The following is a 57,671-nucleotide window of genomic DNA, read 5'->3' as shown; positions in this document are numbered from 1 at the left end:
AAGTCATTAGAAGAAGTTTTGGCAAAATTAAAAGAATTGGGCTTACAGTTAAATCCAAGCGAGGAGTAAGCCTTTAGGACAAATTTATGGAAGAAAAGCAGTGCGTCAGTAAGACCGAAGAGAGCATGGCGCATTGTTCCACAAATGGAGGAAATCTAAAATGGCAAAATATAGAAAATTGGGCAGAACTGCTGACCAGAGAAAAGCTTTACTTAGAAACCAGGTAACAAATCTGTTATATCACGGAAAAATTGTTACTACTGAAACAAAAGCAAAAGAAGTTCGTAAAATCGCTGACGGTCTGATTGCTATGGCTGTTCGTGAAAAAGACAACTTTGAAACAGTAACTGTTACAGCTAAAGTTGCTCGCAAAGACGCTGACGGCAAGAGAGTAAAAGAAGTTGTTGACGGAAAGAAAGTGACTGTATACGACGAAGTACAGAAAGAAATCAAGAAGGACGCTCCTTCCAGATTACATGCCAGAAGACAGATGTTAAAAGTTCTTTACCCAGTGAAAGAAGTTCCGACAGCTGCTGCTGGAAAGAAGAAAAATACTAAAGAAGTTGATTTAGTAGAAAAATTATTCACAGAAATCGCACCAAAATACGCTGACCGTAACGGTGGTTACACAAGAATCATCAAAATCGGACCTCGTAAAGGTGATGCAGCTATGGAAGTAGTTCTGGAGTTAGTGTAAGAACACAGATGTAACAGATGAAAGAAGGTGGACCAAAAGCAAGACCGTTGCGGTATTTGCTTTGGGGACACCTTTTTTTTCCGAATTTACAGGAGGCCATTTGAATGAGTAAGAAAATGCTTTTTATATTTAACCCGCGGTCCGGCAAAGGCAGCATTAAAAACCGTCTGATGGACATTCTGGATATTTTTGTCAAAGGAGGATATGAGGTTACGGTTCACCCCACCCAGTGCTATATGGATGGATTGAAGGTGACCAGGAAAAAGGCGGCGAACTATGACATTGTAGTAGCGAGCGGCGGAGACGGCACACTGGATGAAATTGTTACAGGGATGATGCTGGGGGGATATACCAATCCTATTGGCTATATACCTTCCGGAAGTACCAATGATTTTGCAAATAGCTTTCATATTTCAAAAAATATGCTGCAGGCCGCTACGGACATTGTAGAGGGACTGCCTCACGCCTTTGATGTGGGACGATTTAATGACGATTATTTTGTTTATATTGCAGCATTCGGACTGTTTACGGATGTGTCTTATGAAACGAATCAGGATATGAAAAATATTCTGGGACATGCTGCCTATATATTAGAAGGAACACAGCGGCTGTTTAATATCAAGTCTTACAGCCTGCAGATAGAAAGCGACGAAGGCAAGTTGTCAGGAGACTTTATTTTCGGTATGGTCAGCAATGCCACTTCTGTAGGTGGATTTAAACGTCTGACCGGGCCGGATGTCATGCTGGACGATGGCGTCTTTGAAGTCATGCTTATCCGAAAACCCAAGAATATTCTGGAATTGAATGAAATTATTGCTTCCCTGGTGGGACCTGGGGATTCCAAAATGATAGAAGTATTTAAAACCACAACCTTGCGTATGCAGTGTGAGGAAGAAATTTCTTGGACGCTGGACGGCGAATTTGGCGGAGAACACAGAAGCGTGGAGATTCAAAATATGAAACACGCTGTACAGATTGTACTGCCGCGAAACGGGGAAGTTCCCCTTATTCATACGCCGGAAGAATAAATGCAGGAACCTGTGTACCCGGTTTCTTCATATGATAATAAAAATAGAGAAATCAGGTTACGCAATGGGTGAAATCAAAATTGTTGATGGGATTTTACTGATTCTTGCACTGACCACAGATTCGTTTGTGGTCAGTTTTGCATATGGCATGGCAAAAACAAAAATGCCATTTTTCATTGTGGCAGGAATGAATTTGATGATGAGTTCTCTTTTGGGCGCAGCTGTGCTGACGGGGAATTTTTTTTCTTCCTTTCTGCCGGACAGTTTGACCTGCTGGGTGGGAATTCTTCTGTTGTCTTTTCTGGGAATTTACAGGATGATGAGTTTTTTCTTTCGGAAAGAGACAAATTCCTGTGCCGTGAAAGTTTTGACTATGAAAGAGGGCTTTATTTTGGCATTTGTGCTGTCTGCGGACAGTCTGGCCGCCGGGTTGGGGACTGGTCTTATGCAGTCGGGAGAGTGGATGCTGGCAGCAGGGGCTTTCCTGGGCGGTATGGGAATGATGAAGGCAGGCTGGGAACTGGGGAGTCGGTTTCGGAAAAAGACCAACCGGGACTTGTCCTGGATAAGCGGTATGTGTCTGCTGCTTCTTGCATTTGGGATTTTTTGCAGAAGATAGGAAGGGAATCTTGGCCTGCATTTGCAAGTTGGCAAAAAAATACTTGCATTCTGGAAAATTTTGCGGTATCTTAGAAACAGTTTCAGGGCTATAAATGTTTGGGAAGATTCTATACCGTATGAGAGGAAGGAACACAGAAATGAGTGAATATATCAATGTATCTGAGATTTTCGGGGAAGATGTTTTTGATGACGAAGTAATGCAGCAGCGTCTTCCGAAAAAAGTTTACAAAGATTTGAAACAGACCATATTAGAGGGCAAAGAGTTGTCCCAGGAGATGGCGGATGTCATTGCTCACGAAATGAAAGAGTGGGCCATCGAAAAAGGCGCCACTCATTATACCCATTGGTTTCAGCCGCTTACCGGAGTAACGGCGGAAAAGCACGACTCTTTTATTACGGCACCTCTTCCCAATGGCAAGGTACTGATGAGTTTTTCCGGAAAAGAATTGATTAAAGGCGAGCCGGACGCGTCTTCCTTTCCTTCAGGAGGGTTAAGAGCCACCTTTGAGGCCAGAGGATATACAGCCTGGGATTGTACTTCTCCTGCATTTGTCCGTCATGACGCTGCAGGTGCCACGTTATGTATTCCCACAGCATTTTGTTCTTACACGGGAGAGGCGCTTGACCAGAAAACACCGCTTTTGCGTTCCATGCAGGCTATCAATACGCAGGCTCTGCGCCTTATCCGCCTCTTCGGAGACACCACGGCAAAGAGAGTTATTCCTTCGGTAGGGGCAGAGCAGGAATATTTTCTGGTAAGCAACGAAAAATTCAGAAAGAGAAAAGATTTGGTATTTACCGGAAGAACGCTGTTTGGCGCTATGCCTCCTAAAGGACAGGAATTGGATGACCACTATCTGGGAACCATCCGCCAGAAGGTTTCCGCTTATATGAAGCAGGTAAACGAGGAACTTTGGAAGCTGGGGGTAACAGCTAAGACACAGCACAACGAAGCGGCCCCGGCCCAGCATGAACTGGCGCCCATTTACGCAGAAGCCAATGTGGAAGTAGACCATAACCAGATTGTGATGCAGACTTTAAAACGTGTGGCTTCTCAGCACGGCATGAAATGTCTTCTCCATGAAAAACCTTTTGCTGGTGTCAATGGTTCCGGAAAGCACAACAACTGGTCTTTAACTACAGATACGGGACATAACCTGCTGGAACCGGGCATTACGCCTCACGAGAACATTCAGTTCCTTCTGGTATTAAGCTGTGTGTTAAAAGCCGTGGATACCCATGCGGATCTGTTAAGAGAATCTGCAGCAGATGTGGGAAATGACCACCGTCTGGGTGCAAACGAAGCACCTCCGGCCATTATTTCCGTATTTTTGGGTGACCAGCTGACCGATGTGATGAATCAGCTGATTACCACCGGTATGGCAGACCACAGTATTGAAAGTGAAAAATTGGAGACAGGGGTAAAGGCAATTCCCGAATTTATGCGGGATACCACAGACCGTAACAGAACTTCACCCTTTGCCTTTACAGGAAATAAATTTGAATTCCGTATGGTGGGGTCCAGAGATTCCATTGCACCGGCTAATGTGGTGCTGAATACTATTGTGGCACAGGCATTTAAAGAAGCCTGCGACATTCTGGAAAAAGCAGAAGACTTTGAAGTAGCAGTTCACGATTTGATGAAGAAAAACTTCACGGAGCACCAGAGAATTGTATTCAACGGAAACGGTTATTCTAAGGAATGGGTGAAAGAGGCAGAGAGAAGGGGACTTCCGAATCTCACCTGTATGGTGGAAACCATTGATACGTTGACTACAGAGAAGGCAGTAAAGCTGTTTGAGGAATTCGGCGTCTTTACAAAAGCGGAACTGGAGTCCAGAAGAGAAATCAAATACGAAGCTTATGCCAAAGCCATTAATATCGAGGCAAGAACTATGCTGGATGTGGCGGGAAAACAGATTATTCCTGCGGTTATCCGTTATGCCAGACAGCTGGCAGATTCCATTAATGCCATTGTAGCAGCGGGAGTTCTGGACGTAGATGTACAGACAGAACTTTTACGGGAAACTTCTGCATTGTTAAAAGAGACAAAAGAGGCACTGGATGCCCTGCATACAGTAGCAGAGCAGGCCTGGGCTATGGAAGATGGAAAAGACAAGGCATTTTTCTACCGCCGTCAGGTGATTCCGGCTATGGAAAAACTGAGAAAACCGGTAGATAAACTGGAAATGATTGTGGATAAAGAAATCTGGCCTATGCCGTCCTACGGTGATTTACTGTTTGAGGTATAGAAAAGAGACAGGAGGGCTGTCGCATTAAATATTCTTAAAAGGTGTTTAGTGCGGCAGCTTTCTTCTTTAAAAGAGAAAATCAGAAAGGGAGAATATGGAACAGACAGTAGCGTTTCTGGAGAACCAGAACATAGACAAGAACCTTATCAGAGGTGTTGAGGAATTTCGCAGCCGGAATTTTGTAGAGGAAGAGGAAAAACGGCGGATTGTAAAGCCGGACATGGCTTTTTATGGAAAAGAAGTGCTGGAGATGGCCATTGCGGCTCTCCTAGAAGGGGAAAATCTGCTGCTTACGGGAGCTAAGGCCACGGGAAAGAACGTGCTGGCAGAGAATCTGGCATGGATTTTCGGACGTCCGGTTTATAATGTATCGTTTCATGTGAATACAGACAGCGGAGATTTAATTGGAACAGACACTTTCCTTGACAATGAAGTAAAGCTTCGCAAGGGAAGTATTTACCGCTGTGCCCAGTATGGTGGATTTGGAATTTTAGATGAAGTCAATATGGCGAAAAATGATGCGGTTTCTGTGCTTCATGCGGCTTTGGATTACCGCCGCTGCATTGATGTTCCCGGTTATGATAAGATTGATATAGACCCGGCAGCCAGATTTATTGGTACCATGAACTACGGCTATGCGGGGACAAAAGAACTAAATGAAGCGTTGGTTTCCCGTTTCCTGGTGATTGATATGCCGGCTCAGGATGAAGAGACCCTGGCCTTTATTTTTCAGTCCCGTTTTCCGAAATTGAAAAATTCTGCCATGAAGCAGTGGATAGGACTGTTCATGGACCTTCAACTGAAGGCGCAGAACGGGGAAATTACCACAAAGGCTCTGGATTTGCGGGGAATGCTGGGAGCATTAAAGACTATACGGCAGGGGCTTTCTCCGGCTCTGGCAGTGAAAATGGGCGTGGTAAACAAATGCTTTGATATATTTGAGAAGGAAATTGTGCAGGATGTGGTGATGACCAGAATTCCGGATACCTGGACACCCCGGGATGTATTTGAAGACTGAGGATAGCTTATGGATGAATTAGAACTGGAACTGGAAAACCGAATAAAAAATCTTATGTGGACTGTGAGCGGGGATTATGCACTGGAGTTTAAGCCGGATTTGGCGGCATTTGCCCGTTCGCGGTATGTGGCTTTATACGATGGCATTAAGCAGGGGGCTTTTGCAAGATATTTCGACAGGGAAGCATTTTCCATGTATCTGGTGAAAAAAATCTATCTCCATGGCATGGAAGCTCCTCTGATGCAGCTGGCACAGCTGTGCATTGAATTTGCCGTTTCCGCAAGAATTACAGCAGAGAGAGAAGGCGTTGCCACTATCCGCAGAAAAGCCTGCGAAGATATCCTGGAAATGGATTTTGCCCGTCTGCAGGAAACCCTTACAGGACGGCTGAAGCTGGCTCTGTTTAAAGAAGTTTTAAACGGAAAAGAACCGGCCACAGCCCGGATGAGAAACTGGATGGACCGGATAGAAGAACTGGAATATGCCGAAAGCACAATGGATATTATTCGGACTACTGATACGCTGTACAATGAGATTGCAGACCCGTATTTTGAACGCAGGCATGGCAGTCTGGAGACGGTACTGGCCGTAACGAATGAGGAGCTGGCGGAGTTTTCCTGGAAGGATTATCTGAAAGAAGAGGAGCTGGAGGATACGCTGGAGACTTATCTGGACCAGGTGGCACAGAATATGACGAATCTGGATATGTTGGAACAGGCGGAAAAAGAAGAAAAGCCAGAGAAGAAAGAAGATAAAAAACGGGTTTTGGTGGTGGATGAAAAGGCACTGGAGCGGATGTATTCTTATGTAGAGCGCAATTATGGAAAAACGTTCTTAACAGAAATGGAAGAGAAACGTGTGAACCAGCTGATGTGCAGAGGAATCCACGGAGACTGCAGTCTGTATTTTACCAGGGGGATTTTGAAGACACCGGTTTTGCGCAATTACCAGTATGAGTATGCCAGAAAGCAGAAAGATAAAAATCTGTATGAGTATTATGATAACCACAGAATTGTAAAGAATAATATCCGGATTTTAACGGATATGTTGAAGAAAACCCTGACTTTGCGGGAGGAGGCAGAAGAGCTTCTTTCGGACAGAGGACGGGTTCTGCCTTCGCGTCTTTGGAGAATTGGACGGTCTGAGGATGCCAGAGTGTTTGAACGCTGCCTGTATCAGGACAGTGGAAGCTTTGTGGTGGACGTTCTCATTGATGCCAGTGGTTCCCAGCGCTCCAGACAGGGACAGGTAGCCATACAGGCCTATATTTTAAGTGAAGCCCTGAGTAATGTGGGAATTGCCCACAGGGTTATGAGCTTCTGCACTTTTTGGGATTATACGATTCTTCATGAATTTCGGGACTATGATGCGGACAGAAGAGAAAACAGCAATATCTTTGAGTATGTGACTTCCTCCAACAACCGGGACGGACTGGCTATAAAGGCAGCGGGATACGGGCTTTCGGCAAGAGAAGAGGAACACAAAATCCTCATTGTGTTAAGCGACGGGCGTCCCTATGATGTCATTTTAAACCGGCCAAATGCCAGAAATCCCCAGCCGTATCACGGGGAATATGCCATAAAGGATACGGGATTTGAAGTGCGGAAGCTGAGAAGCCAGGGCATTTGTGTCTTGGGGGTATTTGCCGGAGAAGAGAAAGATTTGGCAGCGGAAAAGAAAATTTTCGGGAAAGATTTCGCTTATATTCGGGATATTTCAGGATTTTCTCCAGTAGTGGGACGGTACCTCATGAAACAACTAGAAAAAGATACTTGATATTGGATAAAAATTCTGTTATATTGATAGAATATGTGTAGAGCGGAGAATGTGTATGAGTGAAAAAATAGAGATTATGGGGATTTCCGTAGAAAAATGCTATGCCGAGGATATTATGGAAAGCATTAACCAGCACTGGAATGAGGATACGCTGGCTACTTACGGGGTTATTACAATGAAATTGCTGATTGCAGCCCAGAAAGATGAAGAACTCAAGGAATATATTGAGACTCTGGACAAGGCTGTGGCAGATGAACCGGAGATTGTCAAGGCTGCCGGACTTCAGGATGAGGCTTGGGAGAGTGAAATATCCGAGCACGGATTTTTCGGAACTTTGTTCTGGTTGTTGAATTTATATAAAAACCGTATTTTTATTCTGGGTGAAAAGGAAGAAGATACGGAAAAGTTTTGCAATTATCTCAGGGAGCAGTATCCGGATGTTGTCATTCTGGGGAAAGACAGTCTGACAGATATGGAGGCAGACCAGACAGACCGGGTGATAAACGAAATTAACAGTTGGAATCCCCAGGCGGTACTGAGTTGTTCCAGGGAATACAACGTAGAACGTTTTGTAAAGCGTTACAGAAAGATGATGAATACAAAGGTATGGTTCAGCCTGGGAAGTTCGCTTCCTGTTTTTCAGGAAACAGGCATAAAGTCCAACTGGCTGAACCGCCTCATGGAAAAAAACAATTTTAAAAAGCTGGTATCCCAGTACCAGGAAGAAACAGAGAAAATGTGAATAAATTGTTACATTTTGAAAAAAATGTGTAATATTTTACGTTTTCTCTTTATTTTTTCCCTATTTTGTATTAGTATATATGGTAGGGTTTTTATTTATGGGATTTGTAACAGTGTAAACAGACTATATGATGAAAGAAGGAGAAAGCATGATATCAAACCAGATACTCCAAACAACCCTGGACGGTTTAAAAGGAATATCCAGGACAGATTTTTGTGTAACAGATATGGACGGCAAAGTTTTGGCAAGCACTTTTGCACAGAGCGTATGCGGAGAGGGAGAAGTTTCCGAATTTGCCAATTCTCAGGCGGACAGTCAGGTAGTAAAAGGAAATCAGTATTTTAAGATTTATGATGACCACCAGCTGGAATACATATTGATTGTGGACAGTGCGGGGGACGATGCGTATACCCTTGGAAAGCTGGTTGTGTTCCAGATTCAGGGGCTGCTTACCGCATACAAAGAGCGGTTCAATAAGGACAACTTTATCAAAAATCTTTTGCTGGACAACCTTTTGCTGGTGGATATTCATAACCGGGCTAAGAAGCTTCACATAGAAGTAGATGTCCGCAGGGTAGTATATATACTGGAAAACAGTGAAGACAGAGACTACGGTTCCCTGGAAAATATTAAAAATGTTCTGGGAGGAAAAGCCGGAGACTTTGTAACTGCAGTAGATGAAAAGAGCATTATTATTGTGAAGGAAGTGAGCCCTTCCGATGATTATGCCCAGTTGGAGAAGATTGCAAATGCTATTTTATCGGCTTTAGGCGTAGAAAGAGATGGAAAGACGCATATTGCGTACGGAACAATTGTAAAGGAACTGAAGGAGGTTTCCCGTTCTTACAAAGAGGCCAAGATGGCTTTAGACGTAGGAAAGATTTTCTTTGGAGAAAGAGATGTGATTGCATACAGTTCTCTGGGAATCGGACGCCTGATTTACCAGCTTCCCATTCCTCTTTGCAAAATGTTCATCCGGGAGATTTTTGACCATCATTCTCCGGATGACTTTGACGAGGAAACACTTACTACCATTAATAAATTCTTTGAAAACAGCCTGAATGTGTCTGAGACTTCCAGACAGCTTTATATCCACAGAAATACCCTGGTATACAGACTGGATAAGCTGCAGAAAAGTACGGGACTGGATTTGCGTGTTTTTGAAGATGCCATTACCTTTAAGATTGCCCTCATGGTAGTAAAATATATGAAGTACATGGAAACACTTGATTACTAAAGAGCGCGGCGCGTCTGTGCTCAATAGGAAAACAGGAGGTTATTATGATTGATTTAAAAGACGTGAGCAAATCATACAGCAAGGGCCAGCCAGCCATTGACCATATGAATCTTCACGTGGAGAAGGGTGAATTTGTGTTTATCGTAGGAAACAGCGGCTCAGGAAAATCAACCTTGATTAAGCTGCTTTTGAAGGAACTGGATCCTACCAGCGGAACCATTACTGTAAACGGACAGTTACTTAATAAGCTGAGACGGAGAAAAGTGGCAAAATACCGCAGGGGAGTAGGTGTTGTGTTCCAGGATTTTCGTCTGTTAAAGGATAGAAATGTGTATGAAAACGTGGCGTTTGCCCAGCGTGTCATACAGCGCCCTACCCACATTATTAAGAAAAGAGTTCCTGAAATGCTGACTCTGGTCGGTCTGGCAGAAAAATATAAATCAAAACCGGACCAGCTTTCCGGTGGTGAGCAACAGCGAGTTGCTCTTGCAAGAGCGCTGGTAAACCGACCAAGTATTCTTCTGGCAGACGAGCCAACCGGTAATCTGGATCCGAAAAACTCTTTTGAGATTATGAAACTTCTGGAAGAGATTAACGAGCGCGGCACTACCGTTCTTGTCGTTACCCATAACAGAGAAATCGTAAATGCGTTTAAAAAACGTGTGGTTACGATGAAGAAAGGCGTCATTGTAAGCGACGAACAAGAAGGTGAATATCTGAATGAGAATTAGTACAATCGCATATATATTGAAACAGGGATTTAAAAATATCTGGCGTAACCTGCGTTTTTCACTGGCATCAGTGGCTACTATGGCCGCATGTATCTTTTTGTTCGGACTGTTTTTGTCCATTGTTATGAACTTTAACTATATTGTAGATTCTGCAGAAGAAGGCGTTGCCGTTCTGGTTTATTTTGAAAAGGGTGCAAAGCAGGAACAGATTGACCAGATTGGAGAAGAAATTAAGAGTCGTCCGGAGGTTTCCAAGGTAGAGTATGTTTCCGCAGATGATGCGTGGGCATCTTTCAGTAAGGAGTATCTGGGCGAGGATAATGAAGAACTGGCAGACGGTTTTAAAGAGCAGCAGGATAACCCGTTGGCGAATTCTGCGCGGTACGATGTATATCTGAAGGATGTGGAAAGTCAGAAGGAATTTGTAGACTTTGCAAAAAGCCTGGATGGTGTCCGTCGTGTAGATGAGTCTAAAGAAGCAGCAGATATGCTGACCAATGTGAATAGGCTGATAGGATATGTATCTATTGCTATTATTCTGATCCTTCTGGCCGTTGCATTTTTCCTTATCAGCAACACCATTACTATGGGTATTTCCATTCGTCAGGAGGAAATCGGAATCATGAAACTGATAGGTGCCACTGACTTTTTCGTAAGAGTACCTTTTGTCATAGAAGGTATTCTGTTGGGCGTTATCGGTGCAGCAATTCCTATGGGAATTATTTATGTTGTGTATGAAAAGGCGGTTGCTTATATTATCAGCAGATTCGGTGTTCTTGGAAACTTACTGCAGTTTTTGAATGTGTGGGACGTATTCCGTTATCTTCTGCCAATCGGTATCGGACTTGGCGTGGGAATCGGATTTTTTGGAAGTATGTTCTCTTTGAGAAAACACCTGAGAGTGTAAAGAATACAGGATTTCAGAAGGGGAGGGTGCTGCAGAGGCAGTGCTCTCTCCTTCCTTGCACAAAATGGAAAATTATTTTATAAAAATGAGAATCAGGAGCAGAGAAAATGGGACAGAAAAAATTTGCAAATGGATTTATCCTGGGGATGGCGCTTACTCTTGCTGTGGGGGGAGCGGGAATGAAAGTCTATGATGTAGTGGAAGACCGGCAAAACAGTAAAAATGCGGTGAATGATGAATCTATGGAAAAAGCAAAGCTGATTGAAGAGATTATAGACGAAAAATATACTGGAGAAGTGGATAAGGAACTCATGGAAGCAGACATGTATAAGGGCATGATGGTGAGTCTTGGAGACCCGTATTCCGCTTATTACACGGCAGAGGAATACGAGGAATTGAATACGGAAACTACAGGCTCTTATAAGGGTATTGGTGTGGTAATGCAGATGCAGATGGACACAGGTGCGGTGAAAATTGTCCGCTGCTATGAAGGGGCGCCGGGAGAGAAAGCAGGACTTTTGCCGGAGGATATTCTTTTGCAGGTGAATGGAGAGAATGTCAGCGGCCTGGAACTGTCAGAGGTTGTGGATAAGGTGAAAGCTTCCGAAGGCGAGGTGGCACATCTGACTGTGGCCAGAGATGGGGAAGACGATTATCTGGAATTTGATGTGCCTTTGGAAGAAGTAAATATACCGGTAGTAGACCATGAAATGTTGGAGGATAACATCGGTTACATTTCTCTCTATGAATTTACGGAACAGACAGAACCCCAGTATTTGGAAGCCTTCGAAGAGTTACAGAGCCAGGGGATGGAACGTCTGATTATAGATGTGAGAAATAATCCGGGCGGTCTGCTTACTTCCGTGTGCGGTATCTTACATGATATGCTTCCAGAGGGACTGATTGTGTACACAGAAGATAAAGACGGGAAGAAAGAAGAAATCAATAGTGATGGAAAAAGTGAACTGGAGATTCCGCTGGCAGTGCTGGTTAACGGAAACAGTGCCAGTGCATCGGAAATTTTTGCAGGGGCAATTCAGGATTACGAAAAGGGAACGATTGTAGGAACAACGACCTTCGGAAAGGGAATTGTGCAGAGCATACTGCCTCTTTCAGACGGAAGTGCAGTAAAGACTACCACAGCTAAATATTATACGCCAAAAGGCAGATGTATCCACGGTACGGGGATTGAACCGGATGTGGAAGTAGAGCTGACGGAAGGGCTGGAACAGAAAGCCGAACTGACCCACGAAGAGGATAATCAGCTGCAGAAGGCTATAGAAACAGTAAAAGCTATGCAATAGCAAAATAAAAACAGCAGAAAGTAAAAGAAGAAAGGGGCAGACGGTTTTACGGACTGCCAAAAGGGAGAAGGAAAATGACACAGAAAGAACGTATGGAAAAAGGAATGTTATATGACCCGGGGGATGACGCCATTATGAATGAACAGTTCCCTTATCTGGACAGACTGGGAGAATTTAACAGCTGCAGTTCCAGTGAGACAAAAAAGAGAGAGGAACTGATGAAGGAGATGTTTGCAGAATGTGGGGAAAACTGTTACATTCAGCCCCCCTTTTATGCTAACTGGAGCGGACATCACATACATTTGGGAAAGAATGTGTATGCCAATTTTAATCTTACGGTTGTGGATGACGGAGAGGTGTATATCGGAGACTATGTGATGATTGGACCAAATGTAACTATTGCCACAGCCGGACATCCGGTGCGGCCGGATTTGCGGCGCAGGGGTATCCAGTTTAATCTTCCGGTTCATATCGGGAACAATGTGTGGATTGGCGCAGGTGTTGTGATTCTGCCGGGGGTTACCATTGGGGAGAATTCTGTTATCGGTGCGGGAAGCATTGTGACAAAGGACATTCCGGCTAACGTAGTAGCAGTGGGGAATCCCTGTAAGGTGCTGCGGGAAATCGGGGAGAAAGATGAGAAATACTATTACCGGGACAGAGAAATTGATGTGAGGGCAGAGGAAGAAGGGCTGATATGGGAAAAATAAAGAAGGAAGAATTCTTTTCCATACCCAACTGTATGGGATATTTCAGGATTCTTCTAATCCCTTTCTTTTGCGTGATTTATCTGAAAGCAGACAGCATGAAAGACTATTATCTGGCAGCAGGAATTGTGGCAATCTCAACAATTACTGATTTTCTGGATGGAAAAGTGGCGAGAAAGTTTCACATGATAACGGAGTTCGGAAAATTCCTGGACCCGCTGGCAGATAAACTGACCCACGGAGCCATTGCGCTGTGTCTGGCTTTTCGTTACGAAGCCATGCGGTATCTGGTGGCACTTATGCTTGTAAAGGAAGGTTTCATGGCTGTTATGGGGTTGATAAACCTCCGTCATGGAAAAAAGCTGGATGGAGCAAAATGGTTTGGAAAAGTGTGCACAGCCAGTCTGTTTGTTGTGCTGTGTATGCTGGTGCTGTTTCCGGGGATTTCCCTTGGGGCGGCAGAAACTCTGATTTATCTGGAGATAGGAATTATGGCGGGAACGCTGCTTTTGTACATACCGGAATTTCGGAAAATGAGGAAGAACTGGGAGCAGGAAGAAAGCAGGTGCTGACATGCTTATAGAATTTATTTTTTATATACTTTTGGGGTATTTTTCGGGTGGCCTTATGTTTGGGTATGTGATACCGAAAGTTATCAAAGGAATTGATGTACGCAGTATGAGCAGTGACGGGAATCCGGGGACAGCCAATGCCTTTTTCTACGGCGGGGCTGTCTGTGGAATTGCGGTACTGCTCTGCGACGTTTTAAAGGGACTTTTGCCGGTGCATTGGGCGCTGAAATGTCTGGGACCTGAGAAATTGGGGATGGGAGTTGCTTTGGTTATGGCAGCTCCAGTGGCAGGGCATGCATTCCCGCTTTTTGGGGGACGGAAGAAAGGCGGGAAGGGCATTGCAGTGTCTTTCGGCGTACTTTTAGGGATGTATCCTATGCTGACCGGGTTGTGGCTGCTGGTTTTCTGGTATCTGTTTTTTTCCCTGGTTCTTGTACTGGAGCCTCACGGATACCGAACCATTGTGACTTATCTGTGCTGGCTGGTCAGTGGTTTGGTGTTTCATCTGCAGCCGGCAGTGCTGGCGGGAAATCTGCTGATTTCCTGGGTGGTTATGAATAAACATGCGGCAGAGTGGAAAAACAAGGAAGAAAGGCAGATACGTTTAGGGCTTAGGAGAAGTTAATGTATGAAGGTTTTAATTTTATCCTGCAAGACAGGAGGAGGGCATGACGCGGCAGGGTTTGCCGTAAAAGAGGCATTGGAACAAAAGGGACATGAGGCGGTGATGTTCGATTATCTGACTTTAGCAGGACAGAAAGTATCGGATACGGTGGGAGATGTGTATGTAAATACAGTAAAAAAGATGCCCCATGTATTTGGTGCGGTTTACCAGATTGGGATGGCTGCCAGTAAAATTATGCGGAAATCTCCGGTGTATTATGTCAATGCAAAAATGGGAAAATATTTAAAGGACTATTTAGAGACAGAAAATTTTGATGCTATTTTGATGCCGCATCTATATCCTGCGGAAACCATTACTTATATGAAACGGCAGGGAATAAAACTGCCGCTGGCGGTGGCGGTTATGACGGATTATACCTGCATTCCCTTCTGGGAAGAGACGGAATGTGATTATTATGTGGTAGCCCATGAGGAAATGGTGGCAATATGTGTGAAAAGAGGAATACCGGAGGAAAAATTACTGCCTTTGGGAATTCCGGTCAGCGGGAAGTTTTCCAGACGGGCGGATAAAGACAGGGCGAGAGCTTACCTTCACCTGCCTTTAGAAGGCGTAAACTATCTTTTAATGGGCGGCAGCATGGGGGCTGGAGATTTGGAAAAACTGACTCAGCAGTTTTGCAGAACAAGGGAAGAAGGGGAATATCTCACGGTCATCTGCGGCAATAATAAAAAAATGTTTCAGAAAATGAAGAAAAAATACAAGCAGGATTCTTTTATTTTTGTTGTGGGAAAGACCCGACAGATGGAGGTTTATATGAAAGCCTGCGATATGCTTTATACGAAGCCGGGCGGGCTGACCTCTACAGAAGCGGCAGTATCCGGGATTCCCATTGTGCATACAGCACCCATACCGGGATGTGAGACGGCAAACAAACGGTTTTTTGTAAAGCATGGCCTTTCCATTGCCCCGAGAACTGTGGAGGGACAGGTGAAAAAGGGAAGAGAATTATTAAGAGACCGAGAAAAAGCAGAAGCCATGCGGACAGCGCAGCAGCAGGTGATACCGGGAGATAGTGCGGAGAAGATTGTTGCGTTACTGGAGGAAAAGAGAGAGGTGACAGCGGAAAACAGCAATGAAATGGATATCCTGATTACACGAAACAGCCGCAAGCCATCGAACAGCTTTATGGAGAATTCAAAGAAATGAATTGATCAGCAAATTAAATGGAAAAAAGATTTTAGTAAAAGGAAATCATCATAAAAAATATGATTCAGAATTGTTTGAAGAAATTGGAATTAGAAGATATGATGTGGGTGTGGATGCAAATGGCCATTGTCCGGTATCGGTGAAGCGGATTATAGAGTTGAAAATGATACCGTATGGCTTTCGATTGATCAAATGGCAGAATTATTTCAACGTGATAAAAGTGTTACAGGGAAGCATGTAAGGAATATTTTCAAAGCAGGAGGATTAAAGAAAGAATCAGTTTGGGCAAAATTTGCCTATACTGCTTCGGATGGAAAAACATATCAAGTGGATTATTACAATCTCGACATAAAACGTTCAGATGTGGGTTACTTTTAAAGAAAGAATAGAAAGAGGAGAATTTATGGATCATTTTGAATTAGTATCAGAATATGCCCCTACCGGCGACCAACCACAAGCCATTGCCCAGCTTGTAAAAGGATTCAAAGAAGGTAATCAATGTCAGACTTTACTGGGGGTTACGGGATCTGGAAAGACATTTACCATGGCAAATGTTATAGCAGCCCTGAACAAACCGACATTGATTATAGCGCACAATAAAACCTTGGCTGCTCAGCTCTATGGAGAATTCAAAGAATTCTTCCCGAATAACGCAGTCGAATATTTCGTGAGCTACTACGATTACTACCAACCCGAAGCCTACGTCCCATCATCTGACACCTACATCGCCAAAGATTCCGCAGTCAACGATGAAATCGACAAACTTCGTCTTTCTGCCACTTCTTCTTTAAGCGAGAGAAAAGACGTTATCATTATTTCCAGTGTGTCCTGTATCTATGGAATCGGAAGCCCGGACGATTATCAGAACATGATTATTTCCCTGCGTCCCGGCATGGAAAAAGACCGTGACGAGGTTATCCGTCAGTTAATAGACATTCAATATGACAGAAACGAAATGGATTTTCACCGGGGAACTTTCCGGGTGCGAGGGGATGTTTTGGAAATTTTCCCGGCAGATTACAGCGACACAGCTGTGAGAGTAGAGTTTTTCGGCGACGAAATTGACCGCATTACAGAAATTGATACGCTGACGGGGGAAATCAAACGCTCCCTGAGTCATATAGGAATTTTCCCTGCCTCTCATTATGTAGTGCCCATAGAAAAAATACGGAAAGCTGCAGTGGCCATTGAAGAAGAATTAAAAGAGCGGGTGGATTATTTTAAAAGTGAAGACAAGCTCTTGGAGGCCCAGAGAATTTCAGAGAGAACCAACTTTGATATAGAAATGCTGAAAGAAACAGGGTTCTGTTCCGGTGTAGAAAATTATTCCCGTCATCTTTCAGGTCTGAAGCCGGGACAGCCGCCGTTTACCCTGATAGACTATTTTGGAGATGATTTTCTGATTATTATTGATGAGTCTCATAAAACCATACCGCAGATTCGGGGGATGTATGCAGGTGACCAATCCAGAAAGCAGACTTTGGTGGACTATGGGTTCCGTCTGCCTTCCGCGAAGGACAATCGGCCTTTGAACTTTGAAGAGTTTGAGGATAAAATTGACCAGATTCTCTTTGTGTCGGCAACGCCGGGGGAATATGAAGAAAATCATGAATTGCTCCGGGCAGAGCAGATTATCCGCCCTACCGGCCTGTTAGACCCAAAGGTGGAAGTGCGTCCGGTAGAGGGGCAGATTGATGACCTTATCGGAGAAGTGAATAAAGAAGTAGAAAAGGGAAATAAGATTCTGATTACGACACTGACTAAACGCATGGCGGAGGATTTGACAGAGTATATGAAGGATTTGGGAATCCGTGTGAAATATCTGCACTCAGACATTGATACTCTGGAGAGAACCCAGATTATCCGGGATATGCGCTTAAATGTTTTTGATGTGATGGTGGGAATCAACCTTTTGCGGGAAGGGCTGGATATACCGGAAATTACACTGGTCGCGATTCTGGATGCAGACAAAGAGGGATTTCTGCGCTCCGAGGTATCTCTGATTCAGACTATTGGACGTGCGGCCCGCAATGCGGAGGGAAGAGTAATCATGTATGCAGATGTAATGACAGACTCTATGCGCCTTGCTATAGATGAAACTATGCGCCGCCGGACTCTTCAGGAAAAGTATAACGAAGAACACGGTATTACGCCAAAGACCATTAAAAAGGCAGTTCGTGACCTTATCAGCATTTCCAAGGCAGTAGCAGAGACAGAAGACAAGCTGATGAAAGACCCGGAATCCATGAGCCGGAAAGAACTGGAAAAACTCATTGGACAGGTGCAAAAACAGATGCAGACCGCAGCCGCAGACCTGAATTTTGAAATGGCAGCACAGCTGCGTGATAAGATGATAGAACTGAAAAAGAATCTGGAAGAACTGGAAGACTGAAATTCTTTCTGGGAAAATTCTAAAATAATTATAAAGCCCTTGACAAATAAAACCTCTGGTGCTATCTTAAAAACATAAATATTAGCACTCCACTTAAATGAGTGCTAACAACAAAAGAAAGGAGCAAAAGATGGAAGTCATAAGTGAACTGGATGAAAGAAAACGAAAAATTTTAAAAGCGATTATCCAGACTTATTTGGAAACCGGCGAACCGGTAGGCTCCAGGACCATTTCCAAGTACACGGATTTGAATCTTAGCTCCGCAACTATCCGCAATGAAATGTCAGATTTGGAGGAACTGGGATACATTATCCAACCTTATACCTCCGCCGGAAGGATTCCTTCGGATATGGGTTACCGCCTTTATGTAGACGAACTCATGAAAGAAAAGGAAAAGGAAACCGCAGAAATCAAGGAACTGATGATTGAGAAAACCGACAAAATGGAAAAGGTTTTGAAACAGGTAGTCAAAGTCCTGGCATCTAACACGAATTATGCTACTATGATTACCAGTCCCACTTATCATCGGAATAAATTGAAATTCCTGCAGCTTTCCAAAGTCGGCGAAAGCCAGCTGCTGGCGGTGGTGGTCGTAGAGGGTAATCTGGTGAAAAATCATATTATTGATTTGACAGAGCCCATGGATGATGAGACCGTTCTCAAGCTGAATCTTCTGTTGAATACGCAGTTAAACGGGCTTTCTATTGAGGAAATTAATCTGGCTATGATTTCCAGATTAAAGGAGCAGGCAGGAATACACAGTGCAGTAATCAGCAGTGTCATTGATGCCGTAGCGCAGGCCATTGCACCGGACGAAGAAGACATGAAGATTTATACCAGCGGAGCAACCAACATTTTCAAATATCCGGAACTGGCAGATACCTCAAAAGCAAGTGAATTGATTTCCGCATTTGAAGAGAAACAGGCGCTGGCAGAGTTTGTAAAGGATGTTGCAGAAAGTGAATACGGCAGTGAGAATACGGGGATTCAGGTATACATTGGCAATGAGAGTCCCGTGAAGACTATGAAGGACTGCAGTGTTGTAACCGCTACCTATGATTTGGGCGAAGGCATGCAGGGAACCATTGGAATTATAGGACCGAAGCGGATGGATTATGAAAATGTAATGGATAATCTGAAAACGCTGAAAAATCAGTTGGACAATATATTTAAGAAAACATAGAAAGGCGGTATGAGATTCGTGTCAGAAGAAAAAAAGGAGTATAATACCATGGAAGAAGGAAACATTTCCAGTAAAGAAGCAGGAGAAATTCTGGAAGAGGATGATGTGAATCTGGCAGAAGAGGCAGTTTCCAAGGAAGAAAGCTCGGAAACAGAAGATTCTGCAGCAGAACAGGAAGAGAAAACATCTGAGAAAAAAGGTCTTTTCGGAAAAAAGAAAAAAGATAAAAAAGACGAAAAGATAGAAGAACTTACCGATATGGTAAAACGCCAGATGGCAGAGTTTGACAATTTCCGTAAACGGACAGAAAAAGAAAAAGCTTCCATGTATCAGGTAGGCGCAAAAGAAATTGTAGAAAAAATTCTTCCGGTAGTGGATAATTTCGAAAGAGGCTTAGCAATGATACCGGAGAATGAAAAAGAAAATCCTGTTGCTACAGGAATGACTCAAATTTATAAGCAACTTATGACGGCTTTTGATGAGATGGGCGTAAAGACAATAGAAGCGGTGGGACAGGAGTTTAACCCGGATTTTCACAATGCGGTCATGCATATAGAAGATGAAGAAGCCGGAGAAAATGTGATTGTAGAAGAATTCCAGAAGGGTTATATGTATAAAGATTCTGTGATTCGCCACAGCATGGTTAAGGTGGCAAATTAACTTGAAACATTCGGTTAAAAAATTATGCGATATTCATCTCACAGGAGCAATCCTGGAAGATTTTATCTTATAAATTACAGACAATCCATCATAGAAGAAAAATTTAGGAGGAATTTATCATGGGAAAGATTATAGGTATTGACTTAGGTACGACAAACAGCTGTGTAGGTGTTATGGAAGGCGGACAGCCGGTAGTTATCGCAAACGCAGAAGGAGCAAGAACTACACCTTCCGTAGTAGCATTTACAAAATCAGGAGAAAGACTGGTCGGTGAACCTGCAAAACGTCAGGCAGTAACCAATGCAGACAAAACAATCTCTTCTATTAAGAGACATATGGGAACCGATTATCGAGTTGCGATTGATGATAAAAAATATTCTCCACAGGAGATTTCTGCAATGATTCTTCAGAAATTAAAAACAGATGCAGAAAACTATCTGGGTGAGAAAGTAACAGAAGCTGTTATCACAGTTCCGGCTTACTTCAACGATGCTCAGCGTCAGGCTACAAAAGATGCAGGTAAAATTGCAGGACTTGACGTAAAACGTATTATCAACGAGCCTACAGCAGCAGCTCTGGCTTATGGTCTGGATAACGAAAAAGAGCAGAAAATCATGGTATACGACTTAGGCGGCGGTACATTCGATGTTTCTATCATTGAAATCGGTGATGGTGTCATTGAAGTATTGTCTACAGCAGGTGATAACCGCCTTGGTGGTGACGACTTCGACCAGAAAGTTGCAGATTACATGATTGCTGAATTCAAGAAAAACGAAGGCGTGGACTTATCCGCAGATAAGATGGCTATGCAGCGTATCAAAGAAGCTGCTGAAAAAGCAAAGAAAGAACTTTCTTCTGCAACAACTACCAATATCAACCTTCCGTTTATCAGCATGAATGCCAACGGACCGCTGCACTTTGATATGAACCTGACAAGAGCCAAATTTGATGAATTAACACACGATTTAGTGGAGAGAACAGCAGAACCGGTAAAACGCGCTTTGTCGGATGCAGGACTTTCCGCATCTGAACTGGGTCAGGTGCTGTTAGTAGGTGGTTCTACACGTATTCCTTCTGTACAGGATAAAGTAAAACAGCTGACAGGCAAAGAACCAAGCAAGACTTTGAACCCGGATGAATGTGTAGCACTTGGTGCATCTGTACAGGGCGGTAAGCTTGCAGGTGATGCAGGTGCCGGAGATATCCTTCTTCTGGACGTTACTCCGCTGTCTCTGTCTATTGAAACCATGGGCGGTATTGCGACAAGACTGATTGAGAGAAATACAACAATTCCTACAAAGAAGAGCCAGATTTTCTCTACAGCAGCAGATAACCAGACAGCCGTTGATATCAACGTTGTACAGGGTGAAAGACAGTTTGCCAGAGATAATAAATCTCTTGGACAGTTCCGTCTGGACGGTATTCCGCCAGCAAGAAGAGGTGTTCCTCAGATTGAAGTTACCTTTGATATTGATGCAAATGGTATTGTAAATGTATCCGCTAAAGATTTGGGAACAGGAAAAGAACAGCACATCACTATCACAGCAGGTTCTAATATGTCTGACGACGAAATTGATAAAGCAGTAAGAGAAGCTGCTGAATACGAAGCACAGGACAAAAAGCGGAAAGATGCTGTAGATACAAAGAATGATGCAGATGCCATGGTATTCCAGACAGAGAAAGCTATGGAAGAGGCCGGAGATAAGATTGACGCAAACGATAAGACAGCAGTAGAAGCTGACCTGAATGCATTGAAAGATGTTCTGGCTAAATGTGCAAATGTGGATGAAATTACCGATGCACAGGTAGAAGAAATCAAAGCAGGAAAAGAAAAACTGATGCAGAGCGCACAGAAACTTTTTGCAAAAATGTACGAACAGGCTCAGGCACAGGGTGGTGCACAGGCTGGTCCGGACATGGGAGCAGGCGCACAGGGCGGTGCCTCTAATGAAGCGTATGGCGATGATGTGGTAGACGGAGATTACAGAGAAGTTTAATCTGCAGTGTATAAGGTGAATCAGTAAAGGCATAGACATGGGGTGTTTTCGGGCAGCCCATGTCTATGTGCTTCGATATACAGAAAGGGACAAAACCAATGGCAGAAAAGAGAGATTACTACGAAGTCCTGGGCATAGACCGGGGCGCAGATGACTCTGCGATTAAAAGTGCATATCGTAAACTTGCCAAAAAATACCATCCGGATGTGAATCCGGGAGACAAAGAGGCGGAAAAAAAGTTTAAAGAGGCAACGGAGGCATATGGTGTTTTAAGCGACCCGCAGAAGAGGCAGCAGTATGACCAATTCGGTCACGCGGCATTTGAACAGGGCGGCGGCGGTGCCGGAGGCTTTGGCGGTTTTGGCGGCGCAGACATGGGTGATATTTTTGGCGATATTTTCGGTGATTTGTTCGGTGGCGGCGGAAGAAGACGCCCCAATAATGGTCCGATGAAAGGGGCTAATGTCCGTGCAGCCGTGCATATTACGTTTGAGGAAGCTGTTTTCGGCTGTGAAAAAGAGTTGGATTTAAACTTAAAAGATGCCTGTAATACTTGCCACGGAACGGGTGCAAAGCCGGGGACTTCTCCGGAAACCTGTCCGAAGTGTCACGGTTCCGGACAGGTGGTTTATACCCAGCAGTCCATGTTTGGCACTATCCAGAATGTGCAGACTTGTCCGGAGTGCCAGGGAACCGGTAAGGTGATAAAGGAAAAATGCACAGATTGCCGCGGTACAGGCTTTGTTTCCCGCCGTAAGAAGATTAAAGTTACCATTCCGGCAGGAATTGACAATGGACAGAGCATTCGTATCCGGGATAAGGGTGAACCGGGATTAAACGGTGGTCCGAGAGGGGATTTGATGGTGGAGGTTATTGTGGCACGCCATCCGATTTTCCAGAGACAGGATATGAATATATTCTCGACTGCGCCTATTACGTATGCTCAGGCGGCTTTAGGCGGTGAGGTACGCATCAGTACAGTGGACGGAGATGTTATGTATGATGTGAAACCGGGAACGCAGACGGATACCAAAGTAAGACTGAAAGGTAAGGGTGTACCTTCTCTGAGAAATAAGAATGTCAGAGGAGATCACTACGTGACTCTGGTAGTACAGGTTCCCACCAAATTAAATGAAGAGGCCAAAGAGGCCTTGCGCAAATTTGATGAAGCCTGTGGAAACCGCCCTTCTACTGGCGAGAAAAAGAAAAAATTCGGTGAAAAGCTGAAGCAGGACATTAAAGATATGTTTGATAATTAAGAAAGAAGCAGACTGCTGTTTTGACAGAAAAACCTGTCGGGCAGCAGTCTTTTTCTATGGCTTTCCATATTGCAATTCGGATTTTTTTCCTCTATAATAAATATCATGTGTTTTCTGTATGGGAAACATACAGAAACAGAGGGAGAAAATGAGAATTTATGAGTGGAGTAGTAGTGCTGCAGCAAATGGCGCTGATATTTCTTTTGATTTTAACAGGTTTTGTCCTGTACAGGAAGCAGATAATATCCGAACATGCCTCCAAAGATTTGTCTGCGCTGGTTGTCAATATCTGTTCTCCGGGATTGATTATTGTCAGCATGTTTGAAGACTTATCGTCTGTATCCAGAGACAGTGTGTTATTTGTGGGAATGATAGGTATCTGTTTTTTTCTGTTTTTAAGTGTTTTGGGACTGCTGTTTGTAAAAATACTCAAAGTTTCTGCGCAGGAAAGGGTATCCTATATACTCATGACCGTATTCGGCAATCTGGGATTTATCGGAATTCCGGTAGCGTTGGCAATTATTGGGCCAGAATCCATGGTATATGTGATTGTGTTCAATTTTTTGTTTAATGTGTATATTTATACTTTTGGCGTTATGCTGCTGAAAAAGGGAACATCTGGTGTAAAAACTTCTTTTCGGGATATGTTAAGTCCGGGACTTATAGCTTGTATGGCGGCTTTTTGCATCTATTGGTTTGACATACAGCTTCCGGAGGCTGTAGAAACTGCAGCCGGTTATTACGGCAATGCCTGCACCCTGCTTTCCATGCTGGTTATCGGCATTTCCATGGCAGATATGAAGGTGAAAAGCGTACTGAAAAATACCAGGCTGATGTTGTTTACCCTTTTGCGGTTTGCAGTCTTTCCCATACTGCTGGCTCTGCTGTTAAAGCCGCTGCTTCCGGATTTTGTCATGCGGGCCACCATTGTGCTTATGGCAGCCCTTCCGGTAGGCAATCTTTCAGCCATGCTGTGCAATCAATACGGAAAGGATTCCCGGATAATTGCAGAAGGTATTATTGTGACAACCCTGCTTTCTGTGGTAACAATTACAATTACGTTTTTGTTTGTTTGATACATATAAATACTTTATATAGAGGAGAGGAAACGATGAAGTGGAAAAAATTCAGAATAAAAACAAAAACAGAGGCTGAGGATATGATTATCAGTTCCCTTTATGACATTGGACTGGAAGGGGCTCAGATAGAAGACCATGTTCCTTTGACCACACTGGAAAAAGAGCAGATGTTTGTGGACATTCTTCCGGATATGCAGGAAGATGACGGCATTGCTTACCTGAGCTTCTTTGTGGAAGAGACAGAAGACGGCGAACTTTTGATGAATGGAGAAGTAACAGCTCAGGAGGACATTTTAAAAGCCGTGGAGGAAGAACTGGACAGCCTGAGAACTTTCATGGATATCGGGGAAGGTTCCATAGAAATCGACGAGACAGAAGACATTGACTGGATTAACAACTGGAAACAGTATTTTAAACAGTTTTATGTAGATGACATTCTGATTATTCCCTCCTGGGAAAAGGTGAAGAAAGAGGATGAAGGCAGAATGATTATTCATATTGACCCGGGAACGGCTTTTGGTACAGGTATGCATGAAACAACACAGCTTTGTATCCGCCAGTTAAAGAAGTATGTGACAAAGGATACAGAACTTCTTGATGTGGGAACCGGAAGCGGTATTCTTTCCATTGCAGCCCTGAAAATGGGGGCGAAGCATGCGGTTGGTACAGATTTGGATACCTGCGCAGTACCGGCTGTAGAAGAAAACAAAGAAGCCAATGGCATTCCGGAGGCTGCTTTTGATATGATGATTGGAAACATTATTGATGATAAGGAAGTACAGGATACCGTGGGATATGAAAAATACGATATCGTAGTGGCCAATATCCTGGCCGATGTATTAGTGCCTCTGACTCCGGTAATTATCCATCAGATGAAAAAAGGCGGTATCTACATCACTTCCGGTATTATTGACAACAAAGAGGAAACCGTGGTAAATGCGGTGAAAGCTGCAGGACTGGAAGTGCTGGAAGTGACCTATCAGGGAGAGTGGGTGTCTGTGACAGCCAGAAAGAACTAGGAGAAATCTATGTATCGTTTTTTTGTGGAACCCCGGCAGGTGGGAGAAAAGGAAATTCGTATTCAGGGCTCTGATGTCAATCATATCAAAAATGTGCTTCGCATGAAGCCGGGAGATGAAATATTCATCAGCAGCGGAGAAAATACGGAATATACCTGCTATATTGAAGATATGCAGGAAGAAGAAATTCTGGCACATATTATGTATGCTCAGGAGGCGGGATACGAGCTGTCCTCCAAACTCTATCTCTTTCAGGGGCTTCCTAAAAGTGATAAAATGGAGTTTATCATACAGAAGGCAGTGGAACTGGGTGTTTGTGAAGTGATTCCCGTGGCTTCCAGAAGAGCAGTGGTAAAACTGGACAAAAAGAAAGAAGAGAAGAAGATTGCCAGATGGCAGGCAATTTCAGAAAGCGCTGCCAAGCAGTCTAAAAGAATGTATGTTCCCCGGATTTCCGAGGTGAAAACCTTTCCGGAGGCTGTGGAATATGCAAAAAAGCTGGATGTGGTGCTTCTGCCTTATGAGCTTGCAAAGGGAATGGCCCGGACCAAGGAGATTGTAGAAAACATCCAAAGAGGACAGTCCGTGGGAATTTTTATCGGTCCGGAAGGCGGATTTGAAGAAGCAGAGGTGGAACTGGCGGTGCGGGAAGCAAAGGCCAGCGCTATCACTCTGGGAAAAAGAATTTTAAGAACAGAGACAGCAGGACTTGCAGTGCTGTCTGTATTGATGTTTGCACTGGAGGAATAGAAATGGAAGCATATCTGGATAATTCGGCAACCACCAGATGTTATGAAGAAGTAAAAGACATTGTGGTAAAGACCATGCTGGAGGATTATGGAAATCCTTCTGCTATGCACTTAAAAGGTGTGGAGGCAGAGAATTATGTAAAACAGGCTGCAAAAGAAATTGCAAAAACATTAAAAGTGCAGGAAAAAGAAATTTTCTTTACTTCCGGAGGAACGGAATCCGATAACTGGGCAGTCATAGGAACCGCTTTGGCAAACAGCAGGCAGGGAAAACATATCATTACCACTCCCTTTGAACATGCGGCGGTTTCTGCGCCTTTGGCCTGGCTGGAAAAGCAGGGCTATGAGATTACGGAGATTCCCGTAGATGAGAAGGGAAACCTGCTTCTTGAGCGTCTGGCAGAGACTATTCGGGAAGACACCATTCTGGTTTCCACCATGTATGTGAACAACGAAATGGGAGCCGTAGTACCGGCGGAAGAAATCGGCAGAATCATTCATGAGAAAAATCCCAAAACACTTTATCATGTAGACGCAGTGCAGGGATATGGAAAATACAGAATTTACCCGAAAAAAATGGGGATTGATTTGCTGGCTGTCAGCGGACACAAGATTCACGGGCCAAAGGGGGCCGGCTTTTTATATATAAATGAAAAGGCGAAAATCCAGCCTTTGCTTTTAGGCGGAGGTCAGCAAAAAGGCATGCGTTCCGGAACCGACAATGTGCCGGGAATCGCAGGGCTTGGCGTGGCGGCAAAGAAAATCTATGAGAATCTGGAAGCAGATACCGCCCGTATGAGAGAACTGAAAACATATCTTGCGGCAGAGCTGGAGAAAATGGAACAAGTAGAAATTAACGGACCGGAACCGGAGAAGGGAGCGCCCCATATTTTAAATGTCAGCTTTTTAGGTGTGCGGAGCGAAGTGCTTCTCCATACCCTGGAAGACCGGCAGATTTATGTTTCTGCGGGAAGCGCCTGCTCCAGTCACAAGCGGGCAGGAAGTGCCTCTTTAGGGGCTTTGCGCCTGTCGCCAGAGAGAAAGGAATCCGCCATTCGCTTCAGTCTGTGTGAGTTTACCACAAGAGAAGAACTGGCTTATACCCTGGAAGTATTAAGAGAAGTGCTTCCCATGCTGCGCAGATATGCCAGAAGATAACAGAGAGGAAAAAGATTATGTATAAAGCATTTTTGATTAAATATGCAGAGATTGCCATTAAGGGCAAAAACCGTTATATTTTTGAGGACGCTCTGGTAGAGCAGATAAAGTATCAGTTGAAAGACGTAGAAGGCAAATTCCGTATTGTAAAAGAAATGGGACGTATTTTCGTCTATGCGGAAAGTGCATTTGACTATGAAGAAACCATAGAAGCTTTAAAGAGGGTATTTGGTATTTTCAGCATTTGTCCTGCTGTTGTACTGGAAGACGAAGGCTTTGAGAGATTGTCCGAAGAAGTCGCTGCTTATGTGAAAAAACTGTACGGAGATCAAGAACTGACCTTTAAGGTAAATACCAGAAGAAATAAGAAAACCTACCCCATGCAGTCCATGGAAGTCAGCAGCGCTCTTGGCGGCATAATTTTAGACGCCTGCCCGAATATGAAAGTGGATGTACACAAACCGGACGTGTTTGTCAATGTGGAAATCCGAAGCAAAATCTATCTCTATTCTGAAAACATTCCGGGACCGGGCGGTATGCCTCTGGGAACTAACGGAAGCGCTATGCTGCTGCTTTCCGGCGGTATTGACAGTCCTGTGGCAGGCTATATGATTGCTAAAAGAGGTGTGAAAATCGACGCGGTATACTTCCATGCGCCGCCGTACACCAGTGAGAGGGCCAAACAGAAAGTTGTGGATTTAGCAAAACTGGTAGCCAGATACAGCGGTCCTATCCGCCTGCATGTGGTGAATTTTACAGACATACAGCTGTATATTTACGATAAATGTCCTCATGAGGAACTGACCATTATCATGCGCCGCTACATGATGAAAATTGCCGAAGAGTTTGCAAAGAAAGACGGTTGTCTGGGGCTGATTACAGGGGAAAGTATTGGGCAGGTGGCCAGTCAGACGATTCACAGCCTGGCAGCAACAAATGAAGTGTGTACCATGCCGGTATTCCGTCCGGTTATCGGATTTGACAAGCAGGAAATCGTAGACGTAGCGCTGAAAATCAATACTTATGAGACTTCTATTTTGCCTTACGAAGACTGCTGTACCATCTTTGTGGCGAAACATCCGGTGACAAAGCCGAATCTTCAGGTAATTAAACGTTCTGAAGAAAAGTTACAGGAAAAAATCGACGAGATGATGAAAGAGGCTGTGGAAACTGCAGAAACCATTATCTGCGAATAAGAAAAAAGACTGCTGCAAAAGCAGCAGTCTTTTAAAAAATATGAATACGCACTTAAATTAGATTAAGTATGGTTTTAATACTTCCAGGATTTCATCTAAAGCAGCGTCTGTTGCATGAATGTTTAAATCGATAGCCTTAGATAAATCTAAAGAAAAAATACCCATGATGGATTTAGCGTCGATGACATATCTGCCGGATACTAAATCAAAATCATAATCAAATTTTGTGATTTCATTTACAAAGGATTTAACCTTGTCAATGGAATTGAGTGAAATTTTAACTGTTTTCATTGGAATAAAATCCTCCCTTACATCAGATTTTTTAATTGCATTTTACAAGGATAATGTTACCGTTATTGGCAGGAAAAGTCAATATAAAAAAGGGAGAAATAAAATACAAAGAAAATGAAAACAATTCGTCAAAACGCTAGGTCTAAAAAACAGGAAAGGTGGAATTATGAAAAAAAGAGTCGCATTGCATAATCTGGGCTGCAAGGTCAACGCTTATGAACTGGAGGCTATGCAGCAGATGCTGGAAACAGCAGGATATGAAATTGTTCCCTTTGAGCCGGGAGCAGACGTTTATATTATCAATACCTGTACGGTTACCAATATTGCTGACAGAAAGTCAAGACAGATGCTGCACAAAGCCAGAAAGATGAATCCCGATGCCATTGTCATTGCGGCGGGGTGTTATGTGCAGGCACAGAAAGATATGGATAAAATCGATGATGCCATTGACATTGTGCTGGGAAATAACCGGAAGCAGGATTTGCTCTTTATACTGGAAAATTATAAAAAGAACCAGGGACAGGAACGGGAAGTGGTGAATCTGGAGACTCCTGTAGAGTATGAGGACTTGCAGTTGTCCAGAGCAGGAGAGCACACCAGAGCATATCTGAAAGTGCAGGACGGCTGCAACCAGTTCTGCAGTTACTGTATCATTCCTTATGTGAGAGGAAGGGTACGCAGCCGGAAAAAGGAAGACGTACTGACAGAGGTGGAACGTCTGACAAAAAACGGCTATCAGGAGTTTGTACTGACCGGTATTCATCTGAGTTCTTACGGCGTGGACTGTGGGGAAACGCTGCTGTCTCTGATTCAGGACGTACATGCAGTGCCGGGAGTGAAAAGAATCCGTCTGGGTTCCTTAGAACCCAGAATTGTAACCGAAGAATTTGCAGCAGCACTGGGCAGTATGCCTAAAATTTGCCCTCATTTTCATCTGTCTCTACAAAGCGGCTGCAATGAGACCTTGAAACGCATGAACCGTCGTTACACAGCAGAGGAATATTTAAAGGGCTGCGAAATCCTGCGGAAGCATTTTGAAAATCCTGCGCTGACTACGGATGTCATTGTAGGATTTCCGGGAGAGACAGAAGAGGAATTTGCTGAATCCAAAGCTATGATTGAGCAGGCGGACTTTTATGAAACCCATATTTTTAAATATTCCAGGAGACAGGGGACACGGGCAGACGGTATGGAAAACCAGGTGCTGGAGCAGGTAAAGACAGAGAGAAGCCATGTGCTGATTCAGCTTGGAAAAGAACATATGGAAAAATATATGAGTCATTTTGTGGGACGGGAAGTGGAAATTCTCTTTGAAGAAACCGTGGAAATCAAGGGAGAAACTTACTGGACAGGGCATACAAAAGAATATCTGAGAGCTGCTGTAAAGACAGAAAAAAACCTGGAAAACTGTATTCGTACGGGGAAAGTTGTGGATTCTGTCGAAGATGGGATTTTTATTTGCACAATATAATAGTTGAATTTCCAAACAAGATATATTAAAATAGTATCATAGTTGCAGTAGTAGAATGAGAGATAAGGGCGTGAATCGTATGGCAAATTTAGAAAATACACAATATTTTAATGTAAAAACAGCTCCGGAAGTGCGCGTGAAGGAAGTCCTGGATTTGGTTTACAATGCGATGGCGGAAAAGGGATACAATCCGGTGAACCAGATTGTGGGCTATATCATGTCAGGAGACCCGACTTACATTACCAGCTACAAGGGTGCCAGAAGTACAATTATGAAAGTAGAACGGGACGAGCTGGTAGAAGAACTTCTGAAGGAATACATTAAAAACGAATCCTGGAAGCGCGGTTAAGCTATGAGGATTATGGGACTGGATTATGGCTCAAAGACCATAGGGGTGGCAGTCAGTGACCCCTTGGGACTGACAGCCCAGGGCGTGGAAATCATCAGAAGAGAAGAGGAAAACAAGCTGCGGAAATCTCTGCGCAGAGTGGAAGAACTGGTGAAAGAATACGAAGTGGAAGAAATTGTTCTGGGATTTCCAAAGAATATGAACAATACTATCGGAGAACGGGCGGAAAAATCACTGCAGCTAAAAGAAACGTTGGAACGAAGATTGGGACTGCCCGTTGTTATGTGGGATGAAAGGCTTACGACAGTGGAAGCCAACCGTACGCTGATGGAAACCGGTGTGCGAAGAGAAAACAGAGGTAAATATGTAGATATGATAGCGGCTGTATTTATTCTGCAGGGCTATTTAGATGCAAAAGCAAACCCGGATACCGTTTGATTGCAAGCCTGAACCATAAGCGGCAGGTTCGGGCAGAAACGAACGTGTTTCCGGGTTCTGTGTATGCCTAAAAAATAAAAAGAGAAAGGACGAAAAAAATGGAAACAGTAATTTTTGACGGAGAAGATGGAACAGAACTGGAATTTGGGATTCTGGAGCAGACAAGAGTAGGGGGCGTGAATTACCTGCTGGTTATTGACCCTGAAGAAAACGACGAAGAAAACGGAAGTGCGGCGTACATTTTAAAAGACATTTCTGAGGATGGCGACGAAGAAGGCTGCTATGTATTCGTAGAAGACGATACGGAATATGAAGCAGTTTATAAGGTCTTTGCTGCTATGTTAGATGACATTGATTTTGAATAGGAACGGACAATAATTGGAGGAATAACATTGAAAAAAAATAATAACGGAAAATTGAGAATCATTCCATTGGGCGGACTGGAACAGATTGGAATGAACATCACAGCCTTTGAATACGAAGACAGTATTGTCGTAGTGGATTGCGGTCTTTCTTTCCCGGAGGACGATATGCTGGGGATTGATTTGGTAATCCCGGATGTAACTTATTTAAAGGACAATATTGACAAAGTCAAAGGTTTTGTCATTACCCATGGACACGAGGATCATATCGGGGCTCTGCCATATGTGCTGAGGGAAGTAAATGTACCGATTTATGCGACTAAACTCACCATAGGACTGATTGACAATAAATTAAAAGAACACAATCTTTTAAGAAGCACAAAGAGAAAAGTAATTAAACACGGACAGTCTATTAACCTGGGCTGCTTCCGTATTGAATTTATAAAGACCAACCACAGTATTCAGGACGCGTCAGCCCTGGCTATTTACTCACCGGCGGGAATCGTGATTCACACAGGAGACTTTAAAGTGGACTATACACCTGTGTTTGGTGATGCCATTGATTTACAGCGTTTTGCAGAGATAGGGAAAAAAGGTGTGCTGGCGCTGATGTGTGACAGTACCAATGCAGAGAGAAAAGGCTTTACCATGTCGGAAAGAACCGTGGGAAAGACCTTCGACAATATTTTTGCAGAACATAGAAATACCCGTATTATCATTGCGACGTTTGCTTCTAATGTGGACAGAGTACAGCAGATTATCAATTCTGCCTATAAATACGGCAGAAAGGTGGCTGTGGAAGGCCGAAGCATGGTAAATGTCATCGGTACAGCAGCAGAACTGGGCTATCTGCAGATACCGGATAAGACGCTGGTGGACATTGACCAGATTAAAAATTATCCGGACGACAAGGTGGTGCTGATTACCACAGGAAGTCAGGGGGAATCCATGGCAGCCCTGTCCCGTATGGCGGCAAACATTCATAAAAAAGTAACCATTAAGCCCAACGACACCATTATTTTCAGCTCTAATCCCATTCCGGGAAATGAGAAGGCTGTGTCAAAGGTGATTAACGAGTTAAGCCGCAAAGGTGCAGACGTGATTTTCCAGGATGCCCATGTATCCGGACATGCATGCCAGGAAGAAATCAAACTGATTTATTCCCTGGTGAAACCCAAATATTCCATACCGGTTCATGGTGAATACCGCCATTTGAAGGCGCAGGCCGGGCTTGCCAGAGACCTGGGTATTCCGAAAGAAAATATTTTTATTCTTTCTTCCGGGGATGTGCTGGAACTCAATGAAGAAGAACCGGCAAAGGTGAAAGAAAAGGTTCGCACAGGCGCTATTTTAGTAGACGGACTGGGTGTAGGCGATGTGGGAAATATCGTTTTAAGAGACCGCCAGCACCTGGCAGAAGACGGCATTATGATTGTGGTACTGACACTGGAAAAACACAGCAGCAGACTGCTGGCAGGACCGGATATTGTTTCCAGAGGCTTCGTCTATGTAAGAGAGTCGGAAGACTTAATGGATGAGGCAAGGATTGTAGTGGAGGATGCCATTGACATCTGCCTGGATAAACACATTACAGATTGGGGAAAAATCAAGAACATTATTAAGGATTCTCTGGGAGATTTCTTGTGGAAGCGCACAAAGAGAAATCCGATGATTCTGCCAATCATCATGGAGGCTTAGACATGAGTTTTGTTGAAACCTGTACAGAAATGCTGGTTTCCGCAATCCGAAATGGCAGCACATACAAGGAGTATTGTGCTGCACTGGATGCGGTTTTCAAGATTCCGGGATTAAAGGAGCAGGTAGATGAAATTCGCCGCCTGAATTACCGGGTGCAGAATGCAAGCGAAGAAACAAAGCTGTACGAGGAGATGGATGACCTGGACGAAAAAATGGATGCATTGTCCGGGATACCGGAAGTAAACCGTTTTCTGGATGCAGAACTGGCCTTGTGCAGACAGCTGCAGGATATCGGAACCGCTATTCATCAGGGCATTCATCTGGACGTGCCTGATTTGTCATAGAGTAAGGAGAACAGTATGGGAAAACAAATCAGAAAACAGAAAAAATCATCCATTATAGCAGGCGGTTTTTTCCGTTTGGGTGTCTATCTGTGTGTGGCTATTGCGGTTATTTATATAGGCAAGTCTGCTTATGATTTCGGATACGAGATTTTTAATCAGGAAGCAGTGGCAACCAAAGAGAACGGGCGGGATATTACCGTGGTTCTGAAAAAAGATGATTCGGTATACCAGATTGGAAAAATCCTGAAAAAAAAGGGATTGATTAAAGACGCAAAGATTTTTGTGGTACAGGAAAAACTTTCCAGTTATAAGGGCAAGCTGCAGGCAGGCACATATATCCTCAACACCAGTATGACCCCGGATGAGATGATGGCCATTCTGGCCAGAGAAAACACAGAGGGACAGCCGGACCAGACAGACGCAAGCGGGGCGGCGAAGGAAGGCAGCTCTGATATCGAAAGCGAATCGGAAAATGCCTCTGATGAGGGAGGAGCAGAGCAGTGATTGTAGATGAGAGAATGGTTACCTACATGAATTCCCTGGATAAGGGGAATACTCCTTTCTTAAATCATCTGGAACAGGAGGCACTGAAAAATCGTGTGCCCATTATCCGAAGAGAAATGCAGAGTTTTTTGAAGGTGCTTCTGCAGATAAAAGCACCGAAACGTATTTTAGAGGTGGGGACCGCAGTGGGGTTTTCCACCCTTCTTATGAGCACATATAATCCGGCGGACTGCGAAATTGTCACCATAGAGAATTATGAAAAGCGGATTCCCATTGCAAAAGAGAATTTCCGAAAAGCCGGTAAGGAGGAACAGATTACACTTCTTGAGGGGGATGCTCAGGAGATTTTGAAGACGCTTACCGGAAGTTTTGATTTTATCTTTATGGATGCAGCCAAGGGACAGTATATCAACTTTTTGCCGGAGGTGCTGCGCCTGTTAGAAGATGGAGGAATTCTTCTTTCCGACAATGTACTGCAGGATGGAGATATTGTAGAATCCCATTTTGCGGTAGAGCGGCGCAACCGGACAATTTACAAGAGAATGAGAGAATATCTCTATGTTTTGAAACATCATGAGTTGCTGGAAACATCGATTCTTCCCCTGGGAGATGGGGTAACTCTGAGCATTAAGAAACAGCAGGAGGAATAAAATGGTTCGTAAACCAGAATTATTAATTCCGGCCAGCAGCCTGGAAGTGCTGAAAATTGCAGTTATGTTTGGCGCAGATGCGGTATATATCGGCGGAGAAGCTTTCGGACTGCGGGCAAAGGCAAAGAATTTTTCCATGGAGGACATGAAAGAAGGAATTGCGTTTGCTCATGAGCATGGAGTAAAAGTATATGTAACAGCCAATATTCTGGCTCACAACGATGATTTAAAGGGTGTGCGGGAATATTTTGAAGAGTTAAAGACAATCAGGCCGGATGCTTTGATTATTTCAGACCCCGGAGTGTTTATGATTGCAAAAGAAGTCTGCCCGGAAATTGAGCGTCATGTAAGTACCCAGGCCAATAATACCAACTACGGAACGTATCAGTTCTGGTGGAATCTGGGAGCCACTAGGGTGGTTACTGCCAGAGAACTGTCTCTGGCGGAGATTCGGGAAATCCGCGCGCACATACCGGAAGAAATGGAAATCGAAAGCTTCATTCACGGGGCTATGTGCATTTCCTATTCCGGCAGATGTCTGCTTTCCAATTTCTTTACCGGACGGGACGCAAACCGGGGAGCCTGTACACATCCCTGCCGTTGGAAGTACTCTCTTGTAGAAGAGACACGGCCGGGAGAATATATGCCCGTTTATGAAAATGAGCGGGGAACCTATATTTTTAATTCCAAAGATTTGTGTATGATTGAGCATATGGATGATGTGCTGGAAGCAGGGATTGACAGCCTGAAAATCGAGGGAAGAATGAAAACGGCCCTCTATGTGGCAACAGTAGCCAGAACCTACAGAAAGGCCATTGATGATTATCTGAAAGACCCGGCACTTTACCGGGAACATATGCCCTGGTATCAGGAACAGATTAAAAGCTGTACTTACCGGCAGTTTACCACTGGATTTTTCTATGGAAAGCCAGATGAAACCACGCAGATTTACGACAACAATACGTACGAAAAAGGCTATACGTATCTTGGTTATATTGAAGGGCGCAGAGAGGACGGCCGTTACCGTATCACCCAGAGGAATAAGTTCCTGCTGGGCGAAACGATAGAAGTGATGAAACCTGACGGAAGAAATGTGAAAGCCCTTGTCAAAGGAATTTTTGACGAGGACGGACAGCCAATGGAAAGTGCACCTCATCCACAGCAGGTTTTGTATGTGGATTTAGAGGCTGAAGTATCTGTCTATGATATTTTAAGAAGACGGGAAGAAACTGCGTAATTTCAGAAGTGCGTTTTTTTCAATACGGGACACATAGGAGCGGCTGATATTCAGCCGCTTTGCTATTTCCCGCTGAGTCAGTTCTTTCTCCCCGTACAGACCATACCGCAGTTTCAGAATTTCCTGCTCCCGCTGGCTTAGAATTTCAGGAAGCAGACGATAGAGAAGGGTGGTGTCCTGTTTCAGCGCATAATTTTTTACCACATCTACGGGTTCCGTTTCAATCACGTCTAACAGACTGATTTCATTGCCCTCTTTATCTGTACCAATGGGTTCATAGAGGGAGACTTCCCGGTTAGACTTTTTTCTGGAGCGCAGAAGCATTAACAATTCGTTGTCAATACATCTGGCTGCATAGGTGGAAAGTTTGCTTGCTTTGGCACTGTCAAAGGTCTGGACAGCTTTAATCAGACCAATGGTACCGATAGAAATCAAGTCGTCCAGTTCTTCTGAAGCTCCCTGATATTTCTTTACAATATGCGCAACCAGACGCAGATTTCGTTCAATTAGGATGTTTTTGGCTTCCAGGCTGCCCTGTTTGTATTCCTGAAGATAATGGCGTTCTTCTTCCGGTGTCAGGGGCTTTAGAAAAGTTTTCACACAGGCATACCTCAGAGGAATTTAATTATAGTTTATGTAAAGAGAAAGAAATTAGTGCTTTTCCATTGTAAAATACCGGAAAATGTGTTAAAATGAACTTCATCAAAATCTAAATTTCAAGGCGGTTCCGCCGATAATTTCCAAAAATAAAAAAGAAAAAAGAAACGGCTGTGAAGATAGGGAATTGTTTCATAGTGCAAAGTGTTTCTGTCTGCAGACAGCCGTTGCAGTTTGGGAGGTATTGCTTATGTTCAGCAGTATAATTTCAGCAGTTATTTCAGGGGTATCCTGTATTCCAGTGAAGGTAGAAGCAGATGTCAGCAATGGACTGCCGCTGTTTTCCATGGTAGGGTATTTGTCTTCCAGGGTGAAGGAGGCACAGGAACGTGTCAGGACAGCACTGAAAAATACGGGGTTTTCTTTTCCGGCCAGGCGGATTACCGTAAATCTGTCTCCGGCGGATATCCGAAAGGAGGGGACAGGATTTGATTTGCCCATTGCAGCGGCTCTTTTATGCGCTTTTGGCAGCCTGGAAGCGGAACAGGTAAGGGACGTCTGCATGGTGGGGGAATTGAGTCTGAATGGAGAGGTAAAAGGGGTACAGGGGATTTTGCCCATTGTGGATACTGCAGCAAAGGCAGGGTGCCGTCTTTGCATTATTCCCCGGGAAAATTTAAAGGAGACAGAGTTTCTTGACAACATTCCCATTCTGGGAGTAGGGAGTCTCCGGGAACTGTTGGAGTGTGCCGGACGCCCGGATTGGGGCGCTGTGAAAAATCCGCCTAAGAAATGGGAGTATCAGGAAGAAAAACCGGAAGAGGATCTTTCTGATATTTTCGGTCAGGAGGCAGCCAAGCGGGCGGCAGTGATTGCGGCAGCCGGGTTTCATAATCTGCTGCTGATAGGCAGCAGAGGTGCAGGGAAAACTATGATAGCCAGCCGGATTCCCGGAATTTTTCCGGGGCTTTCCAGGGAAGAAGGCATGGAAGTTTCCGGAATATACAGTGCGGCCGGACTTTTATCCAGTACAAAACCTGTTTTGAAAAAACGTCCTTTCCGCGCGCCGCATCACACCATTTCCCCCACAGCGCTGGCAGGAGGAGGGAGAATTCCGCGGCCGGGAGAAATTACTCTGGCACATAAGGGCGTCCTTTTTTTAGATGAACTGCCGGAATTTTCCCGGATGGCTCTGGAGGTTCTGCGACAGCCTTTGGAAGCGCATAAAATTTGTATTTCCCGTTTGAATGGAACGTATGAATTTCCGTCTCATTTTTTATTGGTTGCTGCCATGAACCCTTGCCCGTGTGGTTACTACCCGGACCGAAACCGGTGTTCCTGTACGGAGGGAGAAGTTGCCAGATACCTGGGGCGAATCAGCAGCCCCCTTTTGGATAGGTTTGATTTGTGTACGGAGGTAAAGGACGTTCCCTCCCAGCAGCTCTGGAGGAGAGAAAGAGGAAAAACTTCGCTGGAAATCCGCAGAGAGGTGCAGCGGGTTCATGAGATTCAGAAAGCACGTTACGGGGAGGAGAAAATCTGTTTCAATGGTTCTCTTGGCGGAAGGGAAACTGAGAAGTACTGCCAGATGGACAGGGAGGGAGAAAGGCTGCTGAAAAAAGCCTATGAAAAAATGAATTTAAGCGTAAGAGGGTATCATAAGATTTTAAAGACAGCCAGAACCATAGCGGATTTGGACAAAGAGGAGCTTATCAGGGAGCCTCATATCAGTGAGGCTGTGTTTTACCGGACCTTAGATGACAAATACCGGAAATAGGAGAAAGGGATTTTTATATGGAACGAAAAGAAAAGATTTGTTGTTATACTGCATTGGAAAAGGAATTTCCGGCAAAACTCCGGGATTATGATAAGATGCCGGGCGTTTTGTACGTGAAAGGACAGTTGCCGGATGTCGGGAAAAAAAGTGTGGCCATTGTAGGAGCCAGAACCTGCAGCCGCTACGGGGCTTATCAGGCCTATGAGTTTGCCAAAGCCCTGGCCGGATACGGAGTACAGATAATCAGCGGCCTGGCCAGAGGGATTGACGGCTGTGCCCACAGAGGCGCTTTGGACGCAGGCGGCGCAACCTTTGCCGTTTTGGGCTGTGGGGTGGATATCTGTTATCCCAGGCAGAATCAAGACTTGTATCAGCGGATAGTGAGTGGCGGCGGAGGCATTTTGTCCGAGTTTCCCCAAGGAACACCACCCTATGCCGGAAATTTTCCAAGGAGAAACAGGATAATCAGCGCTCTGGCGGATTTGATACTGGTGGTGGAGGCCAGAAAGAAAAGCGGTTCTCTGATTACAGCGAACTGCGGACTGGAACAGGGAAAAGCCGTTTTTGCCCTGCCGGGCCGGGTGGGGGATGCACTCAGCGAGGGCTGCAACCGGCTTCTGGCAGACGGGGCCGGAGTGGCGGATTCTGTGGAAGCAGTTTTAAGTGAATTGCAGATTTATGGCCAGAAACAGGGAGAGAAGAATGGGGATTTCAGGGAGAAAAAAAAGATTGGGCTTGCAAGCAGAGAAGAAATGGTGTATAGTTGTCTCGATTTACAACCTAAAAATATAGAAGAAATCTTTCAGGAAATTCCTCTGAAAACAAGTGAAATTACAGAGAGTTTACTGAAATTGGAATTAGATGGGCTTATTGAGGAGCCGGTAAAAAATTATTATGCCAGAGCAGGAGGATGACATGGCGAAATATCTAGTGATTGTAGAATCACCGGCAAAAGTAAAGACAATTAAAAAATTTCTGGGCTCTAATTATGAGGTAATGGCATCGAACGGTCATGTGCGGGATTTGCCGAAAAGCCAGCTTGGAATTGACGTAGAGCATGACTTTGAACCAAAATACATTACAATCCGGGGAAAAGGAGATATTCTGGCAGCGCTGAGAAAAGCGGCAAAAAAAGCGGATAAAGTTTATCTGGCAACGGACCCCGACCGGGAAGGAGAAGCAATTTCCTGGCACTTGTCCAACGCACTGAAGCTGGATGAGAAAAAAATGCGCAGAATTACCTTTAATGAGATTACCAAAACAGCGGTAAAAGCATCCATTAAACAGGCCAGAGACATTAAAATGGATTTGGTAGACGCTCAGCAGACCAGACGTATCCTGGACCGCATGGTGGGATATGAAATCAGTCCGGTATTGTGGGCAAAAGTAAAGAGAGGTCTCAGCGCAGGCCGCGTACAGTCTGTGGCGCTGCGGATTATCGGAGACAGGGAAGAAGAAATCAACAATTTCATTCCGGAAGAATACTGGTCTCTTGATGCAGAATTTTCTGTGGATGGAGAGAAAAAGCCGCTCGTTGCAAAATTCTATGGAAACAAAAATAAGAAGCTGGGCATTCATTCCAGAGAAGAACTGGACAAGATTTTAAAAGAACTGGATGGCGTGGATTACAAGGTAGCAGAGGTCAAAAAGGGCGAGAGAAGCAAAAAAGCTCCCCTTCCGTTTACCACCAGTACCCTGCAGCAGGAGGCGTCCAAGGTTCTGAACTTCTCCACACAGAAAACCATGCGCCTGGCACAGCAGCTATACGAAGGCGTGGACATTAAGGGCAGCGGCACCATTGGTATTATCACCTACCTGCGTACAGATTCCACCCGTATTTCCGAGGAAGCAGACGCAACAGCAAGAGAGTACATTATCTCTGAGTACGGAGAAGCTTATGCGGCTACTGCAGAAAAGAAAAATGACAGCAAAAAGAAAATTCAGGACGCTCATGAAGCCATTCGTCCAACAGATATCCGAAGACTTCCGCTGTCTGTAAAAGAATCGCTGTCCAGAGACCAGTACAGACTGTATCAGCTTATCTGGAAACGGTTTGCAGCCAGCAGAATGCAACAGGCTGCTTATGAGACAACTTCTGTGAAAATCCAGGGAGGGGAATATTATTTTACAGTGGCTGCGTCAAAGCTGAAATTTGACGGTTTTATGGCTGTCTATACCCAGGACGAGGATGGCAAAGCAGAAACCCAGCTGTTAGTGAAAAGTATAGATGAAAATACAAAAATCGGTCTAAAGGGATTTAAGGAACAGCAACATTTTACCCAGCCGCCGGCTCATTACACAGAGGCCGCCCTTGTAAAAACGCTGGAAGAACTGGGTATCGGAAGGCCGAGTACCTATGCGCCAACCATTACCACTATCATAGCCAGACGGTATGTAGCAAAGGAAAATAAGAATCTGTACATGACAGAATTGGGAGAAGTAGTCAATAAGATTATGAAAGAGGCTTTCCCAAGTATTGTAGACGTAAACTTTACAGCCACTATGGAGGAACTTCTGGACTGTGTGGGAGAAGGCAAGGTAGAGTGGAAAACCGTAATCCGAAACTTCTATCCGGACTTAGATGAAGCCGTAAAGACAGCGCAGAAAGAACTGGAGCAGGTGAAGATTGAGGACGAGGTTACAGATGTTGTTTGTGAACAGTGCGGACGGAATATGGTTATTAAATACGGCCCCCATGGAAAATTCCTGGCATGTCCCGGTTTCCCGGACTGTAAGAATACCAAACCGTATCTGGAGAAAATAGGGGTAGCCTGTCCGCTCTGCGGCAAAGAGGTCGTGGTGAAGCGAAGCAAAAAAGGACGTCTGTATTACGGATGTGAAAACAATCCGGAATGTGAGTTCATGTCCTGGCAGAAGCCGTCAAAAGAGAAGTGTCCGTCCTGTGGAGGCTATATGCTGGAAAAAGGCAGTAAACTGGTATGTGCGGACGAGCACTGCGGTTATGTAATGATGAAACCAAAAGAAACCGCAGAAGCGCCAAATAAATAAAAAGAATGAGACAGCCTGGCGTCTGAATCCACGTCAGGCTGTTTTTCTGCCATTGGTTAAGCTTCATTGTTTCAGTAATAGGAATTATTAGAAAAACTATAGAAAAGACTGAAAATAGCAAAACTACACATTGCTTTAAAGAATATTGTATGTTAAAATGGTTAGAAGAAGAGGATTCGTAACGGTAATTTATGATTTTGCCACCGGAACAGACACTATGAGGTAAAAAGGAGAGGAGGTTCGCCATGAGCGTACAATTATTAGACAAGACTAGAAAAATCAATAAACTTCTTCACAACAACCACGCATCAAAGGTACTTTTCAATGATATCTGTGAGGTTATGGTAGAGACATTAGATTCCAACATTCTGGTCATGAGCAGGAAGGGAAAAGTCCTGGGTGTGGGAACCTGCCCCGGCATAGAGCGTATTACGGAATTGATAGACAGTGAGGTAGGGGGCTATATTGATAAACTTTTAAATGAAAGACTGCTGGGAGTGCTGTCTACAAAAGAAAATGTAAATCTGCAGACACTGGGATTTGAAGGCCAGCAGATTGGACAGTATATGGCCATTATCAGTCCCATTGATATTGCGGGAGAGCGTCTGGGAACACTGTTCATGTACCGCAGCCAGAAACCATATGATATTGAAGACATTATTGTCAGTGAATATGGAACAACGGTTGTGGGGCTGGAGATGATGCGTTCTGTGCATGAGGAAAATGCAGAGGAGAACCGGAAAATTCAGGTGGTAAAATCAGCTTTTAATACCTTGTCTTTTTCAGAACTGGAAGCGATTATTCATATTTTTGACGAACTGGATGGCGATGAGGGAATCCTGGTAGCCAGCAAAATTGCAGACAGAGTGGGGATTACCCGTTCCGTTATTGTGAATGCACTGCGGAAATTTGAAAGCGCCGGAGTCATTGAATCACGTTCCTCCGGTATGAAGGGGACTTATATCAAGGTATTAAATGAAGTGATTTTCGACGAACTGGAAGAAATCAAGAAACGGAAGCTGGTAAAAAAAGCAGTAACAGAACCGTAAACAGGGCTGACGCTTAAAAGAGCCGAGAAAAATTCTGTGGGATTTGCAGAAGGCTGTTTTAGGCGGCAGCTTTTTGTTTATAAACTAAATATAAAATCTGCACAAAAAAGAAAAAGTGAAATATAGTGAGAAAATAAATGAAAATAAGAGATATAAAGAGTAAAGTGGGAGAAATAGGTTCATGTATCCGCTTGCGAAAATGTCTTAAATTAACTAATATATGACTATCGGTTAGCACTCGATAGAAATGAGTGCTAATAACAAAAGACAGGAATGATTAAGGAGGAAATAGATATGAAGTTAGTACCATTAGGAGACAGAGTTGTATTAAAACAGTTAGTTGCAGAAGAGACAACCAAATCAGGTATTGTACTGCCGGGTCAGGCTCAGGAAAAACCACAGCAGGCAGAAGTTGTTGCAGTTGGTCCTGGCGGAGTTGTAGACGGAAAAGAAGTGAAAATGGAAGTTGCAGCAGGCGACCAGGTTATCTATTCCAAATATGCCGGAACAGAGGTAAAACTGGACGGAGAAGAATATATCATTGTAAAGCAGAACGATATTCTGGCTGTAGTAAAATAAACTTTGCAAACAGATAAGAAAAGACAACAGTAAATTTAAAGATTAATTTAGGAGGAATGTCATCATGGCAAAGGAAATTAAATATGGAGCAGAGGCAAGAGCAGCCCTGGAAGCTGGCGTAAATAAATTAGCAGATACTGTAAGAGTAACTTTAGGACCAAAAGGAAGAAACGTAGTTCTGGATAAATCTTTCGGCGCACCATTAATCACAAACGACGGTGTTACGATTGCAAAAGAAATCGAACTGGAAGACGGCTTTGAAAACATGGGCGCACAGCTTATCAAAGAAGTTGCTGCAAAGACCAATGATGTAGCTGGTGACGGTACTACAACTGCTACTGTTCTGGCTCAGGCTATGGTTCACGAAGGAATGAAAAACCTGGCTGCAGGCGCAAACCCGATTATCTTGAGAAAAGGTATGAAAAAAGCTACAGAAGCAGCAGTGGAAGCTATCCAGAATATGAGCTCTAACATTGAAGGCAGAGACCAGATTGCAAGAGTTGCAGCCATTTCTGCAGGTGATGACGAAGTTGGCGAAATGGTAGCAGAAGCTATGGAAAAAGTCAGCAAAGACGGTGTTATCACAATCGAAGAATCCAAAACAATGAAAACAGAACTGGATTTAGTAGAAGGTATGCAGTTTGACCGCGGTTATATTTCTGCATACATGGCTACAGACATGGACAAAATGGAAACCGTTTTGGATGATCCATACATTTTGATTACAGATAAGAAAATCTCAAACATTCAGGATTTGCTTCCGGTTCTGGAACAGATTGTAAAGACTGGCGCAAAGCTTCTGATTATTGCAGAAGACATTGAAGGTGAAGCGTTAACTACTTTAATCGTAAACAAATTAAGAGGAACCTTCTCTGTATGTGCAGTGAAAGCTCCGGGATACGGGGACAGAAGAAAAGAAATGCTCAAAGATATTGCAGTTTTGACAAACGGTACTGTGATTTCTGATGAACTGGGACTGGAATTAAAAGACGTAACCATGGAACAGTTAGGCCGTGCAAAATCTGTGAAAGTACAGAAAGACACTACGGTTATCGTAGACGGTCTTGGCGATAAAGAAGAAATCGCTGCAAGAGTTGCTCAGATTAAACACCAGATTGCTGAGACAACATCTGAATTTGATAAAGAAAAACTGCAGGAGAGACTTGCAAAACTGGCTGGCGGTGTTGCTGTTATCCGCGTAGGCGCTGCAACAGAGACAGAGATGAAAGAAGCAAAACTTCGTATGGAGGATGCTTTAAACGCAACAAGAGCAGCAGTAGAAGAAGGTATTATTGCAGGCGGCGGTTCTGCTTATATCCATGCTTCCAAAGAAGTGGCTAAAGTTGTAGATACTCTGGAAGGTGATGAAAAGACAGGCGCTAAAGTTGTTCTGAAAGCTCTGGAAGCTCCGCTGTTCCACATTGCAGCAAATGCAGGTCTGGAAGGCGCTGTGATTATCAATAAAGTCAGAGAATCCGAAGTTGGTACAGGATTTGATGCTTTACATGAAGAATATGTAGACATGGTGAAAAAAGGTATTTTGGACCCTGCAAAAGTTACAAGAAGTGCACTGCAGAACGCAACAAGCGTTGCAGGTACATTACTGACAACAGAATCTGTTGTTTCCACAATTAAGGAAGAAACTCCGGCTATGCCGGCAGGCGCTCCAGGAATGGGAATGATGTAAATAAAAAAGGAAAAGCCGGTGTTCAAAAGTTGGAACACCGGCTTTTCCTTTCTTGCAACCCCGGTTTATTTGTGCTACACTACTTATCAGAATACATAGGAAATATAGGAGGAACTTGAGATGACAGACTTGTATTCAGAGCTGCTTATTAAAAAAGAGCAGACTGGAAAAGACAAGGCCATTAAGATCCTGATGATTGCAGCCATTGCCATTACGGCTGCAGCGGGGCTGCTTATTCCCATTGCATGGATTTTAACACTGGCGCTTGGAATCGCGGCATACTTCATTCTTCCAAAGCTGGATTTGGAATATGAGTATGTATTTGTAAATGGAGAATTGGATATTGATAAGATTATGTCCAAGGCTAAAAGAAAACGTGCCCAAAGCTTTGATTTGGGCAAAATGGATATTATGGCACCGGTGAATTCCCACAGACTGGAATACCAGAATCATAATACCAGAGCAAAGGTGCTGGATTTTTCTTCGGGAAATCCCAATCACAAAGTATTTGCAATGTTTATTCCAGATGAAAAAGAACTGTATAAAGTCCTGCTTGAGCCGGATGCCCAGCTTCTTGAAAACATTCAGAAAAGCTGTCCGCGCAAAGTTTTTTTAGATTGACAGGCTTGTCGTAATTTGTTATATTACTATACTATAAATGAAACGAAGGGAGAACAGAAATGGGTAAGATTATTGGTGAAGGCATTACTTTTGACGACGTGCTGTTAGTTCCTGCATATTCAGAGGTAATACCGAATCAGGTTGAATTGGCAACATGGCTGACAAAAAAAGTAAAATTGAATATTCCGATGATGAGTGCAGGTATGGATACTGTTACAGAACACCGGATGGCAATTGCCATGGCAAGACAGGGCGGTATTGGTATTATCCACAAAAATATGACAATTGAGGAACAGGCAGAAGAGGTAGATAAGGTAAAACGTTCTGAAAACGGTGTTATCACAGACCCATTCTATTTATCACCGGAACATACACTGGCAGACGCCAATGACCTTATGGCAAAATTCCGCATTTCAGGTGTTCCTATTACAGAAGGAAAAAAACTGGTTGGTATTATTACAAACCGTGATTTAAAGTTTGAAGAAGATTTCTCCAGAAAAATCAAAGAATGTATGACTTCTGAAAATCTGGTAACTGCAAAAGAAGGTGTAACCCTGGAAGAAGCCAAGAAAATCCTTGCAAAATCCAGAAAAGAAAAACTTCCTATTGTAGACGACAACTTCAATTTAAAAGGACTTATTACTATTAAAGACATTGAAAAACAGATTAAATATCCGCTTTCCGCAAAAGATGAGCAGGGAAGACTGCTGTGCGGCGCTGCGGTTGGTATTACTGCAAATGTTATGGCCAGAGTCGATGCGCTGGTAAATGCCAGAGTGGATGTAATTGTAGTAGATTCTGCACATGGACATTCTGCAAATATTTTAAAGGCTGTACGCGAAATCAAAGAAAAATATCCGGATTTACAGTTAATCGCAGGTAATGTGGCTACAGGTGCAGCAACAAAAGCCTTGATTGAGGCTGGTGTAGATGCTGTTAAGGTAGGAATCGGTCCTGGTTCTATCTGTACTACCCGTGTAGTTGCAGGTATTGGTGTGCCGCAGATTACCGCGGTTATGGACTGCTACGCAGTAGCAAAAGAATATGGAATTCCAATTATTGCAGACGGTGGAATCAAATATTCCGGAGATATGACAAAAGCCATTGCAGCAGGCGCTAATGTATGTATGATGGGAAGTATCTTTGCAGGCTGTGATGAAAGCCCTGGAGATTTTGAACTGTATCAGGGAAGAAAATACAAAGTTTACAGAGGCATGGGTTCTATTTCCGCTATGGAAAACGGAAGCAAAGACCGTTACTTCCAGCAGGACGCAAAGAAACTGGTGCCGGAAGGCGTAGAAGGCCGTGTGGCATACAAAGGCCATGTGGAAGATACGGTATTCCAGCTTATCGGAGGTCTTCGTTCCGGTATGGGATATTGCGGTGCAAAGGACATTGAAACTCTGAAAGAAAGCGGACAGTTTGTCAAGATTTCTGCAGCTTCCTTAAAAGAGTCACATCCTCATGATATCCATATTACAAAAGAAGCTCCTAACTATAGTATAGACGAATAAGAAATACCGCATGAATTTGCAGCAGGAAGCAGGTTCATGCGGTATTTTTTGGCAGCATAAACAAAATATCTGTGTTCTATTGACATAAAATTTGTATTTGCGTATCATAGGATTTATAACAACAGGCAGGAAAAACGGAAAAGCAGAACACAGAAAGGACAAAAGAGAAAATGTTTGGCAGAAAGAAACAGGAAGAGCCGGCTGATTTTGAGAGCAGAAGAGCATTGCGCCGTCAAAGACGAAAGCGGGAAAGACGCCGCCATATATTGCTGTTTATTGCAGCTATTTGCACCGTTCTTCTGCTGTTTTTATTGGTCAGTCAGATAAAAGAAAAAATAGAAGAGAGAAGGCTTTTAAAGGCAAGAAATGAATCTTTTGTGGGAGCGCCGCCTTTTGAGGTGGATTTGCTGGACGTCAATGAATATTCCAGACCGGGAACTCCTCTGGAAAAAGTCAAAGGAATTGTGGTGCATTACACTGCAAATCCAGGGACAACGGCGAAAAACAACCGGGATTACTTTCAGGGGTTAAAAGACAGTCATGAGACAAAGGCAAGCAGCCATTTTGTGGTGGGAATTGAGGGGGAAATTGTGCAGTGTATCCCCAGCTCTGAGATTGCATATGCTTCCAATTCCAGAAATGAAGATACCTTGTCCATTGAATGCTGTCATGTAGATGAGTCCGGCGCTTTTACTGATGCCACCTACATTTCCCTGGTACGGCTTACCGGATGGCTCTGCTACCGCTTTAACCTTACTTCTGAAGATGTGATTCGCCATTATGATGTGACCGGGAAAAACTGTCCCAAGTATTATGTGGAACATCCGGATAAGTGGCAGGAGTTCAAAAAAGATGTGGATAAGCAGATTCAGGAAGTGGAAAAGGAAGCAAAGGCTGAGGGAAAATAGAAAGTTAAAGAAATTTATAAAAAGCAGGCAGAAACGGGAGAGTCCCGCACATCTGCCTGTTTTTTGTCTGCAGCATTCCGGAAATAAGGAATGTTTACTCCAGATTCAGTTTTTTGGAAAGAATGTATCGGCTGCCAAGGAAAAATAAAACTGCAAATACCAGATCCCAGGCAAGGGAAAATCCCATTAGAGCCAGTTCATTGCCTCCAAGGGAGGTTTGCGTTATCACAGAACCGTCTGTTCCGGAAGAAACCATGGTAGTGAAAGGATTCAGTCCAGGAATCAGAAAACAGAGCAGAGTCCGGATGACAGAGAGACCAATATTAATACCAAAGAAGGAAACAATGGCTCCCAGAACTTTGTGCGTTTTAAACAGGCTGCCCAGGCAGAGTGCAAAAAACAGCAAAGTGGTGTAATAGGCAAAAAACTGAACCAAAGCATCCAGTATGGTAAGAATCATCAAAGTCTGTTCTTCGATTCCGGTAAAGCCGCTGAGTACATCCAGCAGAGATTTCAGGTCATTCACCATCCAGGACAAGGTATCTTTGTAGGTAACCAGTATCAGAATGGAAAGAGTGACGCACAGAATATCCAGCACGGACCAGGTACAGAAAACCAGGATTTTAGAAAAAAGCAGTTTTCCCGGAGATACGGGCAGTGTGTGTGTCAGGTATCCTTCATCTGAAAACAGGCTCTTCTGCATACGGGCAGCCAGATACACGAAGGTAGCAATCATGATGGCAAAGATAAACAGAACAAAGCCAAGAACGTAAAGCATACCTACAATGCCAAAAACCTGAGCAGAATCTTCGGTTATAACATGGCTGGCACTTTGGGACATGGCAATGGAAATACCGATTCGTCCGATTAATGTATAGAAAAGAAGTATCCCGTGAAGAATAAACAAAAGCAGGGAAACGGATTTCCAGTCATATTTAAACAATTTTTTTAACATTTGAACACCTCCCGGAATAAAGTATCCACGGATTTTCCCTGTTGGAAGCGAATATTTTCCACACTGTCTGTAAGCCGGATTCGTCCGTTTTGGATAAAGACCACGTCATCCAGTATGTTTTCTACATCGGAAATCAAGTGAGTGGAAATGAGAATCGTGGCATTTTCATCATAATTATTAAGAATGGTAGAGAGAATGTAATCTCTTGTGGCAGGGTCTACACCGGCAATGGGCTCGTCCAGACAGTAAAGACTGGCCCGGCGGCTCATAACCAGAATCAGCTGTACCTTTTCTTTGGTTCCCTTGGACATGGAGCGAAGCTGGTCGGAAGGATTGATATTCAGCTTCTGCAGCATATCATAGGCCCGGCTTTTATCAAAATCCTCATAAAAATCCCGAAAATAATCAATGATATCACAGACCTTCATCCAGGAATTCAGATAGGTACGTTCGGGAAGGTAAGAGACGATCTTTTTGGTTTCCACTCCGGGAGTTCGTCCATCTACAAAAATGCGTCCTTCGCTGGGAGTCAGAAGTCCATTGAGCAGTTTGATGAGTGTAGTTTTGCCGCTGCCGTTAGGACCCAGAAGACCAATGATTTTTCCGCGCTCCAGGGAAAGATTCAGGCTGTCTAAAGCGGTTTTTGTGCCATAGCGCTTCGTTAAATTTTGACATTCCAAAATGGGTTTCATGTGTAATCCTCCTTTTTTGTTTCTTTTTCTTCTTCATCTGCCTGCTGAATCAGCTGCAGGGTGGTTTCTTTGTCAAAACCAATGTTTCTCATTTTTTCCAGAAATTCTCTGACCTGCTCAGAGGCCAGTTCTGTCTTGATTTTTTCTATCATAGTTAATTCCTCCGTGACAAAACGTCCGCTGGTTCTCTGACTGAAAAGCAGTCCGGTTCGTTCAAGCTCGGACAGAGCCTTCTGCATGGTATTTGGATTAACGCCGGCATCCTGAGCCAGATCTCTTACAGAAGGAAGCTTTGAGCCGGGGGGATAGATACCGGAAATAATGTCCAGGGTTATGCGTTCCATAAGCTGAGCATAGATGGGACGTTCAGAATTCAGGTTCCATGACATAAAGAATACACCTCCTAACCAATGTATTGTTGTACTAATTGCTTAATACAATAATACATACGAGAAGAGCAAATGTCAATAGAAATTTTAGAAAATAAGCATTGCAATTCAAATTATATATGTTACAATATTGTTACAAATAAGCTGAGGGTGAGAATATGAATTTATATGAAGCAATTTTTTTAAGAAAATCTGTACGCAGCTATGAAATGGAGCCTGTGAACAGCGAAATTCTGCAGGAACTCAGGGAGTTTTATGAGCAGATTGAAGGATTGAATCCCGGTATCCGCACAGATATTTCTATTATAGACAATACGAAGGGGCAAAATAAGAGGATTCACTTTCTGGGCGTGAAAGCACCTTATTATATTTCTTTTTATTCAGAAGAAAAGGATTTGGCTCAGATGAATGCAGGTTATATTATGGAACAGCTTGCGCTCTTTTTATGTACCAAAGGGCTTGGAACCTGTTTTTTGGGCAGTGTAAAGCCGAAGATGGGAAACCCGCACAAAGGCAGCTTAAAATTCATGATTACCATGGCTTTTGGGAAGAGCAAAGGAAGCTATACAAGAAAAGCCGTAGACGCAAAGCGGATGGATTTAAAAGAGTTATGTGTTTATAAAGAAGTGCCGAGGCAGTGGATGAAGCAGCTTTTAGAGGCAGCCCGCCTGGCTCCGTCCAGCATGAACAGCCAGCCCTGGCGTTTTGTTGTGTATGATAACCGGATTCATGTGTTTGCCAAAAAGCATACTGTGAGTCACATGGGGAAATATGAAGAAATGAATTTTGGCATTATGTTTTCGCATCTTATGGTAGTGGCAGAAGAATTGTGGTTGGATGTGGACCTGATTCGGCTGGAAGATATTACTCATAAGAATTTTCCGAACAATCAATATGTGCTCAGCGCTATTTTGCGTACCTGAAGCGGGATGCTGCGGTTAAGCAATATCCCGTTTGGCTCTTGTTTTTGTAAGGTTCAGAAAATGAGTTAAAAAAATTTTAAAATTATAGTTGACAAACAAAAAGTTTTATAGTATATTATGTCTTGTGCTTGAGATAACACCTCAAAACACAATATGCGCGAGTGGCTCAGTTGGTGGAGCGCGACCTTGCCAAGGTCGAGGCCGCGGGTTCGAGTCCCGTCTCGCGCTTTTTTGTATAAAAGTTCCTGGGATACAGGGGCTTTTTTGTTTTGCCTAAAGATGTAAAATGTGGTATAATAAGCCTCATAGAAAAATACCTGTGCACAAACAGGCAGAATCCGAAAGGATGAAGGAGGTATGGGCTTATGAAAATGATATTTGCCATTGTACGAAAAGAAGACGAAGGATTTGTGATAGAGCGGTTGAATAAAGAGAAAATCAGCATAACAAAGCTGTCCAGTACCGGTGGATTTCTGAGAAAAGGCAATGCCACACTGATGATTGGTACGGAAGATGAAAAAGTGGATACTGTCCTGGAAATTATTAAGGAAGAGTGTTCCAGAAGAAAAGAAGTCATGATTACGCCGTCTTATTCAGCCGGAAGCAAGGGACCTGTTCTGGGATATGCTGCACCTCCGGTTACCATTGACGTGGGCGGTGCCACAGTATTTATTGTGAATGTAGAACAGTTCTTAAAACTGTAGAGAGAAGTTATAAGATATAGGAAAATCTTCTTGAGAAATCGCCGATAAAATGGTAAAATTATCAGATGATAACAACCTGAAATGCGCTGTGCGCATACAAATTTTATCACGAAAGCGGAGGATTTTACCATGAAAAAACTGAAAGTTGTAAAAGGTGCAAAATGTATGGCATGTCTGGAGTGTGTGAGAGCATGTTCTCAGAGTTTTTATAAGGAGTTTGACCCGGACAAGTCCTGTATCCAGATTATTGACAAAAAGGGCGATGCAAAGCCTATGGTATGTGTACAGTGCGGCAAATGTGCGAAAGCCTGTCCGGAAGGCGCAATTACACAGAATGCCAAGGGCGTATACATGATCAACAAGAAGAACTGTACAGGATGTGGCAAATGTGTAGAAGCCTGTCCATTTGGCGTTATGGTAAAAGCAGAAGAATCACCGGTGAGCAGCAAGTGTATTGCATGTGGTATCTGTGCAAAAGCCTGTCCGGCAGATGTTCTGGAGATCGTAGAAGATTAATTAAGACACGGAAGGGGCTGGCGCTTTTGAGGCATACGTTGTATGCATAGGAAGCGCCGGTTCTTTTTAGGTTTTGAAAGAGTTCGTGAGAAAAATTAAGGGAATGGAGGCGATTTGATGATACAAAATACAGCAGAACTCATTTCCAAACAGGATGGGCTTACCCTGTCTGTGCTTTGGACAGAGCCGGAGAAAAAGGTAAGAGGTGTAGTACAGATTTCTCATGGTATGAGTGAACATAAAGAAAGATATCTTCCTTTCATGAAATTTCTGGCAGGACATGGATATGCGGCTGTGATTCACGACCACAGAGGGCATGGAGGCAGCGTAAGGGAAAAAGAAGACCTGGGATATTTTTATAATACAAAAGAAAAAGGAATTATAGAAGATTTACATCAGGTTACCAGGTGGGCAAAAGATAGGTTTGCAGGTCTGCCCTTTTATATGCTGGGACACAGTATGGGAACATTAGTGGCCAGGAATTACCTGAAACAGTATGATGAAGAACTGGATAAACTGGTTCTTACAGGGCCTCCCAGCAAAAATCCGGCAGTGGATGCAGGGCTTTGGCTGGCAAAAGTCCAGAAAAAGCTAAGAGGCGGCAGTTACAGGAGCAAAGAAATTCAGCTGCTGGCCTTCGGACCGTTTGCGTCCAGATTCAGGAAAGAAGGAAGTCCTTCTGCATGGATATGTTCAGATGAAAAAGTGGTAGAAGCCTATGACCAATCTCCGCTTTGCGGCTTTGTGTTTACCGCAGATGGATTTGAGAGTCTGTTTCATCTGATGAAAAGCGCCTATAGCAAAAAAGGATGGAATGTCAGAAACCAAAAGCTTCCCATATTGTTTCTGGGAGGCGAGGAAGACCCCTGTATTGGAAACGGCAGAAAATTTGTGCAGGAACTGCAGTTTTTGAAAGCAGTGGGGTATCAGAAGGTGACGGGAAAAAGATATCCGGGCATGCGCCATGAGATTCTCAATGAACAGGGGAAAGAAGAAGTTTTTAGAAATATTTTGCAATATCTGGAAAAATAGAGGGAGCACAGAAAGATGACGGAAGAACAGGAACGGTTAAGACGCCGTAGAAAAAAGGCAATGCTGAGACGGCAGATACTGAAAAAGAGAATAGCTTTGACAGTAATTGCCCTGGCAGGGGTAGGCGTTGGCATTTACAGTGCCTGTGTGATAAGGGCGGAAAAAGCAGAGCAGAAAGAAATCCAGCAGAAGAAAGAGGAACAGGCTGCCAAAGAAAAGGCAGAGGAAGAAAGAAAACAAGAACGTAAGGATGCGCATCAGGAAGCGGAAGAAGAGCAGGTGCAGGTTATGGAAAACCTAAAGGAAGATGTGGAAAACCTGTTGAGTGATTTTTCCGGCGAGTGGAGCGTTTATATTCAGGAAATGAATTATGACAACGAAATCGTCGTGAATAATACTCCCATGTATCCGGCAAGTCTGATAAAGCTCTTTGCAATGGCGGCGTCTTATGAAAATATGGGAGAAATACTGGAGCATGAGAAAGCGTATGCGGACAGTGAAGAGGCAGCGGTAGAAGAGGTGGGAAGACTGTTAGAAGAAATGATTACAGTGTCAGATAATGAAGCATACAATGAACTGGTGAAACTACAGTCGGCGGATCGGGATTTTACAGAAGCCTGCAGTAAAATCAATGCATATCTTGAAGAAAACGGTTTTGAGGATACAGAGGTACATACAACGCTTCATCCTGCTTATTCCAGCTTTGATTCGGACAATGGAGGCGATAACGTTACAACGGTAAAGGACTGCGGAAAGCTGCTGGAACAGATTTATAAGGGAAGCTGCATAAGTCAGGAAAAATCCGCAAGTATGCTGCATTTGCTTTTGAAACAGGAAAATACGGTAAAAATACCGGGAGGACTGCCAAAGGGAACGAAGGTAGCCAATAAAACGGGAGAAACCTCGGATGTACAGCATGATGTGGCGATTGTATACGGAGAAGAAACAGATTTTATCCTGTGTATTATGACCCGGGAATTTGACAGTGAGGAAGGCGTTTACAGCGACATGCATGAACTTTCTCAAATGGTATATGAAACTCTGAACCCATAGAAAACCGAAAAATGCGGTTGAAAAATAAATTATATGGTGCTATCATGTAGTTTCATGGATAGTTTTTGTAAAATGGTCTATGATAACATTAAAACTTTAGGAGGAAAATCATGAAGAAGAAAATCTTAGGTGTGTTACTTTCTCTTGCCATGGTTGGAACATTAATGGCAGGCTGCGGACAGCAGCAGGGGGTGGAAGACCAAAATGCTTCCAAGACAGACAGCGCACAGACAGAAGAAAGTGCGGATGCAGGAGAGGACAAAGAAGATGGAAAAAGCAACTTTGCACCGGTAGCAAAGGAAGATTTAAAAGTAGGCGTTATTCACATTGGCGATCCTGCAGACGGCTCCGGATACAGCTACGCTCATGACCAGGGAATCGTAGAGATGCAGAAGGAACTGGGGCTGGAAGACAGCCAGATTATCAGAAAAAACAACATTCCTGATGCAGACCCGACTATGACTGAACAGGCTATGAGAGAGTGTATCGAAGAAGGATGCCAGATTATCTTTGCAACCAGCTTTAACTACATGGATACCTGCGAAGCTCTGGCAGAAGAATATCCGGATGTTATTTTCTCACATGGTACAGGCTATAAATCAAACGACACAAACTTCAATAACTATTTCGGAAGAATTTATCAGGCCAGATATTTATCCGGTATTGTAGCAGGTATGAAAACAGAAACAAACAAAATCGGTTATGTAGCAGCTATGGGTTCTGAAAACTCAGAAGTAACCGGAGGTGCAGATGCGTTTGCTATTGGTGTTGCAGAAGTAAATCCGGATGCACAGGTTTATGTAAAAGTAACAAACAGCTGGCTTTCTCCAACAGAAGAAACCAATGCGGCAAAAGCTCTGATTGCAGAGGGCTGTGACGTTATCGGACAGCACTGCGATACTCCAAATCCACAGACTGAGGCAGAATCTGCAGGCGTATGGGGCGTTGGATATAACTCTGATATGATGAATGATGCGCCGAAAGCAACTCTGACTTCCGTTGTCTGGAACTGGGGAGTGTACTATACACAGGCTGTACAAAAAGTTATTGACGGAACCTGGACATCTGAAAACTACTTTGGCGGCATGGATGACGGTCTGGTAGACATCACTCCGTTAAATGAAGATATCGTTGCACCTGGCACCCAGGAAAAAGTAGAGGAAGCCAGAAAGAAAATTGTAGAAGACGGCTTTAACGTATTTGACGGTGTTCTGGAAACGAATGACGGTAAAACCGTAGGAGAAGAAGGAAAAACTTTAGATGATGCGACTATTACAGGCGGTATCAACTGGTATTACAAGAATATTGTAGTAAAATAAAAATGATAGAAGAAGGTGCTGAGACGAAAGTTGAAGCACCTTCTTTTTGCTCTGTGAAAAAGCAGAAAAGCCCTTGTGCACTACTTCTTTCTCTGATACAATGAATCAGTATGCGATGTGAGAATTCAACAAAAGAAATGAGAGGTGACACGAGTTGGCTTTGGAAAAGAAAGAGAATGCCATTGAGCTTCAGGGAATTACCAAAACCTTCGGAAGTGTTGTCGCCAATGACCATATTAATCTGGAAGTACGCAGAGGAGAAATTTTGGCGCTTTTAGGTGAAAACGGATCCGGTAAGACAACGCTTATGAATATGATTTCGGGAATTTATCACCCTGACGAAGGCGTTATTAAAGTAAATGGGAAAGAGGTAACCATCAACTCTCCCATGGATGCAGGAAAACTGGGAATCGGTATGATTCATCAGCATTTTAAGCTGGTAGATGTATTTTCAGCCATGGATAATGTGGCTATGGGAATGGAAGGGAAACGAGTAAAGCCAAAAGAATTAAAAGAACGTCTTTTAAAACTGACAGAAAAATACGGACTGGAAGTAGAACCGGAGAAAAAGATTTACAATATGTCTGTCAGTGAAAAGCAGACCGTAGAGATTCTGAAAGTATTGTACCGTAATGCAGATATTCTGATTCTGGACGAACCTACTGCCGTGCTGACTCCCCAGGAGACGAAAAAGCTGTTTGCCATTCTGCGGAAGATGCGGGAACAGGGAAGCGCTATTATCATTATTACCCACAAGCTGAACGAGGTTATGGAAATTAGTGACCGGGTAACTATTCTCAGGAAGGGTCAGAGTATTGATACAGTAAATACCTGCGAGACCAATGAAAAACAGCTGACAGAGCTGATGGTGGGACGCCCTGTGACACTGGAAATCCAGCGCCCGAAATGTGAAAATGTGTTTACCAGACTGAAAATCGTAGATCTTTCTGTGAAATCTGCAGACGGAACTATGGCTGTAAAGGATTTGAGTCTGGAAATCAAGGCCGGTGAAATTCTGGGTGTGGCTGGTGTGGCCGGCAGCGGACAGAAGGAACTATGTGAAAGTATTGCAGGGTTGATTCCGGTAGATAAGGGAGCAATTCTGCACAATAAAGAGAATATTGTGGGAAAAAGTCCAAGAGAGATTGCCAATCTGGGAATCAGTCTGGGATTTGTGCCGGAGGATCGTCTGGGTATGGGACTTGTGGCGTCCATGGGTATGGTAGATAATATTCTTCTGAAAACCTACGACAAAAATAAAGGGATTTTTATAGACAGAAAACCAGCCAGAAAGATGGCTGAGGAACTGGTGAAGAAGCTGGAAGTGGTAACACCCGGTGTGGATACTCCAGTGCGGCTGATGTCAGGAGGAAATGTCCAGAAGGTGCTTCTGGGGCGGGAAATTGAGTCAAATCCGTCTGTTCTGGTGACAGCTTATCCTGTCCGGGGACTGGATATCAACTCTTCTTACACGATTTATGACCTGCTTAACGAGCAGAAGAAAAAGGGCGTTGCCGTGCTGTTTATCGGAGAGGATTTGGACGTGCTTCTGCAGATTTCTGACAGAATCATGGTTATGTGCCACGGGGAAGCTACGGGAATTGTAGATGCCAAGACAACCACCAAAGAAGATTTGGGACTGATGATGGCAGGTAAGAGGAGGGAAGAAGCATAATGGAAAACAGCAGAAAAGAACCCCTGATTCGTATTGAGAAGAGAAGTGAGAGACCCCATGGCCAGATTATCCGTCTGCGTCTGCTCTCTGTTCTTCTTGCCATTGTGGCAGGGGGATTGTTCATACTCTTTATCGGATATAATCCATTTTCTGTATACGGAACCATTGTATCCGGTGCATTTAGAAGTACTATGGCCTTTCAGGCAACTATTAAGCTGATGGTGCCTCTTCTGATTCCGGCTCTTGGTGTAACGCTGGCCTTTAAGATGCGGTTCTGGAATATCGGTGCAGAAGGACAGATTATTATGGGGGCTATTTTTGCCACCTATTTTGCTCTGTTTTGCTGGGATTTTCCGCACTGGCTGCTGATGATTTGCATGTTTCTGGCCGGTATGCTGGGCGGCGCTTTGTGGGGGCTGATTCCGGCACTTTTCAAGGCGAAATTTGATACCAATGAAACACTGTTTACACTGATGCTGAACTATGTGGCTTTGTATCTGATTTCTTTTTTGCGTGACGGCCCGTGGAAAGACCCAAATTCTTCCGGATTTCCGAAAATTGCCAGATTTGGAGAAAATGCGCAGCTGGATAAAATTTTCGGCGTACATGCAGGCTGGCTGATTGGTCTTGTTCTGGTGGTTATTGTTTTTATTTATCTGAAATTTACAAAGCAGGGATATGAAATCGGTGTCGTAGGGGAAAGCCGGGCGACAGCCAACTATGCGGGAATGAATTATAAAAAGATTGTGCTCCGTACCATGGCATTTTCCGGAGGAATCTGCGGGATTGCCGGTATGGTACAGGCCAGCGGTTCTGACCTGACACTGACCACATCTGTAGCCGGAGGCGTAGGTTTTACGGCTATCATTGTGGCATGGCTGGCACAGTTAAATCCAGTAGGAATTCTGGTGGTTTCTTTCCTCTTTGCGGTACTGGAAAAGGGAAGTACCGTTATGCAGTCTGCTCACGGCCTGTCTGCTTATTCCGCAGATGTGCTGCAGGGAATCATTCTGTTCTTTGTACTGGGCTGTGAATTCTTTGTACGGTATAAATTTGTGACACGCAGGAAAGGAGGACATGCATAATGGATTTCTTTGTAAACTTTTTCGTAGCAGCAGTTCTTGCGGGAACACCTCTGCTGTTCGGAATTCTGGGAGAAATTATCAATGAAAAAGCAGGACATCTGAACCTGGGTGTGGAAGGGATGATGTCC

59 protein-coding genes and 1 tRNA gene (2 of these 60 running past the window's edge) are annotated in these 57,671 nt (G+C 43.8%); 55 read left to right on the top strand and 5 right to left on the bottom strand.

Going from position 1 to position 57,671, the window contains the following annotated elements; translation table 11 throughout:
* The 27 genes from WBS51_RS03620 to thiI form a co-directional block, all read left to right on the top strand.
* Positions 1-69, top strand: partial view of a DNA-directed RNA polymerase subunit alpha gene (locus WBS51_RS03620; protein ID WP_173748712.1) — the 3' end only. 891 nt of this gene lie to the left of the window's left edge; the window shows 69 of its 960 coding nt (coding positions 892-960); its start codon lies off the left edge, out of view; its stop codon occupies positions 67-69.
* 91 nt (positions 70-160) lie between these two features.
* Entirely contained in the window at positions 161-697 is a 537-nt protein-coding gene (locus tag WBS51_RS03615; RefSeq protein ID WP_173748711.1) for a bL17 family ribosomal protein, read from the top strand.
* A gap of 104 nt (positions 698-801) precedes the next feature.
* Complete coding sequence (locus WBS51_RS03610; RefSeq protein ID WP_291683262.1) at positions 802-1,725, top strand: diacylglycerol/lipid kinase family protein; 924 nt, start codon at positions 802-804, stop codon at positions 1,723-1,725.
* Positions 1,726-1,789: 64 nt separating this feature from the next.
* The gene (locus WBS51_RS03605) at positions 1,790-2,344 is read left to right on the top strand and encodes a manganese efflux pump MntP (RefSeq protein ID WP_226853529.1); all 555 of its coding nucleotides are present in this window, start codon (positions 1,790-1,792) and stop codon (positions 2,342-2,344) included.
* Positions 2,345-2,483: 139 nt separating this feature from the next.
* Complete coding sequence (locus tag WBS51_RS03600; RefSeq protein ID WP_173748709.1) at positions 2,484-4,598, top strand: glutamine synthetase III family protein; 2,115 nt, start codon at positions 2,484-2,486, stop codon at positions 4,596-4,598.
* Between the two features lie 94 nt (positions 4,599-4,692).
* On the top strand, positions 4,693-5,616 hold the full coding sequence (locus tag WBS51_RS03595; protein ID WP_173748708.1) for an AAA family ATPase: 924 nt from the start codon (positions 4,693-4,695) through the stop codon (positions 5,614-5,616).
* A gap of 9 nt (positions 5,617-5,625) precedes the next feature.
* Entirely contained in the window at positions 5,626-7,392 is a 1,767-nt protein-coding gene (locus WBS51_RS03590) for a cobaltochelatase CobT-related protein (RefSeq protein ID WP_173748707.1), read from the top strand.
* 55 nt (positions 7,393-7,447) lie between these two features.
* Positions 7,448-8,134: a WecB/TagA/CpsF family glycosyltransferase gene (locus WBS51_RS03585; protein ID WP_294459291.1), complete on the top strand. Its 687-nt coding sequence runs from the start codon at positions 7,448-7,450 to the stop codon at positions 8,132-8,134.
* Positions 8,135-8,282: 148 nt separating this feature from the next.
* Complete coding sequence (locus tag WBS51_RS03580) at positions 8,283-9,371, top strand: PucR family transcriptional regulator (RefSeq protein ID WP_294459288.1); 1,089 nt, start codon at positions 8,283-8,285, stop codon at positions 9,369-9,371.
* A 44-nt stretch (positions 9,372-9,415) separates the two neighbouring features.
* Positions 9,416-10,102 carry a cell division ATP-binding protein FtsE gene (ftsE, locus tag WBS51_RS03575; RefSeq protein WP_342694041.1) on the top strand — a complete coding sequence of 229 codons (687 nt, stop codon included), beginning with the start codon at positions 9,416-9,418 and terminating at the stop codon, positions 10,100-10,102.
* A complete protein-coding gene (gene ftsX, locus WBS51_RS03570; RefSeq protein WP_291683260.1) occupies positions 10,092-11,009 on the top strand; it encodes a permease-like cell division protein FtsX in 918 nt (305 codons plus the stop codon). Before ftsE ends, ftsX begins: the two co-directional genes overlap by 11 nt.
* 107 nt (positions 11,010-11,116) lie before the next feature.
* On the top strand, positions 11,117-12,313 hold the full coding sequence (locus WBS51_RS03565; RefSeq protein ID WP_294459286.1) for a S41 family peptidase: 1,197 nt from the start codon (positions 11,117-11,119) through the stop codon (positions 12,311-12,313).
* Positions 12,314-12,387: 74 nt separating this feature from the next.
* Positions 12,388-13,023 (top strand): sugar O-acetyltransferase, encoded by a 636-nt coding sequence (locus WBS51_RS03560; protein ID WP_173748701.1) that lies wholly within the window; start codon positions 12,388-12,390, stop codon positions 13,021-13,023.
* Complete coding sequence (locus WBS51_RS03555) at positions 13,011-13,592, top strand: CDP-alcohol phosphatidyltransferase family protein (protein ID WP_173748700.1); 582 nt, start codon at positions 13,011-13,013, stop codon at positions 13,590-13,592. Before WBS51_RS03560 ends, WBS51_RS03555 begins: the two co-directional genes overlap by 13 nt.
* 1 nt (position 13,593) lies before the next feature.
* The gene (locus WBS51_RS03550) at positions 13,594-14,217 is read left to right on the top strand and encodes a glycerol-3-phosphate acyltransferase (RefSeq protein ID WP_291683259.1); all 624 of its coding nucleotides are present in this window, start codon (positions 13,594-13,596) and stop codon (positions 14,215-14,217) included.
* A 3-nt stretch (positions 14,218-14,220) separates the two neighbouring features.
* The gene (locus WBS51_RS03545; RefSeq protein ID WP_294459283.1) at positions 14,221-15,423 is read left to right on the top strand and encodes an MGDG synthase family glycosyltransferase; all 1,203 of its coding nucleotides are present in this window, start codon (positions 14,221-14,223) and stop codon (positions 15,421-15,423) included.
* 126 nt (positions 15,424-15,549) lie between these two features.
* Positions 15,550-15,801, top strand: coding sequence for a cell filamentation protein Fic (locus tag WBS51_RS03540; RefSeq protein WP_294459281.1), 252 nt, complete (start codon positions 15,550-15,552; stop codon positions 15,799-15,801).
* Positions 15,802-15,826: 25 nt separating this feature from the next.
* Positions 15,827-17,815, top strand: coding sequence for an excinuclease ABC subunit UvrB (gene uvrB, locus WBS51_RS03535; protein WP_291683256.1), 1,989 nt, complete (start codon positions 15,827-15,829; stop codon positions 17,813-17,815).
* Positions 17,816-17,945: 130 nt separating this feature from the next.
* Positions 17,946-18,998 (top strand): heat-inducible transcriptional repressor HrcA, encoded by a 1,053-nt coding sequence (hrcA, locus tag WBS51_RS03530; RefSeq protein WP_294459279.1) that lies wholly within the window; start codon positions 17,946-17,948, stop codon positions 18,996-18,998.
* 18 nt (positions 18,999-19,016) lie between these two features.
* Positions 19,017-19,658, top strand: a complete 642-nt coding sequence (gene grpE, locus WBS51_RS03525) for a nucleotide exchange factor GrpE (protein ID WP_370779651.1) — start codon at positions 19,017-19,019, stop codon at positions 19,656-19,658.
* Positions 19,659-19,777: 119 nt separating this feature from the next.
* The gene (dnaK, locus tag WBS51_RS03520) at positions 19,778-21,655 is read left to right on the top strand and encodes a molecular chaperone DnaK (protein ID WP_173748694.1); all 1,878 of its coding nucleotides are present in this window, start codon (positions 19,778-19,780) and stop codon (positions 21,653-21,655) included.
* Between the two features lie 98 nt (positions 21,656-21,753).
* Entirely contained in the window at positions 21,754-22,914 is a 1,161-nt protein-coding gene (gene dnaJ, locus WBS51_RS03515) for a molecular chaperone DnaJ (protein ID WP_294459273.1), read from the top strand.
* Between the two features lie 158 nt (positions 22,915-23,072).
* Positions 23,073-23,990 carry an AEC family transporter gene (locus WBS51_RS03510; protein WP_173748692.1) on the top strand — a complete coding sequence of 306 codons (918 nt, stop codon included), beginning with the start codon at positions 23,073-23,075 and terminating at the stop codon, positions 23,988-23,990.
* A 35-nt stretch (positions 23,991-24,025) separates the two neighbouring features.
* A complete protein-coding gene (prmA, locus tag WBS51_RS03505; RefSeq protein ID WP_294459270.1) occupies positions 24,026-25,012 on the top strand; it encodes a 50S ribosomal protein L11 methyltransferase in 987 nt (328 codons plus the stop codon).
* 9 nt (positions 25,013-25,021) lie between these two features.
* Entirely contained in the window at positions 25,022-25,762 is a 741-nt protein-coding gene (locus WBS51_RS03500) for a 16S rRNA (uracil(1498)-N(3))-methyltransferase (RefSeq protein ID WP_173748690.1), read from the top strand.
* Positions 25,763-25,764: 2 nt separating this feature from the next.
* Positions 25,765-26,919, top strand: coding sequence for a cysteine desulfurase family protein (locus WBS51_RS03495; protein WP_173748689.1), 1,155 nt, complete (start codon positions 25,765-25,767; stop codon positions 26,917-26,919).
* Between the two features lie 17 nt (positions 26,920-26,936).
* Positions 26,937-28,115, top strand: a complete 1,179-nt coding sequence (gene thiI, locus WBS51_RS03490) for a tRNA uracil 4-sulfurtransferase ThiI (RefSeq protein WP_291683251.1) — start codon at positions 26,937-26,939, stop codon at positions 28,113-28,115.
* A 57-nt stretch (positions 28,116-28,172) separates the two neighbouring features.
* Here thiI and WBS51_RS03485 read toward each other — a convergent pair whose 3' ends face one another.
* Entirely contained in the window at positions 28,173-28,406 is a 234-nt protein-coding gene (locus WBS51_RS03485) for an HPr family phosphocarrier protein (RefSeq protein WP_111920272.1), read from the bottom strand.
* Positions 28,407-28,572: 166 nt separating this feature from the next.
* Here WBS51_RS03485 and mtaB point away from each other — a divergent pair, with 166 nt between their 5' ends.
* From mtaB to WBS51_RS03440, 9 genes are all read left to right on the top strand, one after another.
* Entirely contained in the window at positions 28,573-29,877 is a 1,305-nt protein-coding gene (mtaB, locus tag WBS51_RS03480) for a tRNA (N(6)-L-threonylcarbamoyladenosine(37)-C(2))-methylthiotransferase MtaB (protein ID WP_294459266.1), read from the top strand.
* A 79-nt stretch (positions 29,878-29,956) separates the two neighbouring features.
* Positions 29,957-30,226, top strand: a complete 270-nt coding sequence (locus WBS51_RS03475; protein WP_173748686.1) for an IreB family regulatory phosphoprotein — start codon at positions 29,957-29,959, stop codon at positions 30,224-30,226.
* Positions 30,227-30,229: 3 nt separating this feature from the next.
* Positions 30,230-30,664 carry a Holliday junction resolvase RuvX gene (ruvX, locus tag WBS51_RS03470; protein ID WP_173748685.1) on the top strand — a complete coding sequence of 145 codons (435 nt, stop codon included), beginning with the start codon at positions 30,230-30,232 and terminating at the stop codon, positions 30,662-30,664.
* A 98-nt stretch (positions 30,665-30,762) separates the two neighbouring features.
* Positions 30,763-31,029: a DUF1292 domain-containing protein gene (locus WBS51_RS03465; protein WP_173748684.1), complete on the top strand. Its 267-nt coding sequence runs from the start codon at positions 30,763-30,765 to the stop codon at positions 31,027-31,029.
* Between the two features lie 27 nt (positions 31,030-31,056).
* Complete coding sequence (locus WBS51_RS03460; RefSeq protein WP_173748683.1) at positions 31,057-32,724, top strand: ribonuclease J; 1,668 nt, start codon at positions 31,057-31,059, stop codon at positions 32,722-32,724.
* A gap of 2 nt (positions 32,725-32,726) precedes the next feature.
* Positions 32,727-33,068 (top strand): YlbF/YmcA family competence regulator, encoded by a 342-nt coding sequence (locus tag WBS51_RS03455; protein WP_173748682.1) that lies wholly within the window; start codon positions 32,727-32,729, stop codon positions 33,066-33,068.
* Positions 33,069-33,083: 15 nt separating this feature from the next.
* Positions 33,084-33,572, top strand: a complete 489-nt coding sequence (locus WBS51_RS03450) for an endolytic transglycosylase MltG (RefSeq protein WP_173748681.1) — start codon at positions 33,084-33,086, stop codon at positions 33,570-33,572.
* On the top strand, positions 33,569-34,222 hold the full coding sequence (locus WBS51_RS03445) for an O-methyltransferase (RefSeq protein WP_173748680.1): 654 nt from the start codon (positions 33,569-33,571) through the stop codon (positions 34,220-34,222). The genes WBS51_RS03450 and WBS51_RS03445 overlap by 4 nt, the downstream gene beginning before the upstream one ends.
* Position 34,223: 1 nt before the next feature.
* The gene (locus tag WBS51_RS03440; RefSeq protein ID WP_173748679.1) at positions 34,224-35,459 is read left to right on the top strand and encodes a peptidase U32 family protein; all 1,236 of its coding nucleotides are present in this window, start codon (positions 34,224-34,226) and stop codon (positions 35,457-35,459) included.
* Here WBS51_RS03440 and sigK read toward each other — a convergent pair.
* On the bottom strand, positions 35,433-36,059 hold the full coding sequence (gene sigK / locus WBS51_RS03435) for an RNA polymerase sporulation sigma factor SigK (RefSeq protein ID WP_173748678.1): 627 nt from the start codon (positions 36,057-36,059) through the stop codon (positions 35,433-35,435). The genes WBS51_RS03440 and sigK overlap by 27 nt on opposite strands.
* A gap of 247 nt (positions 36,060-36,306) precedes the next feature.
* On the opposite strand from sigK, the gene WBS51_RS03430 reads away from it, so the two are divergent.
* The 9 genes from WBS51_RS03430 (at position 36,307) to WBS51_RS03390 (ending at position 47,200) form a co-directional block, all read left to right on the top strand.
* Positions 36,307-37,833, top strand: a complete 1,527-nt coding sequence (locus WBS51_RS03430) for a YifB family Mg chelatase-like AAA ATPase (RefSeq protein ID WP_173748677.1) — start codon at positions 36,307-36,309, stop codon at positions 37,831-37,833.
* Between the two features lie 17 nt (positions 37,834-37,850).
* Positions 37,851-38,747 (top strand): DNA-processing protein DprA, encoded by an 897-nt coding sequence (dprA, locus tag WBS51_RS03425; protein WP_173748676.1) that lies wholly within the window; start codon positions 37,851-37,853, stop codon positions 38,745-38,747.
* Between the two features lies 1 nt (position 38,748).
* A complete protein-coding gene (topA, locus tag WBS51_RS03420; RefSeq protein ID WP_173748675.1) occupies positions 38,749-40,842 on the top strand; it encodes a type I DNA topoisomerase in 2,094 nt (697 codons plus the stop codon).
* A gap of 245 nt (positions 40,843-41,087) precedes the next feature.
* Positions 41,088-41,891 (top strand): GTP-sensing pleiotropic transcriptional regulator CodY, encoded by an 804-nt coding sequence (gene codY, locus WBS51_RS03415; protein WP_173748674.1) that lies wholly within the window; start codon positions 41,088-41,090, stop codon positions 41,889-41,891.
* A gap of 294 nt (positions 41,892-42,185) precedes the next feature.
* Positions 42,186-42,470, top strand: a complete 285-nt coding sequence (gene groES, locus WBS51_RS03410; RefSeq protein WP_111920259.1) for a co-chaperone GroES — start codon at positions 42,186-42,188, stop codon at positions 42,468-42,470.
* A gap of 64 nt (positions 42,471-42,534) precedes the next feature.
* On the top strand, positions 42,535-44,157 hold the full coding sequence (groL, locus tag WBS51_RS03405) for a chaperonin GroEL (RefSeq protein ID WP_294459247.1): 1,623 nt from the start codon (positions 42,535-42,537) through the stop codon (positions 44,155-44,157).
* Between the two features lie 120 nt (positions 44,158-44,277).
* Entirely contained in the window at positions 44,278-44,778 is a 501-nt protein-coding gene (locus WBS51_RS03400; RefSeq protein ID WP_173748672.1) for a DUF6106 family protein, read from the top strand.
* A gap of 59 nt (positions 44,779-44,837) precedes the next feature.
* Positions 44,838-46,292: an IMP dehydrogenase gene (guaB, locus tag WBS51_RS03395; RefSeq protein WP_173748671.1), complete on the top strand. Its 1,455-nt coding sequence runs from the start codon at positions 44,838-44,840 to the stop codon at positions 46,290-46,292.
* 170 nt (positions 46,293-46,462) lie between these two features.
* Entirely contained in the window at positions 46,463-47,200 is a 738-nt protein-coding gene (locus WBS51_RS03390) for a peptidoglycan recognition protein family protein (protein ID WP_173748670.1), read from the top strand.
* A 94-nt stretch (positions 47,201-47,294) separates the two neighbouring features.
* On the opposite strand, the gene WBS51_RS03385 is transcribed toward WBS51_RS03390, so the two are convergent.
* Genes WBS51_RS03385 through WBS51_RS03375 form a run of 3 tightly spaced genes read right to left on the bottom strand, consistent with a single transcriptional unit; the run spans position 47,295 to position 49,236 of the window.
* Positions 47,295-48,155, bottom strand: coding sequence for a hypothetical protein (locus WBS51_RS03385; RefSeq protein WP_173748669.1), 861 nt, complete (start codon positions 48,153-48,155; stop codon positions 47,295-47,297).
* Positions 48,149-48,847 carry an ABC transporter ATP-binding protein gene (locus WBS51_RS03380; RefSeq protein ID WP_173748667.1) on the bottom strand — a complete coding sequence of 233 codons (699 nt, stop codon included), beginning with the start codon at positions 48,845-48,847 and terminating at the stop codon, positions 48,149-48,151. Before WBS51_RS03380 ends, WBS51_RS03385 begins: the two co-directional genes overlap by 7 nt.
* Positions 48,844-49,236, bottom strand: coding sequence for a GntR family transcriptional regulator (locus tag WBS51_RS03375; RefSeq protein WP_173748665.1), 393 nt, complete (start codon positions 49,234-49,236; stop codon positions 48,844-48,846). The genes WBS51_RS03380 and WBS51_RS03375 overlap by 4 nt, the downstream gene beginning before the upstream one ends.
* Before the next feature lie 158 nt (positions 49,237-49,394).
* Between WBS51_RS03375 and WBS51_RS03370 the strand changes: the two genes are divergently transcribed.
* The 10 genes from WBS51_RS03370 to WBS51_RS03325 all read left to right on the top strand — a co-directional run.
* Positions 49,395-50,159, top strand: coding sequence for a nitroreductase family protein (locus WBS51_RS03370; RefSeq protein ID WP_291683248.1), 765 nt, complete (start codon positions 49,395-49,397; stop codon positions 50,157-50,159).
* A gap of 155 nt (positions 50,160-50,314) precedes the next feature.
* A tRNA-Gly gene (locus WBS51_RS03365) sits at positions 50,315-50,387 on the top strand.
* Between the two features lie 137 nt (positions 50,388-50,524).
* Positions 50,525-50,863 (top strand): cyclic-di-AMP receptor, encoded by a 339-nt coding sequence (locus WBS51_RS03360; RefSeq protein ID WP_173748661.1) that lies wholly within the window; start codon positions 50,525-50,527, stop codon positions 50,861-50,863.
* A 129-nt stretch (positions 50,864-50,992) separates the two neighbouring features.
* Entirely contained in the window at positions 50,993-51,379 is a 387-nt protein-coding gene (locus WBS51_RS03355; RefSeq protein ID WP_173748659.1) for a 4Fe-4S binding protein, read from the top strand.
* 117 nt (positions 51,380-51,496) lie between these two features.
* Positions 51,497-52,411 (top strand): alpha/beta fold hydrolase, encoded by a 915-nt coding sequence (locus tag WBS51_RS03350; protein WP_291683750.1) that lies wholly within the window; start codon positions 51,497-51,499, stop codon positions 52,409-52,411.
* Between the two features lie 15 nt (positions 52,412-52,426).
* The gene (locus WBS51_RS03345) at positions 52,427-53,464 is read left to right on the top strand and encodes a serine hydrolase (protein WP_173748655.1); all 1,038 of its coding nucleotides are present in this window, start codon (positions 52,427-52,429) and stop codon (positions 53,462-53,464) included.
* 110 nt (positions 53,465-53,574) lie between these two features.
* Positions 53,575-54,783, top strand: coding sequence for a BMP family ABC transporter substrate-binding protein (locus tag WBS51_RS03340; RefSeq protein WP_173748653.1), 1,209 nt, complete (start codon positions 53,575-53,577; stop codon positions 54,781-54,783).
* A 154-nt stretch (positions 54,784-54,937) separates the two neighbouring features.
* Positions 54,938-56,458 (top strand): ABC transporter ATP-binding protein, encoded by a 1,521-nt coding sequence (locus WBS51_RS03335; RefSeq protein ID WP_173748651.1) that lies wholly within the window; start codon positions 54,938-54,940, stop codon positions 56,456-56,458.
* Complete coding sequence (locus WBS51_RS03330) at positions 56,458-57,543, top strand: ABC transporter permease (RefSeq protein ID WP_291683198.1); 1,086 nt, start codon at positions 56,458-56,460, stop codon at positions 57,541-57,543. The genes WBS51_RS03335 and WBS51_RS03330 overlap by 1 nt, the downstream gene beginning before the upstream one ends.
* Positions 57,543-57,671 carry the beginning of an ABC transporter permease gene (locus tag WBS51_RS03325; RefSeq protein WP_173748647.1) on the top strand. The gene runs 819 nt beyond the window's last position, so only the first 129 of its 948 coding nucleotides appear in the window; the start codon lies at positions 57,543-57,545; the stop codon falls past the right edge of the window. The genes WBS51_RS03330 and WBS51_RS03325 overlap by 1 nt, the downstream gene beginning before the upstream one ends.

This window comes from Blautia acetica, from assembly GCF_038739805.1.
GTDB lineage: Bacteria > Bacillota > Clostridia > Lachnospirales > Lachnospiraceae > Blautia.
This window is presented reverse-complemented; position numbering and strand designations above follow the sequence as displayed.

Coding starts and splice junctions, on each gene's coding strand:
- WBS51_RS03510 (WP_173748692.1), top strand. CDS start 23,073: ATGAGTGGAGTAGTAGTGCTGCAGCAAATGGCGCTGATATTTCTTTTG.
- WBS51_RS03455 (WP_173748682.1), top strand. CDS start 32,727: ATGAGTTTTGTTGAAACCTGTACAGAAATGCTGGTTTCCGCAATCCGA.
- dprA (WP_173748676.1), top strand. CDS start 37,851: ATGGAACGAAAAGAAAAGATTTGTTGTTATACTGCATTGGAAAAGGAA.
- ruvX (WP_173748685.1), top strand. CDS start 30,230: ATGAGGATTATGGGACTGGATTATGGCTCAAAGACCATAGGGGTGGCA.
- WBS51_RS03500 (WP_173748690.1), top strand. CDS start 25,022: ATGTATCGTTTTTTTGTGGAACCCCGGCAGGTGGGAGAAAAGGAAATT.
- topA (WP_173748675.1), top strand. CDS start 38,749: ATGGCGAAATATCTAGTGATTGTAGAATCACCGGCAAAAGTAAAGACA.
- guaB (WP_173748671.1), top strand. CDS start 44,838: ATGGGTAAGATTATTGGTGAAGGCATTACTTTTGACGACGTGCTGTTA.
- WBS51_RS03465 (WP_173748684.1), top strand. CDS start 30,763: ATGGAAACAGTAATTTTTGACGGAGAAGATGGAACAGAACTGGAATTT.
- WBS51_RS03355 (WP_173748659.1), top strand. CDS start 50,993: ATGAAAAAACTGAAAGTTGTAAAAGGTGCAAAATGTATGGCATGTCTG.
- codY (WP_173748674.1), top strand. CDS start 41,088: ATGAGCGTACAATTATTAGACAAGACTAGAAAAATCAATAAACTTCTT.
- groES (WP_111920259.1), top strand. CDS start 42,186: ATGAAGTTAGTACCATTAGGAGACAGAGTTGTATTAAAACAGTTAGTT.
- WBS51_RS03370 (WP_291683248.1), top strand. CDS start 49,395: ATGAATTTATATGAAGCAATTTTTTTAAGAAAATCTGTACGCAGCTAT.
- WBS51_RS03550 (WP_291683259.1), top strand. CDS start 13,594: ATGCTTATAGAATTTATTTTTTATATACTTTTGGGGTATTTTTCGGGT.
- WBS51_RS03350 (WP_291683750.1), top strand. CDS start 51,497: ATGATACAAAATACAGCAGAACTCATTTCCAAACAGGATGGGCTTACC.
- dnaK (WP_173748694.1), top strand. CDS start 19,778: ATGGGAAAGATTATAGGTATTGACTTAGGTACGACAAACAGCTGTGTA.
- prmA (WP_294459270.1), top strand. CDS start 24,026: ATGAAGTGGAAAAAATTCAGAATAAAAACAAAAACAGAGGCTGAGGAT.
- groL (WP_294459247.1), top strand. CDS start 42,535: ATGGCAAAGGAAATTAAATATGGAGCAGAGGCAAGAGCAGCCCTGGAA.
- WBS51_RS03600 (WP_173748709.1), top strand. CDS start 2,484: ATGAGTGAATATATCAATGTATCTGAGATTTTCGGGGAAGATGTTTTT.
- WBS51_RS03375 (WP_173748665.1), bottom strand. CDS start 49,236: ATGTCATGGAACCTGAATTCTGAACGTCCCATCTATGCTCAGCTTATG.
- ftsE (WP_342694041.1), top strand. CDS start 9,416: ATGATTGATTTAAAAGACGTGAGCAAATCATACAGCAAGGGCCAGCCA.
- WBS51_RS03345 (WP_173748655.1), top strand. CDS start 52,427: ATGACGGAAGAACAGGAACGGTTAAGACGCCGTAGAAAAAAGGCAATG.
- mtaB (WP_294459266.1), top strand. CDS start 28,573: ATGAAAAAAAGAGTCGCATTGCATAATCTGGGCTGCAAGGTCAACGCT.
- WBS51_RS03475 (WP_173748686.1), top strand. CDS start 29,957: ATGGCAAATTTAGAAAATACACAATATTTTAATGTAAAAACAGCTCCG.
- WBS51_RS03380 (WP_173748667.1), bottom strand. CDS start 48,847: ATGAAACCCATTTTGGAATGTCAAAATTTAACGAAGCGCTATGGCACA.
- dnaJ (WP_294459273.1), top strand. CDS start 21,754: ATGGCAGAAAAGAGAGATTACTACGAAGTCCTGGGCATAGACCGGGGC.
- WBS51_RS03450 (WP_173748681.1), top strand. CDS start 33,084: ATGGGAAAACAAATCAGAAAACAGAAAAAATCATCCATTATAGCAGGC.
- uvrB (WP_291683256.1), top strand. CDS start 15,827: ATGGATCATTTTGAATTAGTATCAGAATATGCCCCTACCGGCGACCAA.
- WBS51_RS03615 (WP_173748711.1), top strand. CDS start 161: ATGGCAAAATATAGAAAATTGGGCAGAACTGCTGACCAGAGAAAAGCT.
- WBS51_RS03385 (WP_173748669.1), bottom strand. CDS start 48,155: ATGTTAAAAAAATTGTTTAAATATGACTGGAAATCCGTTTCCCTGCTT.
- WBS51_RS03400 (WP_173748672.1), top strand. CDS start 44,278: ATGACAGACTTGTATTCAGAGCTGCTTATTAAAAAAGAGCAGACTGGA.
- WBS51_RS03340 (WP_173748653.1), top strand. CDS start 53,575: ATGAAGAAGAAAATCTTAGGTGTGTTACTTTCTCTTGCCATGGTTGGA.
- WBS51_RS03605 (WP_226853529.1), top strand. CDS start 1,790: ATGGGTGAAATCAAAATTGTTGATGGGATTTTACTGATTCTTGCACTG.
- WBS51_RS03595 (WP_173748708.1), top strand. CDS start 4,693: ATGGAACAGACAGTAGCGTTTCTGGAGAACCAGAACATAGACAAGAAC.
- WBS51_RS03565 (WP_294459286.1), top strand. CDS start 11,117: ATGGGACAGAAAAAATTTGCAAATGGATTTATCCTGGGGATGGCGCTT.
- WBS51_RS03430 (WP_173748677.1), top strand. CDS start 36,307: ATGTTCAGCAGTATAATTTCAGCAGTTATTTCAGGGGTATCCTGTATT.
- WBS51_RS03555 (WP_173748700.1), top strand. CDS start 13,011: ATGGGAAAAATAAAGAAGGAAGAATTCTTTTCCATACCCAACTGTATG.
- WBS51_RS03330 (WP_291683198.1), top strand. CDS start 56,458: ATGGAAAACAGCAGAAAAGAACCCCTGATTCGTATTGAGAAGAGAAGT.
- WBS51_RS03610 (WP_291683262.1), top strand. CDS start 802: ATGAGTAAGAAAATGCTTTTTATATTTAACCCGCGGTCCGGCAAAGGC.
- WBS51_RS03545 (WP_294459283.1), top strand. CDS start 14,221: ATGAAGGTTTTAATTTTATCCTGCAAGACAGGAGGAGGGCATGACGCG.
- WBS51_RS03560 (WP_173748701.1), top strand. CDS start 12,388: ATGACACAGAAAGAACGTATGGAAAAAGGAATGTTATATGACCCGGGG.
- WBS51_RS03360 (WP_173748661.1), top strand. CDS start 50,525: ATGAAAATGATATTTGCCATTGTACGAAAAGAAGACGAAGGATTTGTG.
- WBS51_RS03485 (WP_111920272.1), bottom strand. CDS start 28,406: ATGAAAACAGTTAAAATTTCACTCAATTCCATTGACAAGGTTAAATCC.
- hrcA (WP_294459279.1), top strand. CDS start 17,946: ATGGAAGTCATAAGTGAACTGGATGAAAGAAAACGAAAAATTTTAAAA.
- WBS51_RS03440 (WP_173748679.1), top strand. CDS start 34,224: ATGGTTCGTAAACCAGAATTATTAATTCCGGCCAGCAGCCTGGAAGTG.
- WBS51_RS03585 (WP_294459291.1), top strand. CDS start 7,448: ATGAGTGAAAAAATAGAGATTATGGGGATTTCCGTAGAAAAATGCTAT.
- WBS51_RS03495 (WP_173748689.1), top strand. CDS start 25,765: ATGGAAGCATATCTGGATAATTCGGCAACCACCAGATGTTATGAAGAA.
- WBS51_RS03580 (WP_294459288.1), top strand. CDS start 8,283: ATGATATCAAACCAGATACTCCAAACAACCCTGGACGGTTTAAAAGGA.
- WBS51_RS03590 (WP_173748707.1), top strand. CDS start 5,626: ATGGATGAATTAGAACTGGAACTGGAAAACCGAATAAAAAATCTTATG.
- ftsX (WP_291683260.1), top strand. CDS start 10,092: ATGAGAATTAGTACAATCGCATATATATTGAAACAGGGATTTAAAAAT.
- WBS51_RS03390 (WP_173748670.1), top strand. CDS start 46,463: ATGTTTGGCAGAAAGAAACAGGAAGAGCCGGCTGATTTTGAGAGCAGA.
- thiI (WP_291683251.1), top strand. CDS start 26,937: ATGTATAAAGCATTTTTGATTAAATATGCAGAGATTGCCATTAAGGGC.